The organism is Myxococcus sp. AB036A (assembly GCF_006547355.1).
Taxonomy (GTDB): domain Bacteria; phylum Myxococcota; class Myxococcia; order Myxococcales; family Myxococcaceae; genus Myxococcus; species Myxococcus virescens.
Window position 1 is genome coordinate 57,672 of the sequence record NZ_VHLC01000010.1, and the last position, 57,671, is coordinate 115,342.

General features: G+C 70.5%; 38 protein-coding genes (2 of these 38 cut by a window edge). 23 read left to right on the forward strand and 15 right to left on the reverse strand.

The annotated features are described in order from the left end of the window. Positions 1 to 8,772, forward strand: partial view of a non-ribosomal peptide synthetase gene (locus tag FL344_RS06520; protein ID WP_141617913.1) — the 3' portion only. The gene continues 8,025 nt to the left of window position 1, outside the view; 8,772 of the gene's 16,797 nt are visible here — the last part of the coding sequence; its start codon lies beyond the left edge, outside the window; the stop codon is at positions 8,770 to 8,772. Here the strand turns inward: FL344_RS06520 and FL344_RS06525 are convergent, their stop codons facing one another. The 4 genes from FL344_RS06525 to FL344_RS06540 all read right to left on the reverse strand — a co-directional run bounded on the left by FL344_RS06525 (position 8,773) and on the right by FL344_RS06540 (position 17,166). Continuing rightward, positions 8,773 to 9,552 (reverse strand): outer membrane lipoprotein-sorting protein, encoded by a 780-nt coding sequence (locus tag FL344_RS06525; protein ID WP_228564832.1) that lies wholly within the window; start codon positions 9,550 to 9,552, stop codon positions 8,773 to 8,775. It lies immediately after the preceding gene. Further along, a complete protein-coding gene (locus FL344_RS06530; protein WP_141590152.1) occupies positions 9,552 to 10,844 on the reverse strand; it encodes an ABC transporter permease in 1,293 nt (430 codons plus the stop codon). Before FL344_RS06530 ends, FL344_RS06525 begins: the two co-directional genes overlap by 1 nt. A 4-nt stretch (positions 10,845 to 10,848) precedes the next feature. Further along, a complete protein-coding gene (locus tag FL344_RS06535; protein WP_228564833.1) occupies positions 10,849 to 12,897 on the reverse strand; it encodes an FtsX-like permease family protein in 2,049 nt (682 codons plus the stop codon). Positions 12,898 to 12,990: 93 nt separating this feature from the next. Continuing rightward, positions 12,991 to 17,166, reverse strand: coding sequence for an SDR family NAD(P)-dependent oxidoreductase (locus FL344_RS06540; protein WP_228564834.1), 4,176 nt, complete (start codon positions 17,164 to 17,166; stop codon positions 12,991 to 12,993). A gap of 87 nt (positions 17,167 to 17,253) precedes the next feature. On the opposite strand from FL344_RS06540, the gene FL344_RS06545 reads away from it, so the two are divergent. Further along, positions 17,254 to 18,756, forward strand: a complete 1,503-nt coding sequence (locus FL344_RS06545; protein WP_141617916.1) for a class I SAM-dependent methyltransferase — start codon at positions 17,254 to 17,256, stop codon at positions 18,754 to 18,756. 114 nt (positions 18,757 to 18,870) lie between these two features. After that, complete coding sequence (locus FL344_RS06550; RefSeq protein ID WP_141617917.1) at positions 18,871 to 19,848, forward strand: fatty acid desaturase; 978 nt, start codon at positions 18,871 to 18,873, stop codon at positions 19,846 to 19,848. Positions 19,849 to 19,857: 9 nt separating this feature from the next. Here FL344_RS06550 and FL344_RS06555 read toward each other — a convergent pair whose 3' ends face one another. From FL344_RS06555 to FL344_RS06570, 4 genes are read right to left on the reverse strand one after another with little or no spacing between them, the layout of a single operon-like run. Continuing rightward, complete coding sequence (locus FL344_RS06555; RefSeq protein ID WP_141617918.1) at positions 19,858 to 21,024, reverse strand: pyridoxal phosphate-dependent aminotransferase; 1,167 nt, start codon at positions 21,022 to 21,024, stop codon at positions 19,858 to 19,860. 18 nt (positions 21,025 to 21,042) lie between these two features. Continuing rightward, positions 21,043 to 22,542: a class I SAM-dependent methyltransferase gene (locus FL344_RS06560; RefSeq protein ID WP_141617919.1), complete on the reverse strand. Its 1,500-nt coding sequence runs from the start codon at positions 22,540 to 22,542 to the stop codon at positions 21,043 to 21,045. 14 nt (positions 22,543 to 22,556) lie between these two features. Continuing rightward, positions 22,557 to 23,582: an ABC transporter permease gene (locus FL344_RS06565; protein ID WP_141617920.1), complete on the reverse strand. Its 1,026-nt coding sequence runs from the start codon at positions 23,580 to 23,582 to the stop codon at positions 22,557 to 22,559. Next, positions 23,582 to 24,532 carry an ABC transporter ATP-binding protein gene (locus FL344_RS06570; RefSeq protein WP_090484217.1) on the reverse strand — a complete coding sequence of 317 codons (951 nt, stop codon included), beginning with the start codon at positions 24,530 to 24,532 and terminating at the stop codon, positions 23,582 to 23,584. Before FL344_RS06570 ends, FL344_RS06565 begins: the two co-directional genes overlap by 1 nt. Positions 24,533 to 24,647: 115 nt before the next feature. Here FL344_RS06570 and FL344_RS06575 point away from each other — a divergent pair, with 115 nt between their 5' ends. From FL344_RS06575 to FL344_RS06615, 9 genes are all read left to right on the forward strand, one after another. Beyond that, positions 24,648 to 25,469, forward strand: coding sequence for a lysophospholipid acyltransferase family protein (locus tag FL344_RS06575; protein WP_141590145.1), 822 nt, complete (start codon positions 24,648 to 24,650; stop codon positions 25,467 to 25,469). After that, complete coding sequence (locus FL344_RS06580; protein ID WP_090484221.1) at positions 25,466 to 26,413, forward strand: SDR family oxidoreductase; 948 nt, start codon at positions 25,466 to 25,468, stop codon at positions 26,411 to 26,413. Before FL344_RS06575 ends, FL344_RS06580 begins: the two co-directional genes overlap by 4 nt. Positions 26,414 to 26,452: 39 nt before the next feature. Further along, complete coding sequence (locus FL344_RS06585; RefSeq protein WP_141617921.1) at positions 26,453 to 28,030, forward strand: bifunctional 3-(3-hydroxy-phenyl)propionate/3-hydroxycinnamic acid hydroxylase; 1,578 nt, start codon at positions 26,453 to 26,455, stop codon at positions 28,028 to 28,030. Positions 28,031 to 28,233: 203 nt separating this feature from the next. After that, the gene (locus FL344_RS06590) at positions 28,234 to 29,445 is read left to right on the forward strand and encodes an endonuclease domain-containing protein (protein WP_228564835.1); all 1,212 of its coding nucleotides are present in this window, start codon (positions 28,234 to 28,236) and stop codon (positions 29,443 to 29,445) included. Further along, entirely contained in the window at positions 29,432 to 30,433 is a 1,002-nt protein-coding gene (locus tag FL344_RS06595; RefSeq protein WP_141617923.1) for a hypothetical protein, read from the forward strand. The genes FL344_RS06590 and FL344_RS06595 overlap by 14 nt, the downstream gene beginning before the upstream one ends. A gap of 20 nt (positions 30,434 to 30,453) precedes the next feature. Then, a complete protein-coding gene (locus FL344_RS06600) occupies positions 30,454 to 33,975 on the forward strand; it encodes a DUF87 domain-containing protein (RefSeq protein WP_141617924.1) in 3,522 nt (1,173 codons plus the stop codon). Positions 33,976 to 34,067: 92 nt separating this feature from the next. Beyond that, on the forward strand, positions 34,068 to 35,522 hold the full coding sequence (locus FL344_RS06605) for an anthranilate synthase component I family protein (RefSeq protein ID WP_141617925.1): 1,455 nt from the start codon (positions 34,068 to 34,070) through the stop codon (positions 35,520 to 35,522). Then, on the forward strand, positions 35,519 to 36,088 hold the full coding sequence (locus FL344_RS06610) for an aminodeoxychorismate/anthranilate synthase component II (protein ID WP_011551700.1): 570 nt from the start codon (positions 35,519 to 35,521) through the stop codon (positions 36,086 to 36,088). Before FL344_RS06605 ends, FL344_RS06610 begins: the two co-directional genes overlap by 4 nt. Before the next feature lie 17 nt (positions 36,089 to 36,105). After that, positions 36,106 to 36,930, forward strand: coding sequence for an aminotransferase class IV (locus FL344_RS06615; RefSeq protein WP_141617926.1), 825 nt, complete (start codon positions 36,106 to 36,108; stop codon positions 36,928 to 36,930). A 325-nt stretch (positions 36,931 to 37,255) separates the two neighbouring features. Here FL344_RS06615 and FL344_RS06620 read toward each other — a convergent pair whose 3' ends face one another. Continuing rightward, positions 37,256 to 38,059 (reverse strand): pseudouridine synthase, encoded by an 804-nt coding sequence (locus FL344_RS06620; protein ID WP_141617927.1) that lies wholly within the window; start codon positions 38,057 to 38,059, stop codon positions 37,256 to 37,258. 185 nt (positions 38,060 to 38,244) lie between these two features. Here FL344_RS06620 and FL344_RS06625 point away from each other — a divergent pair, with 185 nt between their 5' ends. Beyond that, positions 38,245 to 38,682 (forward strand): hypothetical protein, encoded by a 438-nt coding sequence (locus FL344_RS06625; protein WP_141617928.1) that lies wholly within the window; start codon positions 38,245 to 38,247, stop codon positions 38,680 to 38,682. Between the two features lie 374 nt (positions 38,683 to 39,056). Next, positions 39,057 to 40,316 (forward strand): threonine/serine exporter family protein, encoded by a 1,260-nt coding sequence (locus FL344_RS06630; protein WP_141590135.1) that lies wholly within the window; start codon positions 39,057 to 39,059, stop codon positions 40,314 to 40,316. A gap of 1 nt (position 40,317) precedes the next feature. On the opposite strand, the gene FL344_RS06635 is transcribed toward FL344_RS06630, so the two are convergent. After that, positions 40,318 to 40,734: a DoxX family protein gene (locus tag FL344_RS06635; RefSeq protein WP_141617929.1), complete on the reverse strand. Its 417-nt coding sequence runs from the start codon at positions 40,732 to 40,734 to the stop codon at positions 40,318 to 40,320. 121 nt (positions 40,735 to 40,855) lie between these two features. On the opposite strand from FL344_RS06635, the gene FL344_RS06640 reads away from it, so the two are divergent. Further along, positions 40,856 to 42,043 carry an AI-2E family transporter gene (locus FL344_RS06640; protein WP_141617930.1) on the forward strand — a complete coding sequence of 396 codons (1,188 nt, stop codon included), beginning with the start codon at positions 40,856 to 40,858 and terminating at the stop codon, positions 42,041 to 42,043. A 76-nt stretch (positions 42,044 to 42,119) separates the two neighbouring features. On the opposite strand, the gene FL344_RS06645 is transcribed toward FL344_RS06640, so the two are convergent. Beyond that, positions 42,120 to 43,853: a lamin tail domain-containing protein gene (locus FL344_RS06645; RefSeq protein ID WP_228564836.1), complete on the reverse strand. Its 1,734-nt coding sequence runs from the start codon at positions 43,851 to 43,853 to the stop codon at positions 42,120 to 42,122. 160 nt (positions 43,854 to 44,013) lie between these two features. Further along, entirely contained in the window at positions 44,014 to 44,484 is a 471-nt protein-coding gene (locus FL344_RS06650; RefSeq protein ID WP_141617932.1) for a YqaA family protein, read from the reverse strand. Positions 44,485 to 44,703: 219 nt separating this feature from the next. Between FL344_RS06650 and FL344_RS06655 the strand changes: the two genes are divergently transcribed. Both FL344_RS06655 and FL344_RS06660 read left to right on the forward strand, forming a co-directional pair. Then, entirely contained in the window at positions 44,704 to 45,861 is a 1,158-nt protein-coding gene (locus FL344_RS06655; RefSeq protein ID WP_090484253.1) for a hypothetical protein, read from the forward strand. 34 nt (positions 45,862 to 45,895) lie between these two features. Further along, positions 45,896 to 47,092 carry a serine/threonine-protein kinase gene (locus FL344_RS06660; RefSeq protein ID WP_141617933.1) on the forward strand — a complete coding sequence of 399 codons (1,197 nt, stop codon included), beginning with the start codon at positions 45,896 to 45,898 and terminating at the stop codon, positions 47,090 to 47,092. A 17-nt stretch (positions 47,093 to 47,109) separates the two neighbouring features. Here FL344_RS06660 and FL344_RS06665 read toward each other — a convergent pair whose 3' ends face one another. Beyond that, entirely contained in the window at positions 47,110 to 48,483 is a 1,374-nt protein-coding gene (locus FL344_RS06665; RefSeq protein WP_141617934.1) for an MFS transporter, read from the reverse strand. Between the two features lie 70 nt (positions 48,484 to 48,553). Here FL344_RS06665 and FL344_RS06670 point away from each other — a divergent pair, with 70 nt between their 5' ends. Both FL344_RS06670 and FL344_RS06675 read left to right on the forward strand, forming a co-directional pair. Beyond that, entirely contained in the window at positions 48,554 to 49,489 is a 936-nt protein-coding gene (locus FL344_RS06670) for a LysR family transcriptional regulator (RefSeq protein ID WP_090484259.1), read from the forward strand. A gap of 62 nt (positions 49,490 to 49,551) precedes the next feature. Continuing rightward, positions 49,552 to 49,953 (forward strand): TfoX/Sxy family protein, encoded by a 402-nt coding sequence (locus FL344_RS06675; RefSeq protein ID WP_141617935.1) that lies wholly within the window; start codon positions 49,552 to 49,554, stop codon positions 49,951 to 49,953. Here FL344_RS06675 and FL344_RS06680 read toward each other — a convergent pair. After that, positions 49,940 to 51,589 carry an AMP-binding protein gene (locus FL344_RS06680; RefSeq protein WP_141617936.1) on the reverse strand — a complete coding sequence of 550 codons (1,650 nt, stop codon included), beginning with the start codon at positions 51,587 to 51,589 and terminating at the stop codon, positions 49,940 to 49,942. The two genes, FL344_RS06675 and FL344_RS06680, sit on opposite strands and share 14 nt — an antisense overlap. 210 nt (positions 51,590 to 51,799) lie before the next feature. On the opposite strand from FL344_RS06680, the gene epsC reads away from it, so the two are divergent. Together epsC and cysK are read left to right on the forward strand one after the other, a co-directional pair. Then, positions 51,800 to 52,645: a serine O-acetyltransferase EpsC gene (gene epsC / locus FL344_RS06685; protein WP_011551683.1), complete on the forward strand. Its 846-nt coding sequence runs from the start codon at positions 51,800 to 51,802 to the stop codon at positions 52,643 to 52,645. A 21-nt stretch (positions 52,646 to 52,666) separates the two neighbouring features. Next, positions 52,667 to 53,587, forward strand: coding sequence for a cysteine synthase A (gene cysK, locus FL344_RS06690; RefSeq protein ID WP_141594364.1), 921 nt, complete (start codon positions 52,667 to 52,669; stop codon positions 53,585 to 53,587). A 12-nt stretch (positions 53,588 to 53,599) separates the two neighbouring features. Here the strand turns inward: cysK and FL344_RS06695 are convergent, their stop codons facing one another. After that, positions 53,600 to 54,736 (reverse strand): aminotransferase class V-fold PLP-dependent enzyme, encoded by a 1,137-nt coding sequence (locus tag FL344_RS06695; protein WP_141617937.1) that lies wholly within the window; start codon positions 54,734 to 54,736, stop codon positions 53,600 to 53,602. A gap of 139 nt (positions 54,737 to 54,875) precedes the next feature. Between FL344_RS06695 and FL344_RS06700 the strand changes: the two genes are divergently transcribed. Then, complete coding sequence (locus tag FL344_RS06700) at positions 54,876 to 56,477, forward strand: c-type cytochrome (protein ID WP_141617938.1); 1,602 nt, start codon at positions 54,876 to 54,878, stop codon at positions 56,475 to 56,477. 252 nt (positions 56,478 to 56,729) lie between these two features. Then, positions 56,730 to 57,671 carry the 5' portion of a LamB/YcsF family protein gene (locus tag FL344_RS06705; RefSeq protein WP_194863016.1) on the forward strand. It continues 348 nt past the right edge of the window, so only the first 942 of its 1,290 coding nucleotides appear in the window; it begins with the start codon at positions 56,730 to 56,732; its stop codon lies off the right edge, out of view.

Sequence of the window (57,671 nt, forward strand, 5' to 3'; positions counted from 1 at the left end):
GCCGCGGGCGCGGGGCCCGAAGCCGTGGTGGGCCTGTGCCTGGAGCGCTCGCTGGACGCAGTGGTGTCCCTGGTCGCCATCTTCATCAGTGGCGCGGGCTGCCTCCCCCTGGAGGCGTCGCATCCACCGGCTCGCCGCGCGGCGCTGCTGCGCCAGGCCCGTGCACGGCTCGTTGTCAGCCGCCCGGGACTCTTCGCGGGCGTGGAGCCTGGGGTTCCCCTCGTGTCGCCCGACGTGCGTGGAGACGTGGTGGCCGTCCCCCGCCCCCCGCGCGCCGAGCACCTCGCCTATCTGCTCTACACGTCCGGCTCCACTGGCGAGCCCAAGGGCGTGGAGCTCACCCACCGCAACGTCGTCCACTGCTTCGCGGCGTTCGACATGTACTACGCCACACAGCCGGGAGACTGCTGGGCGTCGTCGGGAAGCCTGTCCTTCGACATCCATCTGGAGGAGCTGCTCTTCAGCATCACCCGTGGCGCGCGCACCGTGTTGCGCGAAGTGGGCCCCCTGGGGCTGGGCCGCGACATCCTCGGCCACGGCATCACCCATGTCGTCATCACGCCGTCCTCGCTGGCCACCGCGCTGGAGGAGCCCGGTGCGGCGGAGGCGTTCCGCTCGCTCAAGGTGCTCGTGACTGGCGGCGAGGTGCTGCCAGACCCATTGGTGCGGCAGCTCGCGCTCACCGACACGCGGCTGGTCAACACCTATGGCCCCACGGAGACGAGCATCAACGTCGCGGCGGAAATCACGCTGCCCGACCGTCCCGTGCGCCTGGGCCGTCCGCTGGACCGGTGCCGGCTGTACGTCCTGGATGCGAACGGCGCTCCGGTGCCGCCGGGAGTCCCCGGCGAGCTCTACATCGGCGGTACCTGCCTGGGCCGTGGCTACCGCGACCGGCCGGACCTCACCGCCGAGCGCTTCATCCCAGACGCCTTCTCCGGCAGGGAGGGTGGCCGCCTGTACCGCACGGGTGACCGGGTGCGGTGGAACGGTGATGGCTCGCTCGGCTTCCTGGGGCGCACCGACTTCCAGGTGAAGGTGCGCGGCGTCCGCGTGGAGCTGGAGGAAGTGGAGGCCGCCCTCCTGCGCCAGCCCGGTGTGAGGCAGGCATCGGTGGTGGTGCGCGGCACTCAGCGAGATGCACGCCTGGAGGCGTTCCTCGTTCTGGAAGGCACGGCTGCCGGCGTCGAGTCCCGGCTCCGCGAAGGACTGTCGCGCGCGCTGCCCGAGGCCCTGGTGCCCTCGCGCTTCACGGTGCTGACCGCCCTGCCGATGACGACCAGCGGCAAGGTGGACCGCAAGGCACTGGCGGCCCTGCCCATCCCGGACATCGAGCCGGAGGCCGCGCCCGAAGCGCGTCCCCGTGGCGCCGTCGAGGAGCTGCTCGCCCTGCTGTTCTGCCAGGTGCTGGGCCTGCCGCAGGTGCGGCGCGAGGACGACTTCTTCCACATCGGAGGTCACTCGCTGGCCGCCACGCGGCTGGTGGCGCGAGTGCGACAGGCGTTCGACGTGGAGTTCCCACTCCAGGCGTTCTTCACCGAGCCCACCGTCGCGGGCCTCGCGCGCGAGTTGGAGACGCGGCGTGACGGCGCGGCCCCGCTCCCCGCGCCCGTGCCGCGTCCAGCGAACGCCGCGTTGGCCCTGTCTCCCACGCAGGAGCGGCTGTGGTTCGTGCAGCAGCTCCATCCGGGCACCAGCGCCTATCACCTCGCGGAGGCGGTGGAGCTGGACGGTCCTCTGGACGCGGCGGCGATGGAAGACGCCTTGCGCTGGCTGGTGACGAGGCATCCGGTGCTGCGGCTCGCCGTTCCGGCGCGCGACGGCCTTCCGACGCCCGTGCTGTGCCCCGTGCCTCCGCGCGTCCTGGAGGTGGAAGAAGCGCCGTCCGCGGCGCAGTGGGCCCGGGACGCGGTTCACGCATCCTTCGACCTGGCGCGCGGCCCGCTCTATCGTTTCCGGCTGCTGCGCACGGCGCCGGAGCAGCACGTCCTGCTGCTCGCCTTCCATCACCTCGTGGTGGACGGGCTGTCGCTGGACGTCCTGGTGCGCGAGCTGGGCGAAGCCTACGCGGCGTTCCATCAACGCCGCACGCCCACGCTGCCGACGCCCCGGCTGGAGCATGCGGACATCGCCGCGTGGCTGCGCACCCCTCCTGCCCGGGAACGGGACGAGGCCCAGCTCACCTACTGGAAGCAGAAGCTCGAAGGCGTGCCCGGCCTGCTGCGGCTCACCCCGGACAAGCCTCGGCCCGCATCGCCACTGCTCACGGGCGCCATCACCCAGGGCCACGCCCTGCCTGCCGACACGGTGCGCGCGCTCCAGTCCTTCTGCCGCGAGCACCAGGCAACGCCGTACATGGTGCTGCTGTCCGCGTTCTCGGCGCTGCTCCACCGCTACTCCGGCCAGGAGGACTTCTGCGTCGGCACGCCTGTCTCCGGGCGCACGCATCCAGCGCTGGAGGGTGTGGTCGGGCTGATGCTCAACACCGTGGCGCTGCGCACGCCCGTGGCGCCGGATGCGTCCTTCACCTCGCTGGTGGCCGGCGTGCGCGCCACCACGCTGGAAGCGCTGGCGCACCAGGACGTCCCGCTGGACCGGGTCGTCCAGGCATTGGGCGTGGAGCGCTCCGCCGGGCACTCGCCGCTGTTCCAGGTGATGTTCGACCTGGTGCGCGCGGACCGCACGCTGGCGGACGCCTTCCCGAACCTGCGCGCCCGGCCGCTCCAGCCGGAGCTGCTCACCAGTCCGTTCGACCTGTCGCTGTGGGTCGCTGAATCCCCCACCGGCTACACCCTGGCGCTGCGCTACGGCACCGAGCTCTTCGAGCCCACCACCGCACAGCGACTCATGGGACATTACGTCCGGCTGCTCCAGCACGCGCTGGAAGCGCCGGACACCGCGGTGTCCGCGCTGGAGCTGCTGCCCTCGAGTGAGCGAGAGCACCTGCTCCGGACGTGGAACGACACTGGCGCGGACTTCCCGCGCGAGCACACCGTCCACGCGCTGTTCGAGGCCCAGGCCGCGCGCGCGCCGGATGCCCCCGCCGTCCTGCACGACGGGGACGTGATGACCTACGGCCAGTTGGATGCACGTGCCAACCAGCTCGCGCGGTACCTGCGACGGATGGGCGTCCGGAGCCAGACGCTGGTGGGCCTGTGCCTCCGCCGTTCCGTGGACATGGTCGTGGCGGTACTCGGCGTGCTGAAGGCGGGAGGCGCCTATGTCCCGATGGATGCGTCCCAGCCTCCCGCCCGGCTGAGCTTCCTGCTGGAGGATACCGGCGCGCCCGTGCTCGTCACCGAGGACGCGGTGGCGGACACGCTGCCCGTCTCGCAGGCGCTCGTGCTGTGCCTGGATTCCGAATGGGAGCACAGCGCCGGGAGTGAGTCGGACGCGCCGCTCGAATCCGTCTCTTCGGCGGAGGACCTCGCCTACCTCATCTACACCTCCGGCAGCACCGGGCGCCCCAAGGGCGTCATGGTGGAGCACCGGGGCGTGGTGAACTACCTGCACTGGGCCCGGAAGGCGTATGCCGTCGACGACGGCGTGGGCACCCCCGTTCATTCCTCACTGGCCTTCGACCTCACTGTCACCAGCCTGCTGCTGCCGCTCACCGCGGGCAGGCCCGTGACGCTCGTTCCGGAAGAGGACGGCGTGGAAGGCCTGGCCACCGCGCTCCGCACGAGCGCGGACTTCAGCCTGGTGAAGCTGACGCCTGCCCACTTGCAGATGCTGGCCGCACAGCTTCCGCCCGAGGCGCGCGCGGGCCATACCCGCGCCTTCGTCATCGGTGGCGAGGCGCTCACCTCCGCCACCGTGGAGCCCTGGCGGCAGCACGCACCGGGCACGCGGCTCATCAACGAGTACGGCCCCACGGAGACGGTGGTGGGCTGCTGCGTCCACACCGTGGAGGCAGACACGCCGGTGGAAGGCGCGGTGCCCATTGGCCGTCCCATCGCCAACACGCAACTCTATGTCCTGGACGCCACCCTCCGGCCGGTGCCGGCGGGTGTCCCTGGCGAGCTCTACATCGGAGGTGCAGGCGTCGCGCGTGGGTATTGGCGCAGGCCCGAGCTCAGCGCCGAGCGCTTCGTGCCGGACCCGTTCTCCTCCGCTCCAGGCGCGCGGATGTACCGCACCGGCGACCGCGTGCGTCTGCGGCCGTCGGACGTACTGGAGTACCTGGGCCGCGTGGACTTCCAGGTGAAGGTGCGTGGCCACCGCGTGGAGCCGGGCGAGGTGGAAGCCGCGCTCATCGAGCTGCCGGGTGTCGCTGCCGCGGTGGTGGTCCTCCGTGAGGACGGCACCACGGGCCCCCGGCTGGTGGGCTACGTCACCGGCCACGACGCTGTTCCGGAGACGGAGCCCCTGCGCTCCGCGCTGGCACAGCGGCTGCCCGCGCACATGGTGCCCTCCGCGCTCGTCGCGCTGGCTCGGCTTCCACTGACGGTCAACGGCAAGGTGGACCGGGAAGCACTGCCCGCGCCGGAAGCCCCCGCGGCTTCGGACGAGGACTTCGTTTCGCCGTCCACGCCCACCGAGCACGCCCTGGCTCAGCTCTGGGAGGAGCTGCTAGGCGTGCAGCGCGTGGGTGCCCGGGACGACTTCTTCGAACTCGGAGGCCACTCGCTGTTGTCCGTCCAGCTCGCCTCGCGTGTCCGGGAGCGGTTGGGCGTCGAGCTGCCCGTGGCCACGCTGTTCGCCACGCCCACGCTGGCGGCGCTCGCGGCCCGTATCGATGCGTCCCCCAAGGTCTCGGAGCGTGTGGAGTCCATGCCCCAGGCGCGGCCGGAGCGCATCCCCGCGTCGCTGGTGCAGGAGCGCCTCTGGTACGCGATGCAGCTCCCGGAGGCGCCGCCCTTCGTCGTCGTCGCCGCGCTGGTGCTCGACGGCGCGCTGGACGTCGCGTGTCTGGAGACCGCCCTGGAGGCCGTGCTGGAGCGCAACGCCACGCTGCGCACCACCTTCCGACTGGAGCACGGAGCCGTCTTCACCCAGGAGCATCCCGTCACCCGGCCGGTGCTCGTCCAGACAGACCTGTCCCACCTGTCCGCCGCCGAGGCCCTGGACGCCGCGCGCGCTATCGCCACCCGGCATGACCGCGAGCCCTTCGCCGTGGACCAGGGCCCGCTGTACCGCTTCGAGCTGGCACGGCTGGACACCCGTGGCACGCGCCATGTGCTCGTCGCGTCCATGAGCCATCTGGTCAACGACGGCATCGGAATGGGGGCCTTCCTGGAGGAGCTCGCCCAGGCCTGGGCCGGAGCCACGCCGCTGCTGCCTCCGACAGCGCGGACGTATGCGGACTTCGCGATCTGGCAGCGGAGCCCCGCGCACCTGCTCGAGGTGGACGCCGCCGTGGCCTCCTGGAAGACCGCGCTGGCGCACGCGCCGTCCGTCCTCGACCTGCCGCTGGACTTCCCTCGCCGCGCGCCCGCGCTGAACGCGAACATGCGGCCGGAGCCCCTGTCCCTCGACTCCGAGGCGATGTCGGCGCTCCACGCGCTGGCCCGGCGCGAGGGCGTGTCTCCCTTCACCGCGGTGCTCGCGTTGATGCAACTGTGGCTGCACCGCCTCAGCTCGCAGCCGCACGTCGTCGTCGCGTCACCCTTCTCGGGCCGCGTGATACCGGGCGCCGAGCGGCAGGTGGGCTACTTCGCCAACGTGCTGCCGCTGTGCACCGAGGTGGCCGGCACGCCGTCCTTCCGCGCGCTCCTGCGCCGCGCCTGGGACGTGGTGGGGCACGCCACGGCGAACCAGGAGGTCCCCTTCAAGCGCATCGCGGACGCGGTGCAGCCGGATGCGCCTCGCACCGCGCCGCCGCTGGCCCAGGCCCTGCTGCTGCTGGACAGCCCCGCGTCCCTGTCCTTCAACGGACTGGGTACCACGTACCTGGACGGCGAGAGCATCTTCCCCGCCTATGACGTGGTGCTGCACCTCATCGAACGGCCCGAGGGCGGGACGCTGGGCTTCCTCGCCACCGACAGCGCCCTCTTCACCTCCGCCACGGCACAGCGCATGGCCCGCGCCTTCGAGCAACTGCTCACCGAGGCCGTGCGCGCACCGGACGCGCCTCTGGCCCGGCTGCCCCTGCTGTCCTCGCAGCAGCGCGCGCAGGTGCTGGCCACGTTGGATGGTGGCCCGCAGGACATTCCAGAGGGCGCCTGCATCCACATGCTCTTCGAGGCGCAAGTGCGCCGCTCGCCACAGGCCCCCGCCGTGGCCCATGGCGATTCGACGTGGAGCTACGCGGAGCTCAACGCCCGCGCCAACGCGCTGGCTGCGCGCCTGCTCTCCCGGGGCATGCAGCCCGAGGAGCGCGTGGGCGTGGTGATGGAGCCCTCCAACCAGGGCATGGCCGCGCTGCTGGGCATCCTCAAGGCAGGCGGCGCCTACGTCCCGCTGGATGCCGGGTGGCCGGAGCCTCGCAAGCGCTCGGTGCTGACGCGCTCAGGGGTGCAGCGGCTGTGGGTGGATGCGGAAGCGCTGGAGGCACACGCGGGCCTGGTGCCCGACGTGGAGGTGCCGCCCCAGCCCGCGCACATCGCCGACGACCTGGAGCCCGGTCCCCGGCACGTCGCGGCCTCGCAAGTGGCGTACATCGTCTTCACGTCCGGCTCCACCGGCGAGCCCAAGGGCGTCATGGTGGAGCACCGCAGCGTGGTGAACCACAACGTCGCCCTGGCCGCGCGCTTCGGCTTGCGCCCGGGCGACAGGATGCTCCAGTTCGCGCCGCTCAGCTTCGACGCGGCGGCGGAGGACCTCTACCCGCCGCTCGTGGTGGGCGCCACGGTGGTGATGCGCAGCGGACTGGTGCCCGCGCACGTCATGACGCCGTACCTGGAGGAGACGGACATCACCCTCATCAGTCTGCCCCCCACGTACATCGAGGAGTGGATTCGCCAGATGGAGTCCCACGGCCAGCGAGTACCCGCGCGGCTGCGCCTGCTCGCGCCCGGTGGCGACGTGCTCAAGCGCGAGACGTATGAAGCCTGGGTGCGCGTGGGCGGTGGCCATGCACCGTGGCTCAACGTCTACGGCCCCACCGAGTGCACGATTACCTCCGCCACCTGTGACATCCCGGGCGCCGAGGGACTGGGCACCGACGCCACCTTCCCCATCGGCCGGCCCATCTCTCGCGTGCGCATCCACCTGCTCGACGAGCACCTGGAGCCGGTGCTGCCAGGGCTGCCCGGACGCGTGTACATCGGCGGCGCGGCGCCGGCTCGGGGCTACCTGGGCGCTCCGGACATGACGGCCGAGCGCTTCATCCCCGACCCCTTCGCCACCGAGCCCGGCGCGCGCATGTACCACACGGGTGACCTGGCCCGGATGCTGCCGGACGGGCGGCTGCGCTTCCTCGGCCGCGCGGACCATCAAATCAAGATTCGAGGCTTCCGCGTCGAGCTGGCCGAAATCGAGGCCTGCTTGCGTCAGTTCCCAGGCGTCGAGGAAGCCGTGGTGCTGGCGCGCGCCGGCGGCTCCGGACAGACGCAGCTCCAGGCCTTCCTCCAGGCACCGCCCCAGCAGGTGCGCGCGGACGCGCTGCGTGAGCACGTCGCGGCGCGGCTGCCGTCGTACATGGTGCCCGCGGCCCTCGTCGTCCTGGAGGCGCTGCCCATCAACGCCAACGGCAAGGTGGACCGGCAGGCGCTGCCGGACCTGTCCGCGCAGCCCGCCGTGGCGCCCGCGCAGGAGACTCCGGGCGAACACCTGGAAACACCCTTCCGCACCACGCTGGAGATGGCGATGGAGCGGCTGTGGCGCGAGGTGCTGGGACGCACGGACGTCAGCGCGGGTGATGACTTCTTCCAGGTGGGCGGCGACTCCATCCTCGCGATGCGGCTGCTGAGCCGGCTGGAGGAGGAGCTGGGCGTCCCCGTCCCCCTGGCCACGCTCTTCCAGTACCCGGTGTTCCGTGAGACGGCCGATGCCGTGCATGAGCTGCTGGCCGAGGGCCCTCCCCGCTCCAGCGTGGTGTCCCTGTCCGGCAAGCAGACGCCGAAGTCCGCGCCGCCCTTCTTCGTGTTCCACCCCGCCGACGGCGAGCTGCACTACTACCGGAACCTCACCCCGCTGCTGGAGCCCGGCCTGCGGTGCTACGGCGTCCAGGCCCCCGAGACGCAGTCGAAGCACGGCCACGCCACCTTCGACGCGCGCATCGAGGCTTACGTGCGGGACATCCAAGCGGTGCAGCCACACGGCCCCTACCGCTTCGCGGGCTACTCGTTCGGCGGCTACCCGGCGCTGGGCGTCGCGGCGGCGCTGGAGGCGCAGGGCGAAACCGTGGAGCTGCTGGCCCTGGTGGATGCCCTGCCCGCAGTGGAAGGGCCTCAGGGCTCGGCGGAGGACCCGGTGCGCTCCATGGCGGAAGAGTTCGGCGTCCTGGACGCCGCGCTGGAGGCAGAGCTCGCCCCGCTGGACGACGCCGCGCGCTGGGAGCGGGTGACGGCGCTGGGCCGTGAGCTGGGCATGCTGGCCCCCCACTCGCGCGCCGCCGACCTGCGCCGCATCTGGCACGTGCTGGGCGAGGTGCTGGTGCCGCAGGTGGTGGGCTGGAAGGTGCCGTCCGTGCGCGCCCGGGTGCAGCTCTTCACGAGCGCACCGTCACGGGCCCTGCACGGGGACACGCTGGGCTGGGAGCGGCACCTGACGCGCGAGCAGCTCGACGTGGTGCCACTGACCAGCTCCCACTTCGGCACGCTCCAGCAGCCCTGTGTCCAGGAGCTGGCGAACCACCTCCTGGAGGTGCTGAAGCGGCAGGGAGGCTAATCAGCGCAGGCGGCTCTCCAGCCACGCCTTGGTGAAGATGTTGGCGTCCAGCGGCGCCAACACCACCTCGTCGTAGCGGACCACCATCTGCGTGCCTTCCTGCTCCTCCGTCTCCAGCACTTCCTTGTAGTGGAGGACATGCTTGCCGGAGAGCGGGTCCTTGATGCGCTGGTAGCTGCGCACGATGTCGGTGCGCAGCGTGCGGCCGGACGCGGTGTAGCCCACCTTCTTGACGATGTTGTTCTGCGGGTCCACCCAGATGCGCATCAGCGGGAACGTCACCTGGTCGTTCTTCGCCGTCAGCAGCAGCTTGCGGTACGCCACGCCGTTGACGGTGTCATCGCCCTCGTCCTTGCCGGCGTAGTCCTCGGCCAGCCGCGAACGGTCGAAGTCCGCCTCGCAGGTGAAGGTGTTGAGCAGGTTGGTGCGCTGGGTGTTGCGCCGCCACGAGCCCGTCGTCGCCTCGTAGTCCCACAGGTTGCGGCCGATGCGCAGCGTCCCCATGCCCGCGAGGTGCCGCGGCTTGGTGGAGAGGAAGAGCAAGTCGTTGTCGGCCTCGCGCCGGTAGACGTGGACCTCCATGGCCCGCTTGGCGCCGTCCTTGCGCGTCTCATAGAGGCGGATGACGCCCTTGTAGTCGCTGGTGAAGGACATCTTCTCGTCGATGTGGCGCAGCAAGGCATCGGGCGCCAGCTTGGGCTGGGCCTCCGCGAACGCCACCGCCGGAAGCAGCAGGGTCCAGCCAAGCAACAGGACGGACAGCGGGCGTCGTGCGTTCATCACAAGGACTCCATGGCGGAACGAGGAGGAAGCGAAGCGGCCCGGAAAGCCGGGACGATGGAAGCCAGGCCCGCGCCCAGCGTCACCAGGAACACCGCGGTCACCACGTGCCCCAGGGTGGGCGCCAGCGGCAGCGTGCCGCTGAAGAACAAGGTGGAGAGCGCGTCCGGCACTGGCAGCACGTCGCGCAGGAGCACCCCCAGACCCGCCGCCATGCCAGCGCCCACGAGCGAGGCCGCCCACCCCACCAGCAGCCCCTCCAGCATGAAGGCGGCCACCAGCGAGCGCCGCTGCATACCCATGGCTCGCAGCGTTCCAATCTCCCGCGTGCGCTCGCGGACCGACACGTTGAGCGAGACGAAGAGCCCCACCACCACGACGCCGAACACCACCGCGCCGACCAGCACCAGCAGCAGCCCCAGGCCCTGGCCCACGAAGTCGAGGAAGGCCGCCTCGTCCTCCCAGGTGCTCACGTCCAGCTTCTGGCCCGCCCAGCCCTCGCGCAGCAGGGGCCCCAGCTTGTCGCCGTAGGCCTCGTGCGCGGGCGGCAGCACCTCGTAGCCGGCCTTCTGGAGCGCGCCACGCAGCGTCCCCGCCAGGGGCTCCAGCTCCGTGCCATCGCCGCAGAGGAGCTGAATCACGCTGGCCGAGTCCGGACGGAAGCCATACAGCTCACGCAGCATCGTGTTGGACACCAGCAACCCCGCGGACTCGCCCAGGACACCCGCGCGCTCCAGCAGGGCCACCACCTCCACGTCCACCGCGTTGCGCTTGCCGCCCGGCATCTGCACGAAGAGCGTGGCCAGCTCGCCCACCTCCACCTGGAGCCGCTCCGCCAGCGACGTGGACAGCGCCACCGTGCGTGGCTGCGCGAGGGCTTCCAGCGAACCGGTGCGCACCCGGAAGCCCGCGTTGCCCTCCGCCGCGACGTCCAGGCTCATCAGGTACGAGCGCACCCGGTGCCGCCCAGCGCCCGCGGTGGCCGAGCCCCGGCCCCGCTCGCGCACCTGGCACTCCGCGGGCACGTGCGGCTGGAGGACGGAGCGGACCCGCGAGGTGTCACCCACCACGGGGAAGATGGAGTCAGGATGCTCCTTGAAGTAGCCCCCGACGTTGAGGTCGCCCGCGAGGAAAGTCCGTACCGCCTCGCGCTGCGCCCGGGCGACGCCCGCGCTCACGGACATCACGCCCACCAGCACGGCGCTGGCGCCCGCGAGCACGATGAGCAGCAACAGCCCCCGCTCGCGGTGGGCCAGGAGGTTTCGGAAGGCAATCTGGAGAAGTGCGCGCATCGGTTCAGCCCTCGCCCTTCCGCATGGCTTCGATGGGCTCCACCGCGCTGCCTCGCCACGCCGGTACCAATGTCGCCAGCAGCACCACGGCTGTCACCGCCACCACCACGGCCGCGGTTCCGCCCAGCGACAGCGCTGGACGCAGCACCGGGCCGCCCAGGAAGAACTGCAGGGAGCCATCTTCCACCGCCACGCCATCCCCGGTCGCAAGCCACAGCAGCGCCGCGCCCAGCACCGCGCCCAGGACGCTGCCGATACCGCCCAGCAGCGACCCTTCCAGCAGCAGCGAGGTGAAGACCTCGCGACGTTGCATTCCCACCGCGCGCAGCGTGCCGACCTCCGCCACGCGTTCCCGCGCCAGCAGCAGCAGCGTTCCAGCGGCAACCAGCGCGACGAAGGAGGACATCAGCAGCGCGAAGAGCAGCAGCACCGCCTGGAGCATCACCACCAGACCGCCCAGCAGCCCACCCGCCTCCTGCCAACCCACCGTGGCCAGGGCTTCACCACCGGGCAGCGTGCGCATGCGGGCCGCGACGTCCTCGGCGGAGGCGCCGGGCGCCAGCACCACCGCGGCCTGCAACACCGTGCCGCGTGAGAGTTCGTCCTCGGAGAAGGTCTCCGGCAGGGCCCGGGCACGCTCGAAGACCGGGGCCTGTTCGGTGTGCGCCGTCTGCGCATCCGCGTCCACGATGTCGGGCGGATGGAAGGCGTCCAGGGACTCGGGGGGTGCCATGGCCTCCCCTTCCATGCCAAAGGTCTCGAACAGCGCCCGTGCCTCGTCCTGCTGTGCCTGGGTGAAGCGGCCAGACAGGTGCCGCGCCGTGACGAGGTCCACCACGCTCATGGTGTTGACCCGGCCGTCGTCGCCGCCCAGGCCCCGGAAGCGGAAGATGCCGAAGACTCGCACTGGCACGGCGGTGCCACTCTCCAGCGGCGTCTTCAGTGACAGCACGTCCCCGGGCTTGAGCCGGTACAGCGGCAGCGAGGGCGCCAGCTCCCCGTAGAACTGTCCGAAGCGGGTGTCGAAGTTGGCGTCGTCCACCGAGAGGAAGCGCGCCAGCAGGGCCTCCAGTTCGCCCGGCTCGCCCAGCACGCGGGCCAGTCCGGCCTGGAGCGCCGTGGCGCGCTCGATGTCCAGGCGAGCCACCAGGTCCGGCACCTCCGCGACGTTGCGCTCCACCAGCGTGCGGAGCTGCTCGTCCTCCGCCAACGTGAGGCCCCGCTCGCGCTCGCGGCGCAGCGTGTCCATGCGCACGGCGATGGGGTGCTTGAAGTGCTGCTCGTACGTCGCGTGCCCCATGACGAGGCCCCGCGTCCCTGGCGGAGGAAGCTGCCCGGAGACGAGCTCGAAGCGCGGGAAGGCCCGGGCGAAGCGCGCCACGTCCGTGCCCAGGTAGTCCACCGGAAGCTCTTCACCTTCGCCCGCTTGCCGCGCCACGCGGTTCTCCAACACCTCCAGCAGGCCCTGTGGGTCCTCGGTGAGCCGCTCCCAGAAGGCGGGCTCGGCCGCGTCCCGCAGCACGCGCAGGTCATCCGCGAAGGCGGGCTCTTCCGCGAAGGCCTCGCTCCGGCGATCCGCGTTGCGCGCCACCCGCGCCAGCGTCAGCCGCAGGTCCTCGCCCAGACGGCGCAGCCGTGCGTCCCGTTCCTCGGAGGCCGGCGCCCGCGCCGCCTCGCGCAACACCGCCAGCTTTTCATCCAGGGCGTTGCCACGGAACACGGCGCCCATGCCCAGCTCCAGCGGCACCACCTCCTGGATGCCGGGGAGGTCGCGCAGCCGCGGCTCCAGGGCGCCGTAGTCTGGAATGGGCTGCAGGTCCGGGACGCCCCCTGGCCCCACCACCACCTGGGGCGTTCCCGTGGAGGCGGCGGCGTAGACCTGGAGGTCCCCCGCGCCGCTCTCGATGAGACTTCGCCGCGTGCCGTCATGGATGCTGCCCATCAACGACACACCCGGCGTCAGCAGCGCCGCCGCGCCTGCCGCCAGCAGCCCCACCACCCAGCTTCGGGGGCGGGCCAGCACACTTTGAACGGTGAGCGACCACAGCGTCACGCAGACTCCTCGGTCCGGTGCCATGCCCGGGCAAGACGTATGCCCGGGTAGGTGAACGCTACAACGGACGGGACGGAGGGACTACCGCCTCGCTCACGTGGGCTCCAACACGCGCAGGAGCAAATCCACCTGCGCGTCGCTGAGCACCGAGATGTCCAACTGCGTCAGGTCCACCACGCGTCGCACGTGCTCCGCCAACGCCGTGGCCGTGGGGTGCTCGAACAAGGCCACCTCGCGCAGTTGCAGGCCGGTGCGCTCGTTGATGCGCGCCACCACCCGGGTGGCCTGGAGCGAGCTGCCGCCCAGCGTGAAGAAGTCAGAACCGACGCCCACGCCCTGGGCCCCGAGGACCTCGTGGAAGGCGTCCATCACCACCGTCTCGAATGGCCCGGCGGCGGCTCCGTCCCCCGCCCCTGAGAGGTCGGCGGCCAGGGCCTCACGGTCCACCGCGCCGTCCGCTCGGCGGGGCCATTCCGGCAGGAGATGAAGCACCGCGTCGGAGAGTCCCACGGGCGCGACGTCTCCCGACCGCTGCACCAGGAAGACATGGGCCGTGTCCAGGCGCTGCCCCTCGCCCAATCCCGCCTGACGCCAGGGCCAGGCCGACCCCACCACGCCTGACAGCAGGTGCGCGGGCGCGTGCTCCACCGCCAAGGCCACGGAGGCCAGGGCCTGGGATGGCTCCAGCACCCGGTAGCCCGGCGGCGCGGCCCCCAGTGAGCGCGCGAGCCCCGTCTCCCGCACCTGGCTCAGTGATACCGCCACCGCGTGGCGGCCCTGTGCGGTCAGCCGCTCGGCGAACCGTTCGAGGAAGCCCGTGCCGGCGCAGTAGGCCGCGTGGCGCCCCGCGCCCACCGTTCCCATCAACGACGCCGCGAAGACGCAGACGGCTTGGGGCCTGTCCTTCAAGACGGTCGCGATGGCCCTCGCGCCCAGTACATGTGCGGCGGCGCCTTGTACCAGTGTCTCCGGCGTCTCGTGCTCCAACGCGACGGGCGTCAGCGTGCCCGCGAAGTGGAAGGCGCCATCGAGCGACTGACCGAAGTGCGCCTCCGCGTCGTGCACGGCATTCCGAAGCGCGACTTCGTCCGTAACGTCCACGGAGACATACTTCGCGGTGCCCAGCTCGGACTCCAGCGCCCTTGCCTCGGGACCATGAGGGCGCCGCCCCACGAGCAGCAGCCGGGCGTCCAGCCCCTGCCGCAGCTGACGTGCCCATTCACGTCCCAGGCCACCGAGCGCGCCTGTTACCAGGTAGAGCCCTCCCTTCTTGAGGCGCTGGGGTGCCGCGAGCGGTGGCGGCGTCCATGGGGTGAAGACGCGCTCCCACCGCGTGCCTTCCCGCCACGCGACCTCGCGCGCGGCATCCTGGGAGGCGAGTTCGCGGGCGACAGCGTGGGCGGTGGCGGATGCGCCCGGAGGCATCCACGCCCCCCTGGCTTCCAGCCCCGGAACCTCCGCCCCGGCGCTCCAGAGCAGGCCCGGCGTCAGCAAGGCGGCCAGCGAAGCCGCGTCGTCCCCTCCCGGCTCCGGAAGCGCCGCGAGTACGCGCACGACCGGAGCGTCCTCGCCTCGCTTGGACAGGGACTGGAGCGCATGAAGCAGTGGCGCCAGGCGAGAGGCCACCGCCGCTTGCGGCACCGCATCTGAGGCCGCGCCCTGGGCAGGTGCGGCCAGAGGCGTGGCCGGCGCCGCCTGCATCGCGCCGTCCGAGGCCGTGCCCTGGGCAGGTGCGGCCAGAGGCACGGCCGGCGCCGCCTGCATCGCGCCGTCCGAGGCCGTGCCCTGGGCAGGTGCACCAACGCCCCCGGACACGCCTCTGCCAGGCGCTCTGAAGGCAGCGTCCTGCTGGCGCCCATCCGCAGCCGTCACCTCCCCGCGAAGCAAAGACTCACGGACCGCGGGCGGCTCCCGCGCCTCCGGCAGCAGCACCACCACGTCACCACAAGGCACACGGCGCTCCGCAAGGGCCTCAATGGCACGAACGAGTTCACCGCTCGCCTCCGGCGCCACCCGCACCACCTCGCGGCCGTCGGCCTGTTCGCGCAATGCCTCGGCGAACGATTCGTCCGCGATGACGACCACGGCACCGTGTGTTCCCGCCCTGGACGTCAGCGGCCGAGGCACCCACCGGGACACCGCCAGGCACGGCGGCATCGTGGCGGGTCCGCCCAGGACGCGCAGCGCGCGGTGGTACTCGGCCTCCAGCTCGCCCGCCTCGAAACGGCGCCGCAGTTCGGTGCGACCCCGCTTCCCCAGCTCCGTGCGCGGCACCTGCTGGCGCTCCAGGGGCAACAGGTGCGCGACATGGAAGCCGAGCACCCGGCCCACCTTCTCCCGGATGCTCTGCAGCAACTCCGCCAGCGGCGGCGCATCCGGCGTGGGCACGAAGCAGACAGCCAGTTCATCCGTCTGTGCCGTACCGCTCCGCGTCGGGCAGGCCACGGTGTACGACGGCAGCACGCCAGGCACCGACTCCACCACCTCCTCGATGTCCTGCGGGTAGACGTTGTTGCCGTGGAGGATGAGGACCTCCTTCTGGCGCCCCGCGATGGACATCTGCCCGTCCTGAATCACGGCCATGTCCCCGGTGCGAAACCAGCCATCGGCCGTGAAGGAGCGCGCGTTGAGTTCCGCGTCATCCAGGTAGCCGGACAGCACCTGCGCACCCCGGGCCTGAAGGTGGCCGACCTGGCCTTCGGGAACCACCGCGTCGGCATCGTCCACCACACGCAGGGCCGCGCCCACCGGAGGCGGTCCCAGCTCCGTCGCCGCTTCCACCGGATGGGTCCGCACGCCCCGCGTCATCGAGAAGAAGGACGACGTCTCCGCCATGCCCCAGGCCGGGCACACCGCGTCCTCGCGCAATCCGCTGTCGCGCAGGGGCTCGGAGAAGCGCCGGAGCGTCGCGGGCAGCACGGACTCGCCACCAGAGGCCAGCACCCGCACCTGCTCCAACCGCCACGCGCGGCGCTCCTCGCGCTCCAGCCGGTCCGCCACCAGGCCGTAGGCGAAGTTGGGGGCCCAGCTCATCGTCCCGCCGAACTCCGAGAGCAAATCCAGCCAGCGCAGCACGTCCGCCAGGACGTAGTCGCGCGCCACCAGTACATGGGGCGTGCGGGTGCGCAGCGCGAGCAGGTGGGGGTAGCTCGTCCCCGCCACGTGGTCCAAGGGCATCCAGCTCACGCCCACGTCCCCAAGCAGGTACCAACCGCCGGCCACCATCCCCTCGCCCATCGCCATCAGGTTGGCGTGCTTCAGCACCACGCCCTTGGGACGCCCGGTGCTCCCAGACGTGAAGGAGAGGATGGCGGGCGCCTCCGGGTCCACGGCCGCGAGGGGCCCCGGCTCCGCGCCCGACAGGGATTGCAGCGACAGGGCGCGCAGCCCCGCCTCCGACAGCGGTGCCGTGGCCCTCGCCTCCGTGAGCAGCCACGGCGTCCCCAGCCGCTCCGACACCGAGATGAGCCGCGCGACACCAGGCTGCGAGCGCTCCAGCGACGCCGGCAGCGCCAGCGGCACCGGCACCACGCCGCCGAGCGTGCAGGCCCAGAAGCCACGCACGAAATCACCCGGGCGCTCCATCGCGAGCATCACCCTGTCACCCGCCTTCGTGCCCCGCGCCCGCAGACCGCCCCACAGCCGGAGCGCCTCGTCCCAGAGCGCGGCGAACGTCAGCGTCTCCCGCTGCCCCTGGACGTCGATGAAGGTGATGACATGTTCGGGCGCGTGCGCAACGGCCTGCTGGAGCAGTTCGACGAGCGTCCGCGGCGCTCCCGCGGGCACGCTGCGCGGTCCTGAATCGATGAGGGAAGGCCGGCCGCCCGCGTCCATCCGCGCCGCAGCCCGGGCCGAAGACACGGATGCCACGCCCCCTGCCTTCAACCGCAGCGCGGCGGGAAGCAAGGCGTCCAGCGGCGTGTGGACCTCCTCGTCCCGCCGGGTCCCCACGAGCGCCACCGCCTCGATGCCCTGCTGCCGGAGCGCGTCCTCCAGGGCCTGAAGCCTCGCGGGCACAGGCGGCATGCACTGGCGCAGCGCCGCCGCATCCACGTCGCCGGAATCGAGCCGGGGCAGCGCGTCCACCAGCGCCACGGCGGGCACATCCGGCCCCAGGCGCTCGTGAAGCAGTGCGTCCAGTTCAGCCGCTCGCACCGCGCGCCGAGGCACCACCCAGGCCACTTCGGGCGACACCCAGACGTCACGGACGCGCGCTTCCGCACGCAGGAACTCTTCGACGAGTTGCACCATCGACGCGCGTGATTCCATGTCTCAAGTGTATCAGAGCCGCTCCCGGCCCTGCCGCGAGGGAGCCGGGTTGCACCCGGAGGACGGGTGGGAACAAGCTGAGGGCCCATGGCCGCCCCCCACGAGCCCGTCTCCCTCGCACAGTCACTCCACTTCTGGGCGCGCAACGCCTCCAACGAGTCCGCCCTCTTCCAGACAGCGCTCAGGGTGGGACTCTTCGACGCACTCACCGTGGAGGGCCGTGGCGAACCACTGCCGGTGGAGACGCTGGCGGAGCGGCTCGGCTGCTCCGCGCGAGGACTCCGCTCCCTGCTGGAGCTGTTGGTGTGCCTGGACTTCGTCCGCATGGACGACGCGCGCCGCTTCAGCCTCGCGCCCCACACCGCCACCCTCCTGGGCGACGCGGCCTTCCGCCAGCAGCTTCAAGCCGAGCTCCCCTGGTGGGGCCCCATGGGGCTGCTGGCCGACGCCGTGAAGTCCGGCGAGCCGGTGGACTTCGAGGGACAGCGCTGGGACGTCCTCAGCCACCTGCGCGAGCGGCTGGTAGCTCCCACGCCGTTCGCCACTCCCGCGCACGAGGACTTCTTCGACCGCTTCACCCGCAGCGGCCTGCGTACCCAGGTTCTCCTGGCCGCGGGACAGAGCGGGTTGTTGGCAGCACTCGCCGAGGACGTCCGCACGGAGCAGGCGCTGGGCGAGTCCACGTCCACGCGTGCCCCCGGGGTGCTGCTGGAAGCGCTGGCCGTGCTGGGAATGACGCGGCGCCAGGAGGATGGGTGGGCGCTGACACCTGAGGCGAAGACACTGCTGGAAGGAAAGGCCCTGGCCTACCTGGTGCGCTCGCTGTCCGTGTCCGCGCGGTACTGGGAGGCCCTCGGACGCCTGGACGAGACGGTGCGTCACGAGCGCTACGTGCTCGACCTGAAGGACCCCGAGGTGAGCGGGCGCTTCTACGCGGACAACTCCCAGCAAATCACCGCCGTGTTCGCCACCCACTTCCAACTCAGCCGCCGCGCCGCGGCCACGCTCGCGGGCGTGCGTCCGCTGGAGGGCGCCGCGGTGCTGGACATCGGCACCGGCTCGGGCGTATGGGGCGCGGCCTTCGCGCGTGCGTCGTCCTCCACACACGTCACGTACTTCGACCAGGCCATCGTGCTGGAGCAGGTGCGCCGCAACGTCGCGAAGCTGGAGGTCGCGGACCGGGCGCGCTTCTGGCCAGGGAACCTCTTCACCCAGGACTTCGGCGCCGCGGACTTCGACGTCATCATCCTCCCCCAGGTGCTCAACGTGCTGAGCCCGAAGGACGTCCCAGACATCTTCGCGCGCGTGGCCCGGGCACTGCGTCCGGACGGCATCCTCGTCATCGCCGAGTACGTGCTCAACGAGCGCCGCGACGGCCCCCTGGACCACCTCTACTTCGGCTTCCGTCGCTTCATGACGAACGAGGGTGACCTGCTGTCCGCGTCCGAGTACGCGAAGCTGCTCGCGGACGTGGGCCTCACCACGTCCGTCTGCATCCCCCTTCCCACCCAGGAACTGGTGTTCGCCGCGCGAGACGGCGTGGCCCTGCCCACCGCGCTGGCCCCACCGCCCCGGCCGCCTTCTGTCTGACACAGCGCGATACATCTGACACAGCGCGATACATCTCCGGCCCCTCGCCTTGCCCGGAGAAGGGTGCCCGGTTAGCGTTCCCCCCGTCCGCCCCCTCGCCCCGAAAGGTCTCCCGTGAGCGCCGCGCCGCAGGAGGACAGCGACGCCCTGCCGTCCCCGGCCGCCCGGCCCGTGCGTGGCGTGCGCCCGACGTCTGTCGCCGCGAGGCTGCGCGCTGAATACGCACGAGAGGTCGCCGCGCTCGGCTACCACGCGCACTCCGTGCCCGGCGCGCTGGCCCACCTGGCGCTGCACCTGGGCCTGGCCGTGGCCATTGCGGCGGCGTTCGAGCTGCTGCTGCCACACGCGCCGCGCGCCGCTTGGCTCCTGTACCCGCTGATGGCCTTCCTCATCGCGACGCGCTTTCGCGCGGTGGGCAACATGCTCCACGAGGCGTGTCACGGCATGCTCGTGCGCGGCAAGCGCCACAACCGGAACCTGGGACACCTGCTGGCGGTGCTCGACCTGACGGCCCTGGACCCGTATCGCAGGGACCACTTCAGCCACCATCTCCACCTGGGTGACGCGGAGAAGGACCTGGACTTCCAGCCGCGCCGCCGCTTCGGCTTCGCGGACCCGGACCGGCCCTTCGTGAAGTCGCACCTGCTGCGTCCCCTGCTGCTCATCCACCTGCCCGCCTTCATCCGCCCGGTGTTGTTCCACCGCGAGGACCCGGTCTGGGTGACGCTGCTGCGCTGGAGCTTCATCGGCGGCCTGCTCGCCGTGGCGCACTTCGTCGTGGGCTGGGACGTGTTCCTACGGGCCTACGTCATCCCCTACTTCGTCGCCTACCAGGTCATCCGCTACTGGTCAGACGCGGTGGACCACGCGGGCATCATCTCCTCCGCGGACGAGTTCCACCGCTCCCGCAATCACGTCTTCGCGTGGGGCTGGCTCAACCGGCTCGTCTTCCCGCGCAACGACGAGTACCACCTCACGCACCACCTCTTCCCCGCGGTGCCCACGCCCTTCCAGGGGCGCGTGCATCAACTGCTGCTGCGCGACGCGGACTATGCCGCGCGCGAGCATGCCTTCTCGTCCCTGACGCGGTAGCGCGGGCGCTCAGCGCGCGGTGGCGCGCTCGATGGCGTCCAGCGCCTCGGAGAAGCGCTCCGGCGCGATGCCCAGCCCCAATCGGAAACCGTGCCCGCGCTCCAGCGGATGCGCTCCGTCCGGCGAGCCCGCCTCCATGGCGCTCAGCGGCAGGACGAACACGCCCGCGTCCGACAGGGCCTTGAGCAGCGTCTCCGCGCTGGCATCGTCCCGAGCCTCCCGCAGGCCGATGCAGGTGACGAGCCCGCCCTGGGGCGCGACGCCATAGACACCGCGCGAACGCTCCAGGAAGGCAGAGAGCGTGGCGCGATTGCGCAGCCAGTCCTCCCGTGCGCGGCGCAACGCAGGACTGTCCAAATCCCGCAGCACCTCGCGCGCCACCCACTCCGTCACCGGATTCACGGTGTGCGTCGTGTAGTTCTTCTCGTTCTGCATCCGCGACAGCATGGCCGTGTCACCCACCGTCCAGCCGATGCGCAGCCCCGGGCAGCCCAGGCACTTGATGAAGGAGCCGGTGACGAAGTGCCGCGAGCCCGGCCGGTACACGGACGCGCCCAGCACGGACGTCTCCGAGGACAGGAAGCGGTAGTGCTCGTCCCCCACCACCGTGGCGCCCGTCCGCTCCGCCCAGCGCTCCACCGCCGACAGCAGCTCCGCCGTCAGCACCAGGCCGCTGGGATTGTGCGGGTTGTTGATGATGACGGTGTCGGGCTGCTCGCGCTCCAGCCGCTCCAGCCACAGGTCCGCGTCCACGGACGGCACGCCGTTCGCGTCCCATGTCACGGGCAACCGCACCACCTCCGCGCCCTGCCGCTGGGGCAGCTCGTAGAGGAGCTGGAACGCCGGCCACGCCAGGGCCACCTTGCGCGGGCGGAGCTGGCGGAACAGCAGCAGCAACGCCTCGCTGGTGCCGGTGGTGATGAGGACGTTGTCCCGCGTGGCGCCCGGGTGCATGGCCGCCACCGCGTCGCGCAGGTCCGCGCGGCCCCAGTTGGGGCTGTCATTCAAGGGCGTGGAGAGGAACACCTCGGCGGCGCGCTCGGCGCTGACGCCCGAGCCGAGGAGCAGCTCGCCCACGGTGACGGGGCGCCCACCGGACTCCCCCAGGTTGAAGCGCGCGGTGAAGCGCGAGCCCTCCAGGTAGTCCTCCATGAAGAAGGTACGCAGCGGTTCCATGATGCTCCCGAAAAGGAATCAGGCGGAGGGAGCGACGTCCGGCCACGCGACGTCGCCCCGATGAGCGATGACAACCTGCTGAATGGGCATGTCGAAGCCGCGGGCGTCCGTGAGGCCAACCGGCCCCAGCAGCGCGCGGAACTCCGGCAGGGACAGCACGTCCCCCTCGTTCGTCACGTACCGGCGCAGCGCGAAGTAGAGCGCGTCCAGCGGGCCGTCGCGCCGGTCCGTCAGCAGGTAGCCGGAGATGAGCAGCAGCCCGCCGGGACGCAGCGCTCGAGCCAGCCGGGCGAAGAAGCTCGGGAGCTCCGAGGGCGGCAGCGCGGGGATGATTTGCGGCAGCAGGATGACGTCGTAGCGGGACTCGCCGTAGTCCACCGAGAGGCAGTCCCCCGCCCACAGCTCGGAGCGAGCCTCCAGCTTCAGCTTCGCCAGGTGGGGGCGCACCGCGTCCAGCACGTGCGGCGAATCCAGGTACGTGACGTGCGTGGTGGGGGCCACCAACCCGAAGGCCGCGCCCCACACGCCCGAGCCCGTGCCGACGTCCAACACGCGCGCCTGTGCCAATGGCCGCATCGACCGCACCAGCGTCGCGGCCTGCCGGCTCAGCCGCAGGTGCGAGGCGAAGATGCTGGAGATGCGTGAAGCATTCTCCTGGTAGATGCGCCGCGCAGTCTCCGGGTCACGCAAGTCCAGCCGGAAGCGCTGCTCGCGCACCGCCTCGTCGAGGTGCCCCAGCGCCTCCCAGTAGGCCATGGTCGCCGGCAGCGCTCGCTGGAAGTACGGAAGGCTCTGGGCGTCCAGCGCCCGGCCCGCGGCCTCCGTGAAGCCCCAGCCTGCCTCCTGCGCCTGGACGATGCCCATTGCCGCCAGCGCGCCCAGGAGCACCTCCAGCGCTTCCGCCGACGCGCCCACCTCCCGCGCCAGCACGTCCAGCGGCACAGGCCCGCGCACCAGCTTCACCAGCACGTCCAGCTCCGCGGCCGTCACCAACGCCAGCGTGCGCGCGGGGTTGCGGGCGAAGCGGTCATGGAAGTCCCGGGCCTCGGCGCTCGGGGTGGAGGGCGCGGGCGACAGGAACAGCGCGCGGTACCACCCGAGCACGTCCCACGACTCCCCACCCCACGCCACGGGGCCGCCACCGCGCACGGCCTGGGACAGCAGCGCGAGCGGATGCCACCACCGCCGCGCCTCCTTCAGCCTCGTAGTGAACGCCTCGTCCTGGAGGAAGGCCGCGGTCGACGCGGGCAGCGAATACCCCCGCCCCTCCTCAAGGTGGACGAAGCCCAACGCGACCAGCGGCTCGACGACAGAGCGCGTCCCTCGCCAGGTGCCGCCCACCCGCTTCGCGAGCGTCTCCAAGGACACCGGCTCGCCCGAGCCCGTCTCCGGGAGGTGTCCGAAGAGGCCGAGCACGAAGGCGGCCTGAAGTGCCGCCGCTTCGTTGCTGGCATCTCGCGCGTGGAAGTTGAGCTGCTGAACGAAGGCGGGGGACGGCGCGGAAACGGGCTGTGACACGAAGCAGCGCTCCTTTACGTCCAGCGGAACCAACGAAGAGCCAGCAGCAGTGGCACCACGGTCCACGCGGCCAGCACCAACATGGGCGCACCCAGCGAAGCCAGGCCCGCGCCCTCCAGCATGACGGCCCGCAGCGAGTCATTGATGGCCGTGAGCGGCAAGGCGCGGATGACCGGCTGCAACCAAGAGGGGAAGTTCCCGGACGCGAAGAAGACGCCGGAGACGAACATCATCGGCAGCGAAACGAGGTTGACGAGCCCGCCCACCGCCTCCTCCGTCCGCGCCCGGATGGCCACGAGCACGCCGAGCGCGGCGAAGCACAGCGCACCCGCGAGCCCCACGAGCGTCAACGTGAAGTAGCTGCCGAACATCGGCACGCCGAAGAGCCAGCGCGCGAAGGCACAGAAGAAGAAGACCTCCGCCAGCGCGAACCCCGCGCGCGCCAGCATGTAGGACACGAAGAACTGGGAGCGCCGCATGGGCGTCGCGGCCAGCCGCTTCAGCAGCTTGCCTCCGCGCATCGCCACTAGCGAGCCCGCCACCACCCACAGGCTGCTGGACATCAACGACAGGCCCAGCAGGCCGGGGATGAGGAAGTCGACGTAACGGTTTCCCGGCTCCGACACCGGCGTGGCCTTCACCACGGCGGGACGCGCGGCGTCTTCCGGCGCGGCGAGCGCCTGCTCCACCAGGAGCCGCGCGGTGCGACCCTCCGCCTGGCTGGGGTCCACCAGCGCTTCGGGCACCGCGCCCGGCAGCAGCACCAGGGAGAGCTGCCCGCGCGCCAGCCGACGCCGGGCGGACGCTTCGTCCGCGACCTCGGCGGACAGCTCCGGCACGCCCTCCAGCTTCGCCATCAGCGCCGGCGCGCCCGGCCCCTCCGCCACGGCCACACGCACCGGGCCCAGGGAGTCATTCCGGAACGCCAACCCCAGGAACAGCGAGGTGACGACGGGGAAGATGAACGTCCAGAACAGCACCTCCGGCTGCCGCATCAACATGCGCAGCCGCATCAACACCAGTTGGCCCAGGGCGTTCATCAGGCCGCCTTCTCTTCCGCGGACTCGCGCAGGGAGCGGCCCGTCATGTCGATGAAGACATCATCCAGCGTGGGGCGCCGGGTGGACAGGTGCAGCAACTGGCCGCCCCCCGCCGCCACCTCGCGCAGCACCTCCGGCAGCGCCCGGTGCAGCTCCCGCACCCGCAGGGTGATGCGGCCGGCGTGCCGCTGGGCGGCCACCACCGACGGCAGCGGGCGCAACCGCTCCAGGTCCGGCGAGGGCTCCGCCTCCAGCTCGATGACCTGCTCCGCGCCCAGCGTGGTGATGATGTCCCGCGGCGTCCCGCGCGCAATCACCCGGCCCCGGTCGATGATGACCAGCCGGTCGCACAGCACCTCGGCCTCATCCATGTAATGCGTGGTCAACACCACGGTGCGCCCGCGCGCCTTGAGCTGCGCCACCACGTCCCACAAGGCGCGGCGCGACTGGGGGTCCAACCCGGTGGTGGGCTCGTCCAGGAAGAGCACGTCCGGGTCGCCCGCCAGCCCCAGCGCCAAGGCCAGCCGCTGCTTCTGGCCACCGGACAGCTTGCCCACCCGGGCATGGCGCTTCTCGCCCAACTGCACCAGCCCGATGAGCGCCTCGACCTCCAGGGGGCGTGGGTAGAAGGAGGTGAACAAACGCACCATCTCCTCCACCGTGAGCTGGTCCACCAGCCGCGTCTCCTGGAGCGTCATGCCAATGCGCTCCCGCAGCACCGGCGCGTCCGTCTCCCAGCGCAACCCCAGGAGCCGCACCTCCCCCGAGGTGGCCGTCTGGAGGCCCTCGAGGATTTCCACGGTCGTCGTCTTGCCCGCGCCGTTGGGGCCCAGGAGGCCGACGCATTCGCCACGGCGGATGTCCAGGTCGATTCCGTCCACGGCGGTGACGTCGCCGAAACGTTTGACCAATCCCTTCACCTCGATGGCGAGCTCGTCCTGGTGTGTCATGGATGGGGGGCTGGGGGGGCGCGCGGGCGAGTATCGCTCAACACCCGGCGGGTGCCCAACGAACCCGGTGTGGAAAGCGGCGGGGCTGGGCACGTCGGGGTGGTACGGTGCCCCCGTGGCCCTGACCGACTCATTGGAAGCCCGGGTGGACCGGCTGGAACTGCCTTTCAACGAATACGGCGTCGACCCGTACGGCATCTCCAAGTCTCACGTGAAACACGCGCTGCGCGTCTTTGGCGCCATCTACCGCTACTACTTCCGCGTGCGCTGTTACGGGGTGGAGCACATCCCCCCGCGGGGCCGCGGAATGCTGGTGGGCAACCACTCCGGCGGCGTGGCGGTGGACGGGGCCATGGTGCTGACGTCCACCATGTTGGAGATGGACCCGCCCCGGCTGGCGCAGGGCATGGTGGAGCGCTTCCTCCACAACTTCCCCGTGTCCTCGCTGTGGGCCAGCCGCACCGGCCAGTTCATCGGGCTGCCCGAGCACGCCAAGCGCCTGCTGGAGGATGACCGGCTGCTGATGATCTTCCCCGAGGGCGCGCGCGGCACGGCCAAGCTCTACAACGAGCGCTACTCGTTGGTGGACTTCGGCACCGGCTTCGTCCGCCTGGCGTTGCAGACGCGCTCGCCCATCATCCCCTTCGCGTTCCTGGGCGGCGGCTCGGCCGTCCCCACGGTGTTCAACGCGTACACGCTGGGGAAGCTGCTCGGCGTGCCCTACGTCCCGTTGACGCCCTACCTGTTGCCGCTGCCGTTGCCGGTGCAGTTGGAAATCCATTACGGCGAGCCGCTCGTCTTCCATGGCACGGGGGACGAAGAGGACCACGTCATCGAGGGCTATGTGGAGAAGGTGAAGCAGCGCATCGCGGGGCTCATCGAGCGCGGCCGCGCGCAGCGGCACAGCCGGCGGATTGGGAGGAACCTGTTGCCATGAGGGTGCTGATTCCAGGCATCTCCGGAGGCATTGCCCGTCAGCTCGCGCTGCACCTGCACGCGCGCGGGCATCAGGTGGCGGGCATCGACACCCGCCCCTGGGCCGAGGCCAAAGAGGCCGGCATCCAGGTCTACCGGGGCGATGTGCGCAAGCGCGCTGCGGAGGACGTCTTCCGCCGCTGGCGTCCCGAAGCCGTGGTGCACATGGCCACCGTCACCGCCTTCACGGTGCCGGGCAAGGAGCGCGGGCGCATCAACCTGGACGGCACCAAAGCGGTGTTCGACCACTGCGCGGCCCATGGCGTGAAGCAGGTGCTCTTCGTGGGGCGGCACACCTTCTACGGCGCGGCGCCGGACTCGCCGCTGTACCACTCCGAGGACGAGCCGCCTCGCGCGCTGGAGGCCATTCCGGAGCTGGCCGACCTGGTGGCCGCAGACCTGTACGCGGCCACCGCGCTGTGGCGCCTGCCGAAGATGACGACGGCCGTGCTGCGGCTGCCCTACACCCTGGGGGCGCCCGGCACTGGCACGCTGTCCTCCTTCCTCAAGGGCCGTCGCGTGCCGCTGGTGCTCGGGTACGACCCCCTCTTCCACGTCCTCCAGGAGGAAGACGTGGTGACGGCGTTGACGCTGGCGCTGGAGAAGCAGGTCCGGGGCCTCTTCAACGTGGCGGGCCCTCCGCCGATTCCGCTGTCCGTCATCGTCCGGGAGACAGGGCGCAGGGCGGTGCCTCTGCCCGCGCCGCTGCTATCGATGCTGCTGGGCCGGGCCGGCCTCCCCCGCCTGTCAATGGGCGCGCTGGACCACCTGCGCTTCCCCATCGTCGTGGACAACCGCCGCTTCCTGGACGCCACGGGCTTCGAATACCGCCACAGCGTGGCGGACTCGCTGCGCATCTTCCGCGAATCCTCGCCCATCCTCCCTGCGGGGGGCCAAGGACGTTAGACTTCTCCCCGCAGCGGACCTGCTTCCGGGGGGAAGTCCATGTCGGCCGACATCGAGGAAGTGGATGTGGTCATCGCGGGAGGCGGGCCGGTGGGTGTGCTCACCGCCAACCTCCTGGGACTCCAGGGCGTGCGCGTGCTCGTCCTCGAACGAGAGGCCGCGCCGCATGGCCAACCCCGGGCCTTCTCCTGTGACGACGAGGCCCTGCGCATCTACCAGGCCGCGGGGCTGCTCGACGCGCTGAAGCCCGACCTGCGCCAGGGCCGCCACGTCACCTTCACCGGCGTGCGCGGCCAACCCATTGCCCAGGTCCAACTGGGCCAGGTGGACCTCGGCTATGGCCACGCGCCCATCTGGTTCTTCCACCAGCCGCTCCTGGAGAAGGCGCTGCGCGAGGGCCTCTCACGCTTCCCCGCCGCCGAGCTGCGCACGGGTACCGAGGTGGAGTCACTGGAACAGGACGGCGCGGGCGTCACCGTGCGGTACCTCACGTCCGGAGTCCGGCACCGGGTGCGCGCCCGCTACCTGGTGGCCTGTGACGGTGGGCGGAGCACGGTGCGCGCGCTGCTGGGCATCCCCATGGAAGGGCGTGGCGGCCAGGAGCCATGGATTGCCATCTCCGGCACCGTGGCGGAGGAAGACGCCCCCGCCGAATGTCATGTCGTCTGCGACCCGGTCCGCCCCGGCTTCGTCGGGCGTGGTCCCGTGGGGCGGTTCCGCTGGGAGTTCCGCCTGCGCCTGGGCGAGACGGGCGAGGAGATGACGCAGCCCGGCACGATTCGCCGCCTGATTGGGCCATATGTGAATCCAGACCGGGTGACGGTGGAGCGAGCGCAGCTCTACAGCTTTCATTCGGTGGTGGCGCAGCGCTGGCGCGTGGGCCGTACCTTCCTGGCGGGAGACGCGGCTCACTTGTTGCCGCCCTTCATGGGTCAGGGCCTGGTGTCCGGGCTGCGCGACGCGGCGAACCTCGCGTGGAAGCTGGCGTGGGTCCTCCAGGGCCGCGCCCCCGAGGCGCTGCTGGACACCTACGCAGTGGAGCGCCGTCCGCACGTGCGCGCCTTGCTGGAAGCCACCGCGAGGCTGGGCTCCGTGTTCACCGCGCGCAGCACGCCCATGGCCTGGGTACGTGACACCGTGCTCCGGGGCCTCCAGGCCGTTCCGGCCGCGCGCCGCTTCGTGGAGGGATTCCGCTTCAAGCCGGCGCCCGCCATCGAGGAAGGCTGGATGCTGGGCGGCCGCCGCTCGGGCCGGAAGGCCGCGGAAGGCAGCTACCTTCCCCAACCGCGCGTGCGTCGTGCGTCCGGTGAGGAACACCTGTTGGATGACAGCCTGGGCTCCGGCTTCGCCGTGCTGAGCCGGGGCGGCAGCCCGGGGACGGAGGTGGCCCGGGAGCTGGCCGAATCCCTGGGGGCCCGCGCCGTCACCGTGCGCTCCGCGGGTGTCCCGGGCCTGGGCGACGACAGCGTGGAGGACCACACCGGCAGGCTGTCCGAGTGGTTCCGGGAGCACGGCGCGGACGTGGCCGTGGTGCGGCCGGACCGTTTCGTCTTCGGCGCGGTGCCCCTGGCCCGGATGCCCGAACTGCGCGCGGCGCTGGGCGTGGAAGAGGCGTGAGCCGTTGCACAGACGACAGACATTGCAAGCACGGGGTCCGAAAGACCTCGGGATTCAATTTCTGACTCGCCCAAGCACAATCACTCTCATCTGTCCACACCACCCCAGGGGGTTGCATCGAAGTCCATGAGAGGAGCAGGCTTCCAACCCTCCGCGAAGGCAGACCATCGCGCGACCTCGGGGGAAATGGCTTGCACCCACCATTGGATGCAGCGCTTCTCGGCTCACTGGACCGGCATGCCCGGAGACGCGCGCAAGGCATTGCAACGCTGAGCACGCTCGTCGGGCCGCCGGAGCGGGCGCTGACCGTCTGGACGGAGTGGATTCAGGGCCGGGGCTTGAGTGTCGTTGTCGTGGACGGGGATGACGTGCGCGCCGTCGTCTCCGCGTGGGCGACGGCACTCGCCAGGGAACGGGACCTGATGGGTGACGCGGAGGTGTTCGTCGTTCGCTCCCAGCCTCAGAACCCAGCACGGACGCTCCAGTTCCAAGGCAAGACGGCGCACCAGCGGCGCGTGTTGCTGGAAGGCCTCACGCCCCCGCAAGGACAGTCCGCCACCTGGGAGCTGTGCCGGGCCCTGCTGGAGAGCCCGGCCCCGCCGCCGTCCGGTGTGCTTCCAGACGCGGTGAGCCAGGCCATTGCGCGCGCGCCGCTGCCGGCCCTCCAAACGCTGATGGCATTGGTCCCCGCCGGAAGCACGCCGGCCCTGCGCGTGCGGGCCGGCGCCTCTGATTTCCGGGCGCTCCGCACCGCCGCGGCCCTGTGCACCGCGGCCCCCGCGCTCACGACGGGCTGCGTGCTCACCGCCGAGGCACTCGCCGAGCACCTCCGGAGGGAGGAGTCCCACGTCCTCGCCATGCTGCGGGAAGGCCGGCTGGACCTGCCCGAGCCGGAGTTCGACGAAGACACCCGCGAGTTCCCCGAGGCCGCGGTGGCGTCCACGCGCGTCCGGCTCCAGCAGGAAGGCTCGTCCGAACAGGTCGTCGCGCTCTACGACTCGGCGGTGCGCACCATCGCCTCGGCCTACCGGGACGCCAATGGCCGCGCCCGGAGCGAGGCGGAGAAGTTCCTGCACGCCCGGCTCCAGGACCATGCCTCCACTCGAGGTCTCTTCGTCCTCAATGGCCATGTGGACCCGGTCGGAGGTGGCCGGAGGCTCGAAGTGGACCTGCTCTGCACGGAGCTGAAGCTGGCTGTGGAAATCGACGGCTACTTCCACTTCCGCAGCCCCGACGGCTTCCGCCGAGACCGGCGCAAGGACGTTGCGCTCCAGTGCTCGGGCTACTGGGTGGTCCGCTTCCTCGCGGACGACGTGGTGACGCGACTGGAAGAGATTCTTGAAACCCTCGACACGTTGATTGCCACCCGCAGGGGTGAGCTCACCGGGAAGGACGCATCGAATGGGAAGCGCTGACCACCGGCTGTCAGGCATTGCCTTGTCCTGGCTCATGACGCGCAGCGAGCGGCGCGGTACGCGCAAGGAGTTGGAGGATGCGCTCCGGCCCTTCGTGGAGCATCAGCTCAGCCGTGCGGAATGGAAGCTCCGCTTCGAGGCGCTCATGGAGGCGCTGCTGGGCGGAGGAACCGTGGCGGTGCGCGGGCGCAGCGGCTTGGAGCTGACGCCCAAGGGCCGGACAGAGGCGCTGCGCTTCCTCCAGTTGGACCAGCCGCCGCGCGGGCTGACGTGGAAGAGGCTGAAGGCCACGCACCTGGTGGCGCGCAGCTTGGACCTGCGGCCATCGAAGGCGGTGATGGCGCGGATGAAGGGTGCCGACGGCGTGCGCGCCGCCGCGCTTCAGCGCCAGCATGGGCTGGACGCCGAGGAAGGCCTCACCCTGGCGCAGACGCGGGACCGGCTGTTGTGGCGGCAGCTCGGCGTCGAGACGGACCGGCCCTTCACCCTGGGCGCGGTGCAGGCCCACCTGCTCGGGCAGATGCTGGACGCGAAAATGACGGACCCGCGCAAGGGCGTGGAGCAGCTCGCGGCACGTGCGGCTGGCGCCCCCCGCGTAGATGCGGAGGCCGTGCGCCTGTCACTGATGCGACGGTGGGCTGTCGCGCAGGACGCCGACGCCTCCGAGGACGCGCCGGCGGACCGTGCCCCCACGAGTCCAGACGCCCCTCCCTCTCCGGCGGCCTTCGCCGAGCGCGTGCTGTCGGTCGCCCGCGCCCTTCCCACGGGCCGCTTCGGCGAGAACAAGGTCTTCATCTCCCACGTGTGGAAGGCCCTCCAGCCGGAGTGGAGCACCCGTGAGGCCTTCGACGCGGCGCTCCTGGAGGCCAACCGAACCCGCCAGTTGTCCCTGACGCGCGCGGACCTCGTGTCCGCCATGGATCCGAAAGACGTCGCCGAGTCCGAGGTCCGGTCCTTCGGCGCCAGCTTCCACTTCGTCGTCGTCTAGCCCGAACCCAGGAGCGTCCCGTGGCCAACGACCCCCGCCTCGATATCTTCCTTGATGACTCTCGCGAGGTCTTCACCAGCGTCGAACAGGGCCAGCACATCTGGCAGGCGGACCCGTTCGACGTGGAGGCCCTCAACGCGCCGGCTCGCCGCTCCTTCAAGCGGCTGCTCGACAAGGCTTCCTCGGACACGCCCCCGAGCGCCGGAAAGCTGCTGCTCCTGCTCGGCGAATCAGGCAGCGGCAAGACGCACCTGGTGCGCGCCTTCCGCAACCTCGCGCATGGTCAGCGGAAGGGCTTCGTCGGCTACATGCCGATGACCGTCGATGCGACCCAGTACGACCGCTACATCCTGTCCAACCTCATCGATTCCCTGGACAAGCCGTTTGTTCGGGCGGGAGGCGATGACGACAGCGGGCTGATGCACCTGTCGGACGCGCTCATGGCCCAGTGCAACAGCGCATTCGTACTGCACCTGCAGGACGAGAAGATTCTGGAGGATGAGGAGCTGCACGGCACCATCCGGGCCGTGGCGGATGAGCTGCTGCTGGACCCTCGCTTCCGGGAAGTGGAAGTCGACCTGCTGCGCGCCCTCATCTACCTGCATCGAAGAGACCCTCGGCTCAACCGCCGCATCTTCCACTGGCTGCGCTGCGAGGAACTGTCCGAGGCGGACCAGCGCGTCATTGGCAACCTCATCCCCCGGACCGCCGACGACGCGCCGGCGCGGATGGTGGAACACCTAGGACGGCTGATGGGCGGCCTGGGCCAGGCGCTCGTGCTCTGCGTCGACCAGGTCGAGGACGTCAGCGACTTCGAGCAGCGCCCACAGATGGAGAATTCCTTCCGGCGCGCGATGAACAGCCTGGCGGCCATCGCGAGCAAGGTGCCTCGCGCGGTCGTGGTCTTCTGCTGCCTCGCCGACTACTGGTCGAAGATGAAGCCCCTGCTCAACCAGGGAACGGTGGATCGCATCGAGAACGACCCCGAGCCCGTGACGCTGGAGCGGACCGTGACGGCCGAAACGGCCAGGGACCTCGCGGCGCGGCGACTTCAAGACCTGTTCGAACAGCGAGGCTTCACGGTCTCCCCCTCGGACCCGACCTGGCCCATTCCGGCGAAAGGCTTCGACGCGCTGGGCGGACACCGCGCCCGTGACGTCCTGGATGAGTGCCGCCGCTACCGCGACCGCGCCATCCAGGACGGCAAGCTGCCTGCCAGCTTCCCGCTGCAACGTCCCCAGGACCCGGGCGTGGCGACGCCACCCGTGGCGCAGCAGCCGCGAGCCTCCAAGCTGGATATGGACCAACTGTGGACGGACTTCCGCGCCACCCTGCGAATCGACCCGCCCGAAGAGCCCGCGCATATCGCGGAGCTGCTGGCCTGGGCCATTGAAGCCGGGGGCAAGGAGCTCGGAGACGCGAAGCGCTTCGACGTCAAGCCCAAGGACAAGGAGATGCTGGACGTCCAGGTCCACCCGGAGGGAAGCAAGCTCCTCGTCGCGCTGTGTGAGCGGGACTCGCGTGGCGGCGGCCTCGGCAGGCAGATGACCGAAGCGCTCAAGAAAGCCTCGGGAAAGACACCTGTGGTGGTGCGGACCACCGACTTCCCTCCGGCCCGCCCCGGCGGGGTCGTCGCCGAGCAACTGGGCGCGCTGCTCCGCAAGGGCGGACGCCGGGTCGTCGTCGGAGACACGGAGCTTCGGGACCTCATGGCCCTGCGCACCTTCCGTGAGAGGCATGCGGGTGAAGCCGCCCTCCTGGAATGGAGCCGGACGGCTCGCCCCATCACCCGGCTCAAGTCCGTGAGCGACATCCTGGGGCTGGAGAAGCCAGACGCCACGCCCCCGTCCTCCGGGCCCAAGACGTCCAAGACCACACCCAGGGGTGGCACGGGTGTCCCGACGGCCAATGTCGGCGCCCGGAGTACCGCAACCAAGGCACAGACGGAGCTGTTCAACAGCCCACCGACGTTGCCGTATGGAACGCCTGTCCCGGCCGAAGTCCTCTCGGGAGCGAAGTCCACCCCTCCTGCCCGTTCCGAAACGAGCGCACTGGAGGCCAGAGGCGTGCGCCCCGCCCGCGAGCCCATCGTCTCCCAGGGAGCCAGACAAGGCCGGGCCGAATCCCTTTCGGATGACCCGTTACAGGACATCACCATCGAATCGCCGATGCTGACGGGCCGCACCATGACACCGCCCCAGGGAATGAAGCCCCCCATCGGCTTCAGGGGCAACGCGAGCCCCGCCGCCCCGCCGCCCTCCCCACGTCCCTCGGAAACACTCACAGGACCGCTGCGGATTGGCTCCTCGGAAGGTGTGTTCAGCCAGGTGGTGACCGTGGACCCCTCCGAGCTGACCCGCCACAGCGCCTTCCTGGGCACCACGGGAAGCGGCAAGACGACGCTGGCGCTCAACGTCCTGGAGCAACTGCTCCTCCGCGGCGTGCCCGCCATCCTCGTCGACCGGAAGGGGGACCTCGCCGCATACGCGCGGGACCTCTCCTGGGAGGAACATCTGGACGACCCCGCCCTCATCGAGCGGCGCCGCCTGCTGCGCGAGCGCGTCGAGGTCGCGCTCTACACGCCGGGCCGCTCCGACGGACGGCCGCTGGCCATCCCCGTGATTCCACGGGGCCTTGAAAGCCTGTCGCCGGAGGAGCGTGAACAAGGTGTGCAGCAGGCCGCGGACGCCATCGCGGGCATGCTCGAATACAAGACCAGCCCCAATGACAAGGCAGCCCGGGCGCTGCTCACGCAGGCCTTGCGCCTGTTGGTCCAGCGGCCTCCGGGCACTGAATTGACTCTGGAGATGGTCCAGAAGTTCGTCGCGGAGCAGGACGAGTCGCTCCGGCAGGAAACAGGGGGCCTGCCAACCAAGACGTTCGCCAAGCTCGCCCAGGACCTCGAAGTGCTCCGGCTCGACCTCCGCCCCCTGCTGGCAACGGGTGGAGAACGTCTGGACATCAGCGAACTGCTGGGGCTCGGCGCCGCGAGCACACCGGGCAAGACGCGGCTGAGCATCATCAGCACCAAGTACCTGGGAGACCTCAGCCGCGTCCGGTTCTGGGTGTCTCAACTGCTGCTGGAGGCGAACCGCTGGACCAGCCAGCACCCCGCCTCCAGGCTTCAGGCCGTCATGCTCTTCGACGAAGCCGACATCTATCTGCCCGCGACGAGCAAGCCCGCAACGAAGCAGCCGATGGAGAACCTGCTCAAGCGCGCGCGCTCGGCGGGCGTGGGCGTCATGCTGGGGACGCAGAGCCCGGGAGATTTGGACTACAAGTGCCGGGAGAACGTGCGCACCTGGTTCGTCGGCGGGGTGAAGGAAGACAACGCCCTGAAGAAGCTCAAGCCCATGTTCACCGAGGCCCGCATCGACGCCGAAACCCGCCTCCCCGGCCAGAAGCCGGGCCAGTTCCATGTCCTGCGCGAGGGGAAGGTCCAGCAACTGAAGGCGGACCGCTCCGCGATTCGCACCGACCAGCTCTCCGAGGACGAAATCCTCAAGGAGGCACGCCGCACGCTGGAACGCGGCTCACGCTGACCGCACGGAGCGTTCATTCCACCGAGCCCCCCGCCCGGGGGCCATGGACGACTCGAACTGGACGGAACGTTCCTGGTATCAAGCGCCTCGACATGAGCCGCCCGCCCTCCCCCACGCGCTTCCCGGACCGGACGTCCTTCGAGACATTCGTGGCCCAGGGCTACAACCAGGTGCCTGTGGTGCGGCGGCTTCCGCTCGGGGCGCTGCGTCCCGTGGACCTCCTGCGAGCCCTCCCAGCGGAAAGCCGGTTCCTGCTGGAGAGCACCCGGGTCAGCGCCGAGGGGCGCTATTCGTTCGTCGGCGCGAAGCCCTTCCTGCGCTTCACCGCGAAAGAGGGACAGTGCTTCATTGATGGCGCGCTCCAGCAGGGCACGCCGCGAGAGGTGCTGCGCTCGCTGCTGCGCCGGTGGCGTGGCGTGCGTCATCCCGGAATGCCGCTCTTCTGCGGCGGCGCGGTGGGCTTCTTCGGCTACGAGGCCGCGCACTGCTTCGAGTCCCTGCCCCGGCACCCACGGGACGACCTGCACCTGCCCGAAATCGACCTGTCATTCATCGATACCTTCCTGACGGTGGACCACCACGAGGGCCAATTGCTCGCGGTGGCCACGGGCTCGGATTGGGAGGACTGTGAGCGCAGGTTGGACGCGTTGGAGGCCCACGTCCGCACCGCGACGCCCACGGCGCCACGCGCGCCACCCGAGATGGATGGGCCCACCTCTGCGTATCGCTCCAACTTCACCCTCGATGCCTACCTGGACGCGGTCGAGCGCGTGCGCGAGTACATCCGCGCCGGTGACACGTATCAAGTCAATCTCTCACAGCGGCTGGAGGTGGACTTTCCCGGTGAGCCGCTCGCGCTCTACGAGACGCTGTCCGCCATCAACCCCGTCCACTTCGCCAGCTATCTCGAAGGTGACGGCTTCCACGTCGTCAGCGCCTCACCAGAGCGGCTGGTGCGCGTGGAGAACGGCCGGGCCACCACGCGGCCCATCGCCGGAACGCGCCGACGGGGCACGCCCGAAGAGGAAGCGCGCTTCGTCCACGAGCTGCGCACCAACGAGAAGGAGCGCGCCGAGCACGCCATGCTGGTGGACCTGGAGCGCAACGACCTGGGCCGGGTGTGCACCTATGGCTCGGTCGAGGTGACGAAGCTGATGGACATCGTCGAGTACGCCCACGTCCTCCACATTGAATCGGAGGTCGTCGGCCAGCTCGCGCCGGGCGTGGAGCCGCTGGACGTGGTGGGCGCGCTGTTTCCAGGCGGGACGATTACGGGCGTGCCGAAGATACGCACGATGCAAATCATCACCGAGCTGGAGCCACATGCGCGTGGGCTCTATACGGGCTCGCTGGGGTACCTGTCCTTCACGGGTGATTTGGATTTGAACATCGTCATCCGCACGCTGGTGGTGAAGGACGGCCAGGCCTACGCGCAGGTGGGAGGCGGCATCGTCCACGACTCGCAGCCCCGACAGGAGTACAAGGAGACGCTCAACAAGGCGCGCTCGCAACTCCTGGCCCTGGCATCGGTGGGGAGGCCGGGATGATTCTCGTCATCGACAACTTCGATTCCTTCACCTTCAACCTCGTGCAGGCGCTGGGTGCCCAGGGCGCCGAGCTGAAGGTGGTGCGCAATGACGCCATCACTGTCGCGCAGGTCGAAGCGCTCCGGCCCGACCACATCCTCATCTCGCCCGGTCCCTGCACGCCCCACGAAGCGGGCGTGTCCATGGACGTCATCCGGGCCCTGGGCGGGCGGGTGCCCGTGCTCGGGGTGTGCTTGGGGCATCAGTGCCTGGGCCAGGTGTTCGGCGCGAAGGTGGTGCGCGCACCGGTGCCCGTGCACGGCAAGACGGCGACCATCGAGCACTCGGGCCAGGGCGTCTTCCGAGGACTGCCCGCCCCCTTCACCGCGGCCCGTTATCACTCCCTGGTCGTGGACGCGGAGAGCCTGCCGGCGTGCCTGGAAGTGACGGCGTGGCAGGATGGGCTCATCATGGGCCTCAAGCACCGCGAGCTGCCGCGCCTGGAAGGCGTCCAGTTCCACCCTGAATCGTTCCTCACGCCCCAGGGGCCCCAACTGCTCGCCAACTTCCTGGAGCCGGCGCACTGAGCGCACGGGAGGCCGCCATGTTCTCCACGGTCGCGGTGGACGGTGAGGTACGGCGCTGGGAAGAACTGCACCTGCGGGACTTCGCGCAGGGCTTCTTCTTCGGCGCGGGCTTCTTCACCACCTTCCGCATCGAGGCCGGCGAACCCTGGTTCCTCGCCCGGCACCTGGCGCGGCTGCGCACGAGCCTGGCCGCCTTCCCCGGCGCCGTCCGCACGCCGACGTCGGAGCACCTCACTGAAGCCGCGGTGCGCGAAGCGATTGCGCGCTGCCTGCGAGCCGACGCCGCGATGGGCCCCACGTTCCGAGGTGTGGGCAAGTTGTCGGCAAGTGATGGCCGGGTGCTGCTCACCTTCCGCGAGCACGCCCCGGACCTGGAGCGGATGCACCGCGAGGGACGGGCCCTGGACAGTCAGGAGCCGGGGGCATACCGCCGCGGCGAGCCCACGCTGAATCACAAAGGCCTCGCCTACTTCCGGCAGTACAGCCTGATGGAGCGCCTGCCCCTGCTCGGCAATGAGGCCGGCGAGGTCTGCGAGCTGCCCACGGCCAACGTCTTCTTCCAGTGCGGCGGGGTACTCGTCACGCCGCCGCTGTCCGCGCCGTGTCTCCCCGGCATCATCCGCGAAGTGCTTCTGGAGGCCGGACAAGTGGGGACGCTGCCCATCGTGGAGCGGCCTGTCTCGTTCGCCCAGCTCGCGCAGGTGAGCGCCTGCGTCTTCACCAACTCCGCCCAGGTGGCCACCGGTGTACCGAGCCTCCTCTGCCGACCGCTCCCCACCAGTCTGGCGCTGGCCCAGGACATCCGGAGCCTCGTCGAGGCCGTCGCGGCGCGCGAGCGCTGAGGCCCACGCGGCGGATGTCTACGGCGCGGGGACCGCCTCGCGACCGTCCACGGGAGACGCGCGGCCCACGGGACGGATTTCCCAGACGGTGCTCCACACGGTGGGCCAGTAGGCGTTCGTCTCCAACCAGGCGACCTCGACTGCCCGCGCGCAACGGAGAGGCAGTGCAGCGAGTCCGGCGTGTACTCAACGCCCAGGCAGAAGAGGCTGAAGGCCGCCGTGACGCCGAAGACACCGAACCAGAAGGCCCGAGCGGGGAAGCCGCCACGCTCACGGGCCGCGGAATCGTCCATGACCCTGAAGTCTACACGCGGCGGGCGCGGCCTCAGGAGACGACGGAGAAGGACAACCCCTGGGACACTTCCTCGTCCGTCAACAACCGCCACGCGCCCTCGGGCACGTCCAGCGTCACGCCGCCCACAGCCTCGCGGTGCAGGGTCCGCACCGGATGTCCCACCGCCGCCAGCATGCGCTTCACCTGGTGGTTGCGCCCTTCCGTCAGGGTGAGCTCCACCACGTCCGGCGCGCGCAGCCGGGCACCCGCGGGCCGCGTCGGGCCGTCCTCCAGCACCAGGCCCTCGCGCAGCCGGCGGAGCGCATCCTCCGGTGGCAGCCCCACCACGCCCGCCACGTAGCGCTTGGGCAGGTGCCGCTCGGGCGACGTCCCGTGTTGGACCAGACGCTCGTCGTTGGTGAAGAGCAGCAACCCCGTGGTGTCCCGGTCCAGACGGCCCACCGCGAGCCACTCATAGTCGCGCAGCGGATGGGTGAGCCGCTCACGCAGACACTCGAACACGGTGCCCACGCCTTCCGCGTCCGAGCCGTGCACCACCAGCCCCGCTGGCTTGTGGAACATCAGCGCCAACACGGGCGCCTCCAGGTGCCGCACCCGCCCGTCCACCCGCACTTCCATCCCCGGACGCACTGGCGCGAAGGGCTCGTGCTCCACCCGCCCATCGAGCGTCACTCGCCCCTCGCGGATGGCCGCTTCCGCCTGGGCGCGAGGCATCACTCCGGCCTTCCCCAGGGCCCTCGCCAACCAGTCCGACCTTCCGGAGGCTTGCACGTCCTCCGGCCCCCTCCGTCGTGCCGCTTCCAGCCACCTCGGGGTCCGCTGCTTCCGCGCCATCTCCCCACGTCCTCTCTCATTCCACCCACCTTCGCCCGCGCCCTCCACCGCCCACCCGGCCTGCGTACCAGGCTCCGTCCAGGCCAGCCATGCAGCATGTCTACCTTCTGAGGCGAAGACACGCGGGGACGATGACCTGTGAAGCCCTCGCGACAGTTTCCCCCTCGGAACCTGAAGGAGTCAGCATGGGAAGCGTCATTGACGGCAGTATCCAAGGCAGCGGGTACGGGCAGCGCTCGAAAGAGGGCTCCCGCCTCGCCCGTGACGAGCCCGGTACATCCGGAATCGCGCAGGCCGGCAAGGAGCAGGCGAAGCAACTGAGCAGCGCCGCGAAGAAGCGCATCTACCACCAGGTGGAGAGCCGCCGGGGTGACGTGGCCAAGGGAATGCGGGGACTCGTCTCCACGCTGGAGAGCATCTCGGACAGGGACGAGGCGAAAGTGGCGCGGCCGTTGCTCGGCAGCGCGGCGGGACTGCTTCGCCGCACGTCCGACCGGCTGGAGAACGAAACCACCGAAGAGCTGCTCGCGGATGCCCAGACACAGGTCCGCGAGCGGCCCGGACTCTTCATCGCGGGGTGCGTGGCCGCGGGCTTCGTACTCGGCCGGCTCATCAAGTCCTGAGGGGAGCGCCCAGAACGGAACCCACGATTCCCCATCGGGACGGAGACGGCTTCGGAGCGCGCTTCTCCGAATTCACCGAGCAGGCATGCCGCCTGGTCCGCGCCGACCTGCGGGAGGAGGAACAGCAAGCGCCTGGCGGCCCAGCGAGTTCGAATCAGGAAGCATCCGACGCCTCCAGCGTCAGCGCGAGCCACATCGAAACGACCCGCGTGGAGGATTCAGGAAAAACGCGCTGATGGGCGGAACTCCCAGGAGGAGGCGGACCCGAACCCGCGACGTTGAAGGTGCGAGGCGCCGGGCCCAGGCAGGCGGGCTGTGCCCCTGGAACCAGGGATGTGCCCCACTGCCGTTTGACTCAGCCCGGAGCCTCTGCCATGTGCGCCGCCGTGGCCGTCCCTCCTGAACTCCGCACCGCCGTCAGTCATCCCCCGCCGCCGGGCCCCGCCGTCGCCTTCACCATCCGGCTGGGCGAGGCGCTGCACCGCTACGGCACGCCCGCACATCGCCTGGAGCTGCTGATGCAGCGGGTGTCGGAGCGCTTTGGACTGGAGGGGCGCTTCTTCTCCACCCCCACGTCCATCTTCTCGTCCTTCGGACCGCCGGAGGCCCTGCGCACCTCGCTCATCCGCGTGGAGCCGGGGGACATGGACCTGGAACGGCTGACGCTGCTGGACACGCTGGCGGACGACGTCATCCACGGTCAGGTGCCCCCGACGGAAGGGGCCCAGCGCGTGGACGCCATCCTCGCGCAGCCCGATCGCTTCGGCCCCGCGCTCCAGCTCCTGTGCTGGACGCTCGCGGGCGGCGCCGCGGGGCGGTTGTTCGGCGGAGGCCTCAAGGAGATGGCGGTGGCCGCGTTCAGCAGCCTGCTCATCGGCACCCTGAACGTGCTCACCCGGAAGCAGCCCTCCACGGCCCGGGTGTTGGAGCCGGTGGCCGCCATCCTGTCCTCCGCCGTCGCCGCGCTGGCCGCGAGCCTGATGGGGCCGCTGTCCGCGCAGGTGGCCACGCTGGCGGGCCTCATCGTCCTGCTCCCCGGCCTGTCCCTGACGGTGGCCATCAACGAGCTGGCCACCCGCAACCTCATCTCCGGCACCTCACGGCTCACGGCGGCGGCGCTCGTCTTCCTTCAGTTGGGCTTCGGCGTGGCCCTGGGCAGCCGGCTGTCGGTGGTGCTGCCCGAGCCGCCCGTGGCGCCGCTGCCGCCCGCGCTGCCGGACTGGACGCAGTTGCCCATGCTGCTGGTGGCCATCTTCGCGGTGTGCGTGCTCTTCCGCGCGCGCCCCAGGGATTGGGGCTGGATTGCCGGAGCCTGCACCTTCGCCTTCGCGGGGGCCCGTCTGGGCTCGCTGCTACTGGGGGCGCAGTTGGGTGCCTTTGTCGGCGCGCTGCTGCTGGCCATGGGCAGCAACGCGCTGGCCCGGCTGCGCAACAAGCCCTCCATCACCACGCTGGTGCCCGGGCTCATGCTGCTGGTGCCTGGAAGCGTGGGCTTCCGCAGCCTGTCATCCCTGCTGGAGCGGGACGTGGTGGCCGGCGTGGACACGGCCTTCTCCATGCTGATGGTGGCCGTGGCGCTGGTGGCCGGACTGCTGTCCGCCAACGCCCTGGTCCCCACGCGCAAGGTGCTCTGACTCAGCTCAGGCGGGTGACGTACACCGCCACCAGCGTCAGCAGGAAGTAGTGCACCAGTCCACCCGCGCCGGCGTAATCCTTCGCCATCCGCTGGCCGAAGAAGAGCGCCACCAGCGACACCGCGGAGAGCAGCGCGCCCCAGAAGGCCAGCGTCGCGCTGCCCGTGGCCACCAGCGACACCAGCCCCGCGGCGCTGAGCGCGCCCGCCGCCAGCTCCAGCACGGTGACCGTGGCCAGCATCAGCGGCACCACGCCGCGCAGGGGGCTCTTGGCAAAGTGGCCCGTGAGCCAGCCCAGGTTGCCCTTCCAGTCGATGACCTTGTCGAGGCCAGACTGGAGGAAGAGGATGGCCAGGAAGACGGCGCAGAGCGCCTGGAGCAGCCAGACAGTGAATTGGGTGGATTCGAAGGGCGGCATGGCGCGGCCACTCTAGCCGCCTTGAGGCCGGGCCCAAGCCTTCTTGGCAGGACAGCAGGCAGGCAGACAAAAGTGCCGCCCGTCCCTACCCTTCTGTGATGGCCGCCCTACCTTGACGGGTATGGCAACCGAGCAGACCGCCCGGCGGGTGTTCACTGGCCTCATCATTCTTTCCATCATCCTGCTGGCCCTGGTTGTCCGCCCGTTCGCCAAGGCCTTCTTCCTGGCGGCGGTGCTCGCGGGAACCTTCTACGGCGTCTACTCGCGGCTGAGCCGGAAGCTCCGCGGACACACCAACCTGGCGGCGGGGGTCATCGTCTCGGGCGTCATCCTGGCCCTGCTTCTCCCCCTGGGAGGTCTCACGGCCTTCATCGTCACCGAGGTGTCGGACGGCGTGAAGTTCGTCTCCGACACGGTACAGCGGGAAGGGGTGGAAGGACTGATTGGCAAGATTCCCAGCCCGGTGCGAGGCCCGGTAGAGGGACTGCTGAAGCGCATCCCCCTGGAGCAGGCCCAGCTCGACGAGACGCTCCAGCAACAGGTGAGCACCCAGGGCGGCACAGCGGCGCGGGCCGTCACCGGGGCGGTGGCCGCGACGGGCTCCATCGCGTTCCAGACGGTGATGATGCTCATCGCCCTCTTCTTCCTGCTGACGGAGGGCGCGCGGCTGGTGAGCTGGGTGGAGAGCGTCTCGCCCCTGCGGCGCGGCCAGACGCATGAAATCCTGCGGGAGTTCCGCAGCGTCTCCGTGGCGGTGCTCGTCTCGTCGGTGGCCACCGCGGGCGTGCAGGCGGTGGCGGCGCTCGTCGGTTTCCTCATCGCCCGCGTCCCCGCGGCGCTTTTCTTCGCGGGCGTGGCGTTCTTCATGGCGCTCATCCCCGCCGTGGGCGCCGCCATCGTGGTGCTGGTCGCCGCGGCGCTGATGTTCTTCAGCGGCCACCCGTGGGCGGCGCTGTTCCTCGCCATCTGGGGCACGGTGGTGGTGGGGCTGGTGGACAACATCGTGAAGCCGCTGCTGGCCAGGCGCGGCATGCACCAGCACGCGGCCATCGTCTTCTTCGCGCTGCTCGGAGGTCTGGCCGCGTTTGGTACGGTGGGCCTGCTGTTGGGGCCCCTCATCGTGGCCTTCTTCCTGGCCCTGCTGCGCATCTACGAGCGCGACTACGGCCGGCCCACGCCGCGCCCCGGAGACCCGACCACGCCCGGAGGTCCCAGCGGCGACGAGAGCCTCATCATCCGCCCGTCCGTGCTGTCGGCGGAGACGCGCGAGCGCGTGCCCCTGTCGCCCACGCCGCCGGAGAACCACTGAGGCTCCGCTCAAAACAACACGGCCCCGCTTCCCGCGCGAACGGGAAGCAGGGCCGCGAAACTTCAAGCGGGGAGGCTCAGAACGCCAAGCCGTTGACGCGACGGCCCGGCGAGGACTGCAGGCTGGACAGGCTGGTGTGCAGCACGAAGGTCGCCGTGGCGCCCAGGTCCGGGCTGCGGTTGGCGGACACGCCATCCGTGCCACTCACACCGGAGGACAGCACCGCGGACTCCACCACCGTGCCGGTGGCCGTCTTCACGGTGACGGTGTCACCGCTGTTGGACAGGCCCAGCGTGCCCGTGGAGGCGGACACCGCATTGGGCGTGCCGGCCGGGATGCCCGCCGCGCCGCCGAACACCACGATGACGCCGCCCGCCGCCAGCGAAGTGCCACTGGGGAAGGTGTGGCGCAGGCTGGCCGCGTCGGACACCGTCCACCCGCTCAGGTCCACCGCCCCGGTGCCCGTGTTCACCAACTCCACGAACTCGCCCACGACGTTCGAGCCCGGCTCGTTGACCATCACCTCGTTGATGATGACCTTGCCCGTGCCACCCGTCGGCGCCGTGGTGATGGTGAAGGCCGCGTTGCTGAGGTCGCTGACGCTCGCGTTGGACGCGTCGCTGATGCGGACCCGCGCGGTGGTGGTGGCGCTGGACGGCACCGTCCACGCGTAGCTGCCCGCGGAGGCGGCCGTGCTGGCGGCCAGGGTGCTCCAGGTGCTGCCATTGAGCGTGTACTCCAGCTTCACGTTCGTGATGCTGGTCGACGTCCAGGTGATGTCGCGCACGCTCCCGCCCGCCCAGCTCTCACCGCCGTTGGGCGACGTCACCGTGACGGAGGCATTGTTGCCGGGCGAGCTGTCGCCCGGGATGATGAAGTCCTTGATGACGGCCATGTGCTGCATGCCAGAGGCCCCGCTGTCACCGGACAGCGCGGGCGCGATGTCGCTCAGCGGCGAGTAGACGCGAGTATCCACCACCAGGCCGTTGGTGAAGGTGCTGCCACCGATGACGACGGGCGTCTGGTACGCGAACAGGTCGCTGTCCACCAGCACGTGGTCATACGGGGCGTTGCGGCTCGCGTTGGTGTTGGTGTTGCCATTCTTGTCCGCCGGGTGCGGGCCCGCCGTGCGCACCACCTGGGACAGCGTGCTGAACGCGGACTCGTTGCGGCTGCCGGTGTTCAAGTCTCCGCCGATGACGAGGTAGTCGCCCGCGGGGATGTTGGCCTTGATGCGGCTGACCAGATTGCTGGCCTCCGCGTTGCGGTTGCTGCTGCCCGTGGTGAGGAAGTGCACGCTCACCGCCCAGAGGTCCTTCGGGCCCGGCACGTCGATGCGCGCCCAGGCGAAGTCGCGGTTGGAGACGTACGGGTCATCCCACTCGCCCGAGGCGATGATGGGGTAGCGGCTGATGATGCCGTTGGGAATCTGCGCCCCACCCTCGCGGTAGTAGTGGAACTGCGTGCCGAACGTCGTGTCCACGAAGCCACGGATGTCCGCCGCGGAGTTCGACTTGTAGTTGAACTCCTGAATCATCACCACGTCAGCGTCCGTGCCCTGGAAGATGCGGATGCCGTGGCCCGGGTCGTAGTCCTGCCCGTTGCCGCTGGACGTGTTGGCCGCCAGCAGGCGAAGACGGACCTCACCCAGCGCGTCCTGCCGCTGCCCGACTTCCGCGCCGTCGAGCCCCACGGACTCCAGCGCCGAGTCCTCGCCACCACACGCCGCGAGCACCGCCAGCAACAGCGCGGCGGCATGTCGCCGCCAGTTCGACTGCACATGGCTTGAAGGAGTTGCGTCGTCACGCATGATGTCCGGTCCTGCCCCCTGACAAGGAGCTGTTGAGTGGTCGGATGAGACATCCACACGCTACCCGATTCACGGGGAATGCGATGCTCACCCGTCTCCTTTATCGAGCGAAACGCAGACACGTTGCGTGAAACATCGGTGAAACCGTCCGGGACGGGCACTACAGCGCGGCGGCGGCGGACAGGGCGACGGCGAGATAACGAAGGCCCTTGCCGAGCGTGACGAAGAAGACGAAAGGCAGCGGGCGCACCCCCAGCATTCCGCCGGCGATGACGAAGGCGTCACCCACCACGGGCATCCAGGACATGACGAGCGCGGGCGCGCCCCACTTCCGCGTCCAGGCCTCCACGCGCTGCATGCGAGGCCCCTCCTTCTCACGGCGCCGCGCGTACCAGCGCCCCAAGGCGCCTCCACCACCGCCCGCCACCCACCGGCCCAGCACGTAGAGCGACAGCGCGCCCAGCACGTTGCCCATGGTGGCCACTCCGATGGCGGTGACGGGCGCCGTCCCGCCGTAGACGAGCGCGGCCAGCAGCGCCTCCGACGGCACTGGCACCACGGAGCCCGCAAGCATCGCGATGAGGAACAGCCCCGGGAGGCCCCAGGCGGCGAGTACGGACGGGTCGGGCATCAACGATTCGAAGGTGAGAGCCCCCAAGCCTGCCATGCCCCCCGCCGCGGCGCACGCGCTCAAACACCCAGGGCGCAAGGTCTGCGCCCCATCCCACCCGCACGCAGGAATTGCGTCCCCTCCCCGCCCGTGGACAGGTGCCCCAGGGGAGAGAAGGCCGCGGCGCAGCGCTTGCTATGGGGAGGGGCATACACCCGAAAGGGAAGGAACGCCGCGCCCATGAGCAGCACCGTCGCCCCAGTCCCGAGCCCGAGCCAGAGCTCCGACCTCCGCCTCGTGCCGGTGGAGATTGCCCCCGAGACGTTCTGGGTGGGCAAGCGCGAGCCCGGCAACATCTTCTACGCCAACCCCTACCTGCTGCGCTTCCGCGGTACGGACAAGAAGACGCAGCGGCCCACGGAGTTCAACCTCCTCATCGACCCGGGCTCGAGCAGCGACTTCTCCACCATCCACACCAAGGTGACGTCGCTCATTGGTGGCATGGAGCGGCTGTCGGCCATGTTCATCAACCACCAGGACCCGGACGTGGGCTCGTCGGCGAGCATCATCTCCGCGCGCTACGCGCCCCGGGCCGGGCTGCTGTGCTCGGAGGACACCTGGCGGCTCATCGTCCACCAGAACCTGCCGCGCCACCGCTTCATCCCCACGGAGAAGTTCGCGCAGGGCCTCAGCGTGCCCACGGGCCACCGGTTGCTGCCGGTTCCCTCGCCCTTCTGCCACTTCCGCGGCGCCGTCATGCTCTATGACCCGCAGACGCGCGTGCTCTTCACCGGAGACCTCTTCGGCGGGCTCACGGACTCCAACGCCAAGGGCATCTGGGCGGACGAATCCGACTGGGCGGGCATCCGCGCCTTCCATCAAATCTACATGCCGGTGAACTCCGCGCTGCAACGCACGGTGGCGGCCATCCGCAAGCTGGAGCCGGGCGTGGAGATGATTGCGCCGCAGCACGGCCGCATCATCCGGGGGCCGCTGGTTCAGCAGTTCCTGGACCGGATGGAGAAGCTCCAGGTGGGCCTGGACATCATGGACGAGGCGCAGGACCGCACGCACCTGCAGGCCTGGAACTCCGTGCTGGACCGGGTGGTGGCGCTGGCGCGCGGCTACCTGGGCGACTCCGTGGAGGCCAAGCTGGCCGCGAGCCACGAGCTGTCGGACACGGCGCAGTACGACGGCACGCGGCTGGTGGTGAGCCGCCTGGGCAAGTGGACGCTGGAGCACGTGGTGGACCTGTTGTGCCACGGCGAGCCGCCGGAGATTGCCGGCCCCATCATCGTCGAAGCCACCAGCGCCGCGGCCGAGTACAACCTGCCCACGCCGCACCTCGACATCGAGGGCGTGGGGGCACCGTCCCACGTTTCGCTGCTCGACCCCTGACAGCGACGACGCAGACGAGACGAGGGAGGCCGAGGTGCACTCGACCGACGACGAAGAAGGCGTGGCGTACCTGGGGGGCGCCGCGCCGGAGCCGCAATTGCGGGTGACTCCGCCGCCGGCCATCGTGAAGCCGCCGCCCCGCGCCGGCCTCCCCCCTGTCCCGCAGCGGATGGAAACCCCTCCCGACGCGACATTCCATCCGGTGACGCCACCACCGGCCCTGTCGCTCGGGGAGACGCTGCGGCCGGTGACGCCCGTGTCGCCGCACGGCACGCTGCTCCAGGGCATCGTGGTGACCGCGACCTCCAGCGCCGTGCGAGGCCTGGTGCCCGGCCAGACGGTGGCTCAGCGGTACCGCGTGGAGCGCTGGCTGGGCGCCGGGGGCAGTTCGACCGTGTACGAGGCCACCGACCTTCACCAGGACATGCGCGTGGCCCTCAAGGTCCTCGCGGTGCCCCATGCGGATGCCTCGATGGTGGCGCGCTTCCGCCAGGAGGTGGAGCACGCCCGGGCGCTGGAGCACGTCAACATCCTGCGTGTCTTCGATGTGGGCGTGGACGGCGAGCGGCACTTCCTCACCGTGGAGTTGCTGGATGGCGTGGATTTGCGTCAGCGGCTGATGGAGCGGCGCGCCACGTTGGCGGAGGCGCTGCGCTGGCTCACCCACGCGACGGTGGCGCTGGAGCACGCGCACGGCCGGGGCGTGCTCCACCGCGACGTGAAGCCCGCCAACCTCTTCATCACCCGCACCGGCGTGCTCAAGCTGATGGACTTCGGGCTCGCCAAGAGCACGCACGTCATGGGGACGACGGCCCAGGGCGCGGTGCTCGGCACGCCGGAGTACATGGCTCCCGAGCAGGTGACGGGCAACCCCGCGGTGTCACCCGCCACGGACCTGTACGCGCTCGGCGTGGTGGCCTACGAGCTGTTCACCGGACAGCTCCCGTTCCGCCACCCGGAGCCCGTGCCGTTGATGTTCCTGCACGTCCAGGAGCGCCCCGTCCCGCCGCGCACATTGCGACCGGCGCTGCCGGAGCCCTTCGAGCACGTCGTGCTGCGGCTGCTGGAGAAACGCCCCGACGACCGCTACCGGTCCGCGGCCGAGCTCCGCACCGCGCTGGCGAAGCTGTGGCCCCACGCGCTGAATGGAGATGCGGCGGTGACGGCACGAGCACCGGCGCCGCCCCTCGCGCGCGCCCGAGCGCCGGGCCCGGGAGGCGGCACGGGCTGAGTGGAACGTGCCCGCCGTCACGCCTCCGATGCCGCTGGCTCCGTCCTGCCCGGAGCCAACAGCGCCAACCCAAGCGCCGCGACGGCCGTGAGCCCAGCGGCGATGCCGAACTGCAGGGCGAAGTGCCCGCTGGCCAGCGCGAGCAACGCCACCGCCAGTGAGCCGCCCAGAAGCCGCGTGGCGTAGAGCGCGCTGGTGACGATGCCCCGGTGGTGCCAGGGCGCGCGGGACTGCGGTCCAATCAGCGACGTGCTGGCGGCGGGCCCCAGCCCCAGGCCGAGCACCGCCAGCCCCACCAGCGCCGCGGGCACACCCCAGCCCCGTGCGGCGGCCCATGACAGCCACCCGGCCCCCAGCGCCGCCACCGCGAAGCCCACGCCAGCGCTCAGTCGCATGCCTCCGCGCACCAGCAGCTTCACGCCGAAGGTGGAGCCCACGGACCAGCCCAGCAGCATCGGCAGCAGCGCCAGTCCCGCCGCCAGCGGCGTGTGACCGCCCTGCTCCGTCATCCACAACGGCACCCACGCGGCCATGCTGTACAGCAGCGAGCCGCCCGCGATGCCGCCCACGATGCCGCTGAGCACCGCGCGATCTCTCAGCAACTCCGCCGGGAGCAACGGAGACACCGTCGTGCGTTGCTGCCACACCAGCAGCCAGCCCGCGCCCACGGCGGCCAGCGCGCAGGCCCACCGCAGGCTCGCGGCCCCCGGCTCCAACGAGAAGAGGAGCAGCGCCGCCGAGGAGCCCGCGAGCACGGGCCCCCACCGGTCCATGCGGACCTCCGGACGGCGAGGCGGGTCGCGGTAGGAGAGGTACAGCAGCGCCGCGGCGAACAGCCCCACCGGCACGTTGACCAGGAACACCCAGCGCCACGAGGCGTGCATCACCAGCCAGCCGCCAATGAGCGGCCCCACGACGTTGCCCGCGCCCCAGGCCCCCGTGAACAGCCCCTGCACGGCGGCGCGCTCACGCAGCGTGTAGAGGTCGGCGGAGATGGTGAGCGTGGTGGGCTGCAACGCGCCCGCGCCCAGGCCCTGGATGACCCGGAAGGCAATGAGCCCCGGCACCGAGTCCGCCAGGCCACACAGCGCAGAGCCCACCAGGAACAACCCCATGCCCGAGAAGAAGACGGGCTTGCGTCCCAGCCGGTCCGCCAGCTTCCCGGAAACGAGCACGCCGACGGTGGAGGCGAAGAGAAAGGCGGAGAACACCCACGAGTAGAGGTGCTGACCTCCCAGCTCCCGGGTGATGGTGGGCATGGCACTCGTCACGACGGTGCCTTCGAACGCGCTGACCACCAGGGCCAGCAACACCGCGCCCGTCGCGGTCCGCCGCGCCACGCCTGGACGCGCGCTGACCATGGGCTCCGCTGTGATGCCGCTTCCGTCCATCACTTCTCTGTACGCCCCAGGCCCCCATGCGGAAACCGCATCTTCCGCATAGGCTTCTTGCGGAATCCGCATGACCTCCGAACAGCTCCGAGCCTTCCTCGAAGTCGCCCGGGCAGGACGCCTGGCCACCGCCGCGCGCGGGCTGGGTCTGTCCCAGTCCGGCCTCTCCCGGCAGCTCCAATCACTCGAGGCCGCCCTGGGCACGCGCTTGCTCGTCCGCACGCCTGGGGGCGCGGTGCTGACAGACGCGGGAGAGCGCTTCCTGCCTCACGCCCAGCGCGCCCTGGACGCACTGACGGCGGGCACCTCGGAGCTGGAGCGGCTGTCGGGGACGCCACACGGCGTGGTATCGCTCGGCACGCTGCATACCGTGGGTGCGTACCTGCTGCCGGACATCATCCCGGCCTTCGCTCGCCAGTTCCCGGAGGTCCGGCCTCGGCTGAGTGAGGGACTGGCACCGGCCATGGAGGAAGGCGTGGCACGCGGCGCCCTGGACCTGGCCATCCTCTCCCTCCCCGTTCGGCGCGCGGACCTGGTGGCGCAGCGACTGTGGGAGGAGTCCCTGGTGCTCGCCGTCCCGCGTGGACACCGGCTGACGAAGTCAGGCAAGCCCGTGACGATGGACGAGGTCGTGGAAGAGCCCTGGGTCGTCATCCCCGGCATGAGCGGCACCCGGGCGATGGAGGCCGCCTGTGAAGCGCGGGGCGTGACACCCCGCCTGGCGGTGGAGACGGACAACGCGGAGGCCATGCGCCGCATGGTGGAGCGCGGCCTGGGCGTGGCGATGGTGCCGCAGTTGATGGCTCGAGACCACCATGCCCAGGGCTTCGATGTGGTGCCCCTGGCGCGCGCCGGGGTGAAGCGGCAGGTGGCGCTGATACACCGGGGCGAGGGCTACCTCACGGCCGCGGCGCGAGCGCTCAAGTCCTTCATCGTGGAGAGCGTGCGCGCCATGCCCGAACCCTGGGGCACGAGGAAGGCGGCTCCAGGCGCTCGGGTGCGCTAGCGTGCCGCGGCCGGTGGCGCCGTCTTCACGAGGCGAGGCCCCTCGAGACACGGAGACGCATCATGGCCCGGACGGACAGCTTCGTTGAGTACACGGTGGAACTGCTGGAGAAGCTGGGGCCCGTGAAGTCCCGGTCGATGTTCGGCGGCTGGGGGCTCTACCTCGGCGGCCGGATGTTCGGGCTCATCGGCGGCGGTCAGTTGTTCCTGAAGGTGGATGAGGTCACCAAGCCGGACTTCCAGGCCGCCGGATGCCGGCCGTTCATCTACGAAGGCATGAAGACCCCGGTGGAGATGGGCTATTGGACTCCGCCCGCGGACGCGGCGGATGACGCCTACGCGCTCCTGCCCTGGGCCCGGAAGGCCGTGGACGCGGCGAACCGGGCCGCGTTGAAGAAGACCCAGAAGACGGCGCGAAAGAAGGCGCCGGCGAAGAAGCGCACCTCGCGCGTCAAGCCGTCTTGATGGCCGCGGCGTCCTCCAGCCCCAGCTCGACGACGGACGCCTCGCGCATCTTGAACTTCTGCACCTTGCCCGTCACCGTCATCGGGAACGCGTCCACGAACTTCCAGTAGCGGGGAATCTTGTAGGACGCGATGCGGCCCGTGCAGAACCGCGTCAGCTCCTCGGCGGTGAGCGTCGCGCCGGGCTTCATGCGCACCCAGGCCATGACCTCCTCGCCGTACTTCTTGCTCGGCACGCCAATGACCTGCGTCTCGCTGACGCCTGGGTGCGTGTGGAGGAACTCCTCGACCTCGCGCGGGGAGATGTTCTCACCGCCCCGGATGATGGTGTCCTTGATGCGGCCCACCACCTTCACGTAGCCCTCGTCGTCCATCACCGCGAGGTCGCCCGTGTGCATCCACCCGGCGGCGTCCACGGCCGCGGCGGTGGCCTCGGGGTTGGCCCAGTACCCCAGCATGACGCTGTACCCACGCGTGCACAGCTCGCCCGGCGAGCCGCGAGGAACCACCTCACCCGAGCCCGCGTCGATGACCTTGACCTCCAGGTGCGGATGCACGCGCCCCACGGTGGACACGCGCTTGTCCAGCGGCTCGTCCAGCGCGCTCTGCGTGGACACCGGCGACGTCTCCGTCATGCCGTAGCAGATGGTCACCTCGCGCATGTGCATGCGCGACTGCACCTGCTTCATCACCTCCACCGGGCACGGCGAGCCCGCCATGACACCGGTGCGCAGCGTCGACAAATCGAACTCACCGAAGCGCGGATGGTCCAGCTCCGCGATGAACATCGTGGGCACGCCGTACAGCGACGTGCAGCGCTCGGCCTGCACCGTCTGGAGCACCGTCAGCGGGTCGAACGCCTCGGCGGGAATCACCATGGTGGCGCCGTGACTGGTACAGGCCAGGTTGCCAATCACCATGCCGAAGCAGTGGTAGAATGGCACCGGGATGCACACCCGGTCCTCGGGGCCGTAGCGCAGGGCCTCCCCGATGAAGAAGCCATTGTTCAAGACATTGTGGTGCGACAGCGTGGCGCCCTTCGGGAAGCCTGTCGTTCCCGACGTGTATTGGATGTTGATGGCGTCATCGAACTGGAGCGACGCCTCGCGGGCTTCCAACGCGTCCTCTGAAACATCCTCCGCACCATCGAGCAGCCGCTGCCAGTCGTCCTCCAGGACGAGCGCCGCCGCCAGGCTGGCACAGCGCGGTTGGACTTCTTTCACCATGCCCCGGTAGTCCGTCTGCCGGAAGCCCCGTGCGTGGAGCAGCACCTTGGTGCCGGACTGGTTGAGGGCGTACTCCAGCTCCGAGGTGCGGTAGGCCGGGTTGATGTTGACCAGGATGGCGCCAATACGGGCCGTGGCGTACTGGACGGCCACCCATTCGAAGCGGTTGGGGGACCAGAGCCCCACCCGGTCCCCCTTCTGAACGCCCAGGGCCATCAGCCCCCGGGCCACCTGCGAGGTGAGCGCCCAGAGCTGTTGATACGTGGCCCGAAACCCCTGGGACGCCACCACCAGGGCCTCCCGGTCACCGTGGCGCTCGACGGTGCGGCGCAGGTTCTGGCCAATCGTCTCCCCCAGCAGCGGGGTGGTGCTGGTGCCATGGGCGTAGGAAGGGACCGGGTTTTGGGACATGGCGTCATCGTCCCGCCGAGCCGGACACGCGGCAAGCGCCGCGAACCACCGCTGTCCAGCGCGTGGCAGGGGGGCATGGGGGAAGGCGGCATGCACTGCCAGCGAGGGCCCCCCGGGGGGCCAGTCCCCTCCTGGGAAACGACAGTCAGCCCTGAAATCAGCCATTACGCCGTGCAGCCAGCCCACGCACCGCGTTAGAAACCGGGACTCATGGATGACTCCAACGCCAGGCTGGTCGCGGCCCTGCTGGAAGCCCGGCAGCGACACTGCTTCCCTGCGGACGTACGGCGCGCTGCCCCCGAATTCGTAGGCCAGGTGCTCGGCCTGCTCTTCCCCCACTTCGCCGAGCGCCTGGAGTGTACGGCCGCGGCCGTCCACCGCGACGTCACCACCGTGGAGGCCAGCCTCCACCGCATCCGGGACACGCTGGCGCCCCTGTACCCGGGCATTGAACGGGACTTGCCGGCGCGCTTCATGGAGCGGCTGCCCGGCCTCTATGACTGGCTGCGACAGGACGCGGACGCCATCTTCGAGGCGGACCCGGCCGCACGCACCGTGGACGAGGTCATCCTCACCTACCCGGGCTTCACCGCCATCGCCATCTACCGGGTGGCCAACGCGCTGCACGCCCTGGGCTTCCCGCTGCTGCCTCGCTTGCTCACGGAGTACGCGCACCAGCGAACCGGCGTGGACATCCACCCGGGTGCCACCATTGGCCGGCGCTTCGTCATCGACCATGGCACCGGCGTCGTCATCGGTGAGACGACGCTCATTGGTGACAACGTCAAAATCTATCAGGGCGTCACCCTGGGCGCGCTCGTCGTGGAGAAGGGGCTGACGGACAAGAAGCGTCACCCCACCATCGAGGACGACGTGGTGGTGTACGCCAACGCCACCATCCTGGGCGGAGAAACCGTGGTGGGCCGGGGCAGCATCATCGCCGGCAACGCCTGGCTCACGCAGAGCATCCCCTCTCAATCCGTGGTTACCCGCCGCAGCGAGGTGCGTCAGCGCGGCGAGAACGGCTCGCTGGACGCACTCGAATTCCACATCTGACCCACCGACGAGGCCCCCGACATGAAGGTGAACAACATCCTGGAGACCATCGGAAACACGCCGCACGTGCGCATCAACCGGCTGTTTCCGTCCCGCGTGACGGTCCATCTGAAGCTCGAGCGCGCCAACCCGGGCGGCAGCATCAAGGACCGCATCGCGTTGTCCATGATTGAGGACGCGGAGCAGCGTGGCCTGCTCAAGAAGGACAGCGTCATCATCGAGCCGACCAGCGGCAACACCGGCATCGGCCTGGCCATGGTGGCGGCGGTGAAGGGCTACAAGCTGGTGCTCGTCATGCCGGAGTCCATGAGCGTCGAGCGCCGCCGGCTGATGGCCGCCTACGGCGCCACCTTCGAGCTGACCCCGCGCGCGCAGGGCATGAAGGGCGCCATCGCTCGCGCCAATGAGCTGCTGTCGCAGGTGCCCAACTCGTGGATGCCGCAGCAGTTCGAGAACGAGGCCAACATCGAGGTCCACCGCCGCACGACGGTGCAGGAAATCCTCAAGGACTTCCCGGAAGGGCTGGACTACCTCATCACCGGCGTGGGCACCGGCGGGCACATCACCGCGTGCGCCGAGGAGCTGAAGAAGGTCTGGCCGAAGCTGAAGGTCTTCGCCGTGGAGCCCACCAAGTCGCCCGTCATCAGCGGCGGCCAGCCGGGCCCGCACCCCATCCAGGGCCTTGGCGCCGGCTTCATCCCGAAGAACCTGCACAAGGACGCGCTGGACGGCGCCATTCAGGTGACCGAGGAGGACGCCTTCGAGTTCACCCGCCGCGCCGCGCGTGAGGAGGGCATCTTCGTGGGCATCTCCACCGGCGCCGCGCTGTCCGCCGTGAATCAGAAGCTGGGCGAGATGACCGACGGCAGCCGCGTGCTCGCCTTCAACTACGACACGGGCGAGCGCTACCTCTCCATCGAGCCGCTCTTCCCGGCCCAGTAGTCCAAAGGGCCCTCAGCCGCGGTGCGTCCGCACCAGATCCACCAACCGGTCCATCTCCTCGGGCAGGTTGTAGAAGTGGGGTGAGAGGCGGACGCGCCCGCGGCGCACCGAGAGGGCCACCTCCCGTCCGGCGAGCCACGCGCCGAGCGCGCGGGCCTCGCCCTCCGGAGGCAGGAACGTGAGGGTGCCCGCCCGGTGCTCCGGCGCGGGCCCCACGTCGCAGCCCAGCCCACGCAGCCCTGTCTCCAGTTGGCCCAGCAGCTCGCGGATGCGCGCGGAGATGGCGTCCACCCCCACCTCGTGAAGCAGCTCCAGCGCGGCGCCCAGGGCGTAGATGCCGGTGTACGCGGCGCTGCCCTCCTCCAGCTTGCCCGCGTCCGGGCGCAGCTCGAAGTGGCTGCGGTTGAAGTTCCAGGCATCGGTGGTGCTGCGCCAGCCCACCAGCACGGGCCGCAGCCTGGGCAGGACGTCCTTGGCCACGTAGAGGAAGCCGATGCCGGCGATGCCCAGCATCCACTTGTGGCTGTCCGCGCTGAGGAAGTGGACGCGGCTCTTCTTCACGTCCACGGGGATGCAGCCCACGCTCTGGATGCCGTCCACGCAGAAGAGGACGCCCGCCCGCTCGCACAGGGCGCCCACCGCGTCCAGGTCCGTGCGGTAGCCGGTGGCGAACTGCACGGAGGAGACCGCCACCAGCCGGGTGCTCGGGGTGAGCGCGGCGGCCACGGCTTCCGGCGTCACGCCCCCTTCGGGCGTCTGGATTTCGCGCACGGTGACGCCGCGGTCCTTCAGGTGCAGCCAGGGATAGACGTTGGAGGGGTACTCCAGCGAGGATGCGACGACGACCTCGTCGCCGGGCTTCCAGTCCAGCCCCTCGGCCACCAGGCCCAGGCCGTGGCTGGTGTTGCGCACGAAGGCAATCTCGCCGGGCTCGGCGTTGATGAGGCGGGCGGCCAGGCCCCGCACGCGCTCGCAGTGGGCCTCCCAGCCGCGCTCGTGCTTGATGCCGTGGTGGACGATGTCCTCCATCCACCCGCGCACGGCCTCGGCGGCGCGCAGGCTGGTGGGGGCCACACCGGCATGGTTGAGGTAGAGCTGCTCCCTCAGCACGGGGAAGAGGTCTCGGTAGGACTCGAGCGAGCGCGTCATGGTGCCCGGAGTGTAGCCACGTCGCCGCGCCGCGCCGTACTTCGTGCAGGCCGGGTGTCCGCCGTGGACAGACGCGGTGGTTTTTCCGTCCCACCGTTGGATGCGATATGCGTCGGGTCCTGCTCGCCGCGGAGGACCCATGCGCCGCACCATCCTGGACGCCATGAGGAACACGTTGTTCGTGGGCGCCGCCCTGCTGGCGGGCTGCGCGGGAACCGTTCATGCGCCCTACCCGCCCATCCGCGCGGACCTGTCCCCCGCCGCCCTGGAGCGAGGGGCCGCCATCTTCCACGCGAGCTGCGAGTCATGTCACCGCGGGGGCGACGCGGAGACGGCGTCGGGCGCGCCGCTGCGCGAACTGCCCTCGTACATGGGGCGCTTCTACGCGGCGAACCTCACGTCGCATGCCGAGGCGGGCATCGGCGCCATGACGGATGAAGAACTGGCGCGAGCCATCCGCTACGCCGTGAGCCGCGACGGGCGGCTGATGGTGATGCCCAGCTACGGAATGGGCGACGCGGACCTGGCGGCGGTGCTGGGCTTCATGCGCTCCGGGCACCCGCTCTTCACGCCGGATTCAGTGCCCGCGCCCCCGTCGAAGTTCAGCTTCTTCGGCGGCATCGGCTTCCGCTTCATCACCGGGAATGAGCCAGTGGAACGGCCCGCCTCGGGCATCCCCGTGCCGCCCAAGGCGGCGACCCGGGAGTACGGCCACTACATGGCGCATGACGTCTATGACTGCGCCTCGTGTCACACGGATGGCTTCAGCCCTCGGAAGACAGAGGGCGATGACGTGTTCGCGGGTGGCATGGCGTTCGTCGACCCGGAGGGAAGGAACGTTCATTCCAGCAACATCACGTTCCACGAGACGGGGCTGGCGCATTGGACGCTGGAGGACTTCACCCGCGCGGTGCGTGACGGACTTGCACCGGATGGCTCCGTGCTGCGCTCGCCCATGCCTCGCTTCCGGGGCATGGACGAGGTGGAGGCGCGAGCGCTCTATGACTATCTGCGCTCGGTGCCGCACAGGAAGAACGCGGTGAAGGGCGCGCGGCCGCGGCTCACCGCGGAGTCAGTCCGCCCGGACTGGGGCGCGGAGGAGACGGAGGAGCAGAGCGCGGAGGCACTCCCCGATGCGGCGCAGGCCAGCGCGCCCGATGAAACGCGCACGGGAGCTGCTCCCAACGCCAGCGCCTCCGTGAAGGGAGCAGGGGAAGAAACCTCGAATCCGCTGGTTTCCCCCGCGCAACCTCCGGACAGCCATCAGGGCACACGGGGAGAAGACGCCCATTCCGCAGTGACGTCTTCGGCCTCGGCGACCGCTTCCGGCTCGGCGATGCACACAACGCCCGGAGCCACCGACAAGAGCGCGGCCTCGGCACCGTCCGCGAAACACGATGCGGCCAACACCGCTGCGGCCGGTCCCTCGACGCCGGCCAGCAAGCCCACCCCCACTCGTAAGCCGCGCCCCGCTGCGCCCAAGGTGGACGCCCCCGCCCTTTTCGTGAAGCTCGGCTGCGCGAGCTGCCACGCGCCTGGCGCGCGGTATCACGACCGGCTCGCCAAGGTCGCCTCGCGCAGCGAGGCCGAGCTGGTCCGGTGGGTGCGAAACCCCGAGCAGTTCCTCCCCGGCACGCCCATGCCCACCTACGCGGAGTTGATTGACGAGAAGACCGCGCGTGCGCTGGTGCGCTGGGTGAAGGCGGGAGGCCTGGCCACGCTGCCCTCCACCTCGCGCTGAGCCGCGCCCCGAAGCACGCGGAAAAAACGCCCCGGAAATGACCGAGGAAAACCCCTGCTGGCGTATCCCGTTTGGAAGTTCTCAGCTGGCACCTCGTCGAGGCACCCGCTGGGCGCGTACCACCCCGGTGCCAACCGGCCCCAGCCCCGGGGTGGTGCGTGGGACTTCCCACCGCACCGTCGGCTGGCACGCCAGCGTCTCCGGCTACAGGGACGGCTGCACCCGCGCCGCCGCTCGCGTACGGTGCGCCGCATGACGGAGTGCCTCCTCAACGTCGACCTGGGCGAGCTTCCTGCTGAAGACGAACAGCTCTACGCGCTGGCCCACGTGGCGAACATCGCTTGCGGCGGGCATGCCGGGGATGATGCCTCCATGCGCCGGGCGCTGGAGCGGTGCGAGCGGCACGGCACGCGCGTGGGCGCGCACCCGTCCTACGAGGACCGCGAGGGCTTCGGCCGCCGCGCGCTCGACGTCACGCCGGAGCACCTCCAGGCGCAAGTGGCCGCGCAGTGCGGCCGGCTCGCGAAGCTGGCGGCTGACCGTCATCTGCCCGTGACGTACGCCAAGCCCCACGGCGCCCTGTACCACGCAGCCAATGCAACACCGGCCCTGGCCCGCGCGGTGGTGGCGGGCATCGTGGAAGCGCTGGGGACCGCCGTCACGTTCATTGGCCCCGGCACGGGCGCACTGCACGACGCGGCCCTGGCGGCGGGGCTGGCCTACGCCCGTGAAGGCTTCGCGGACCGAGGCACCCGGCCAGACGGCTCGCTGATTCCCCGAGGACAGCCCGGCGCGGTGCTGACCGACCACGCCCAGGCGCGGGCCAACACCGTGCGCCTGGCCACCAGCGGCAGCGTGGACACCGTCTGCGTTCACGGCGACACGCCCGGCGCGGTGGAGCTGGCGCGCGAGGTCCGCGCCATCTTGGACGCGCTCGCTCTTCGCGCCGAGCCCCTGGGTGAAGGCGCCCTGCGACTGGTCCTTCCCGAGGGACTGGAGCGGCGCGCCACGCTCGAAGCCCTCTGTGCCATGCCCGGCGTCCTCGACGCCGTCATCACCGAGGAGCACGCCTGCGTGTACTTCGCCCCGGATGCGCCACCCGAGGAGCCTCGGCTCGCGCTGGCGCGGTTGCTGCGCATCCCAGCGCCAGTGGCCAGCCGGCCCCTCACGACCATCTCCGTGCACTACGACGGG

What these genes read in the sequence shown, in the direction of transcription:
- FL344_RS06695 (WP_141617937.1), bottom strand. Translation starts at nt 54,736, where the DNA reads ATGACGCGCTCGCTCGAGTCCTACCGAGACCTCTTCCCCGTGCTGAGG.
- FL344_RS06630 (WP_141590135.1), top strand. Translation starts at nt 39,057, where the DNA reads ATGTGCGCCGCCGTGGCCGTCCCTCCTGAACTCCGCACCGCCGTCAGT.
- FL344_RS06540 (WP_228564834.1), bottom strand. Translation starts at nt 17,166, where the DNA reads ATGGAATCACGCGCGTCGATGGTGCAACTCGTCGAAGAGTTCCTGCGT.
- FL344_RS06605 (WP_141617925.1), top strand. Translation starts at nt 34,068, where the DNA reads ATGAGCCGCCCGCCCTCCCCCACGCGCTTCCCGGACCGGACGTCCTTC.
- FL344_RS06620 (WP_141617927.1), bottom strand. Translation starts at nt 38,059, where the DNA reads ATGGCGCGGAAGCAGCGGACCCCGAGGTGGCTGGAAGCGGCACGACGG.
- FL344_RS06595 (WP_141617923.1), top strand. Translation starts at nt 29,432, where the DNA reads ATGGGAAGCGCTGACCACCGGCTGTCAGGCATTGCCTTGTCCTGGCTC.
- FL344_RS06615 (WP_141617926.1), top strand. Translation starts at nt 36,106, where the DNA reads ATGTTCTCCACGGTCGCGGTGGACGGTGAGGTACGGCGCTGGGAAGAA.
- FL344_RS06650 (WP_141617932.1), bottom strand. Translation starts at nt 44,484, where the DNA reads ATGCCCGACCCGTCCGTACTCGCCGCCTGGGGCCTCCCGGGGCTGTTC.
- epsC (WP_011551683.1), top strand. Translation starts at nt 51,800, where the DNA reads ATGGATGACTCCAACGCCAGGCTGGTCGCGGCCCTGCTGGAAGCCCGG.
- FL344_RS06700 (WP_141617938.1), top strand. Translation starts at nt 54,876, where the DNA reads ATGCGCCGCACCATCCTGGACGCCATGAGGAACACGTTGTTCGTGGGC.
- cysK (WP_141594364.1), top strand. Translation starts at nt 52,667, where the DNA reads ATGAAGGTGAACAACATCCTGGAGACCATCGGAAACACGCCGCACGTG.
- FL344_RS06655 (WP_090484253.1), top strand. Translation starts at nt 44,704, where the DNA reads ATGAGCAGCACCGTCGCCCCAGTCCCGAGCCCGAGCCAGAGCTCCGAC.
- FL344_RS06640 (WP_141617930.1), top strand. Translation starts at nt 40,856, where the DNA reads ATGGCAACCGAGCAGACCGCCCGGCGGGTGTTCACTGGCCTCATCATT.
- FL344_RS06580 (WP_090484221.1), top strand. Translation starts at nt 25,466, where the DNA reads ATGAGGGTGCTGATTCCAGGCATCTCCGGAGGCATTGCCCGTCAGCTC.
- FL344_RS06570 (WP_090484217.1), bottom strand. Translation starts at nt 24,532, where the DNA reads ATGACACACCAGGACGAGCTCGCCATCGAGGTGAAGGGATTGGTCAAA.
- FL344_RS06625 (WP_141617928.1), top strand. Translation starts at nt 38,245, where the DNA reads ATGGGAAGCGTCATTGACGGCAGTATCCAAGGCAGCGGGTACGGGCAG.
- FL344_RS06565 (WP_141617920.1), bottom strand. Translation starts at nt 23,582, where the DNA reads ATGAACGCCCTGGGCCAACTGGTGTTGATGCGGCTGCGCATGTTGATG.
- FL344_RS06680 (WP_141617936.1), bottom strand. Translation starts at nt 51,589, where the DNA reads ATGTCCCAAAACCCGGTCCCTTCCTACGCCCATGGCACCAGCACCACC.
- FL344_RS06665 (WP_141617934.1), bottom strand. Translation starts at nt 48,483, where the DNA reads ATGGACGGAAGCGGCATCACAGCGGAGCCCATGGTCAGCGCGCGTCCA.
- FL344_RS06635 (WP_141617929.1), bottom strand. Translation starts at nt 40,734, where the DNA reads ATGCCGCCCTTCGAATCCACCCAATTCACTGTCTGGCTGCTCCAGGCG.
- FL344_RS06555 (WP_141617918.1), bottom strand. Translation starts at nt 21,024, where the DNA reads ATGGAACCGCTGCGTACCTTCTTCATGGAGGACTACCTGGAGGGCTCG.
- FL344_RS06670 (WP_090484259.1), top strand. Translation starts at nt 48,554, where the DNA reads ATGACCTCCGAACAGCTCCGAGCCTTCCTCGAAGTCGCCCGGGCAGGA.
- FL344_RS06585 (WP_141617921.1), top strand. Translation starts at nt 26,453, where the DNA reads ATGTCGGCCGACATCGAGGAAGTGGATGTGGTCATCGCGGGAGGCGGG.
- FL344_RS06545 (WP_141617916.1), top strand. Translation starts at nt 17,254, where the DNA reads ATGGCCGCCCCCCACGAGCCCGTCTCCCTCGCACAGTCACTCCACTTC.
- FL344_RS06530 (WP_141590152.1), bottom strand. Translation starts at nt 10,844, where the DNA reads ATGCGCGCACTTCTCCAGATTGCCTTCCGAAACCTCCTGGCCCACCGC.
- FL344_RS06525 (WP_228564832.1), bottom strand. Translation starts at nt 9,552, where the DNA reads ATGAACGCACGACGCCCGCTGTCCGTCCTGTTGCTTGGCTGGACCCTG.
- FL344_RS06610 (WP_011551700.1), top strand. Translation starts at nt 35,519, where the DNA reads ATGATTCTCGTCATCGACAACTTCGATTCCTTCACCTTCAACCTCGTG.
- FL344_RS06675 (WP_141617935.1), top strand. Translation starts at nt 49,552, where the DNA reads ATGGCCCGGACGGACAGCTTCGTTGAGTACACGGTGGAACTGCTGGAG.
- FL344_RS06645 (WP_228564836.1), bottom strand. Translation starts at nt 43,853, where the DNA reads ATGCGTGACGACGCAACTCCTTCAAGCCATGTGCAGTCGAACTGGCGG.